The 46,386-nt window shown below is 59.9% G+C and carries 38 protein-coding genes, 1 tRNA gene and 1 other RNA gene; 12 read left to right on the forward strand and 28 right to left on the reverse strand.

The genetic code is table 11. The annotated features are described in order from the left end of the window. The 22 genes from ppdK to rnpB form a co-directional block, all read right to left on the reverse strand. The coding region (ppdK, locus tag AD948_RS05955; protein ID WP_061471117.1) for a pyruvate, phosphate dikinase at positions 1-1,893 on the reverse strand (1,893 nt) is incomplete at its 3' end. A gap of 210 nt (positions 1,894-2,103) precedes the next feature. Beyond that, the gene (gene ligA, locus AD948_RS05960) at positions 2,104-4,191 is read right to left on the reverse strand and encodes an NAD-dependent DNA ligase LigA (RefSeq protein ID WP_006558231.1); all 2,088 of its coding nucleotides are present in this window, start codon (positions 4,189-4,191) and stop codon (positions 2,104-2,106) included. Further along, on the reverse strand, positions 4,184-5,905 hold the full coding sequence (recN, locus tag AD948_RS05965) for a DNA repair protein RecN (protein ID WP_061471135.1): 1,722 nt from the start codon (positions 5,903-5,905) through the stop codon (positions 4,184-4,186). The genes ligA and recN overlap by 8 nt, the downstream gene beginning before the upstream one ends. Before the next feature lie 171 nt (positions 5,906-6,076). Continuing rightward, on the reverse strand, positions 6,077-7,084 hold the full coding sequence (locus AD948_RS05970) for an outer membrane protein assembly factor BamD (protein WP_006558229.1): 1,008 nt from the start codon (positions 7,082-7,084) through the stop codon (positions 6,077-6,079). 92 nt (positions 7,085-7,176) lie between these two features. After that, positions 7,177-8,157, reverse strand: a complete 981-nt coding sequence (gene lpxC, locus AD948_RS05975; protein ID WP_035380420.1) for a UDP-3-O-acyl-N-acetylglucosamine deacetylase — start codon at positions 8,155-8,157, stop codon at positions 7,177-7,179. A 325-nt stretch (positions 8,158-8,482) separates the two neighbouring features. Continuing rightward, positions 8,483-10,003: a cell division protein FtsZ gene (gene ftsZ / locus AD948_RS05980; RefSeq protein ID WP_061471118.1), complete on the reverse strand. Its 1,521-nt coding sequence runs from the start codon at positions 10,001-10,003 to the stop codon at positions 8,483-8,485. An 84-nt stretch (positions 10,004-10,087) separates the two neighbouring features. After that, positions 10,088-11,518: a cell division protein FtsA gene (ftsA, locus tag AD948_RS05985; protein ID WP_035380417.1), complete on the reverse strand. Its 1,431-nt coding sequence runs from the start codon at positions 11,516-11,518 to the stop codon at positions 10,088-10,090. Beyond that, entirely contained in the window at positions 11,515-12,453 is a 939-nt protein-coding gene (locus AD948_RS05990; RefSeq protein ID WP_006558224.1) for a cell division protein FtsQ/DivIB, read from the reverse strand. Before AD948_RS05990 ends, ftsA begins: the two co-directional genes overlap by 4 nt. After that, entirely contained in the window at positions 12,453-13,391 is a 939-nt protein-coding gene (locus tag AD948_RS05995) for a D-alanine--D-alanine ligase (RefSeq protein ID WP_061471119.1), read from the reverse strand. Before AD948_RS05995 ends, AD948_RS05990 begins: the two co-directional genes overlap by 1 nt. Beyond that, a complete protein-coding gene (gene murB / locus AD948_RS06000; RefSeq protein WP_045542790.1) occupies positions 13,388-14,326 on the reverse strand; it encodes a UDP-N-acetylmuramate dehydrogenase in 939 nt (312 codons plus the stop codon). The genes AD948_RS05995 and murB overlap by 4 nt, the downstream gene beginning before the upstream one ends. Next, on the reverse strand, positions 14,323-15,756 hold the full coding sequence (murC, locus tag AD948_RS06005; protein ID WP_006558221.1) for a UDP-N-acetylmuramate--L-alanine ligase: 1,434 nt from the start codon (positions 15,754-15,756) through the stop codon (positions 14,323-14,325). Before murC ends, murB begins: the two co-directional genes overlap by 4 nt. Next, entirely contained in the window at positions 15,753-16,901 is a 1,149-nt protein-coding gene (murG, locus tag AD948_RS06010; RefSeq protein ID WP_061471136.1) for an undecaprenyldiphospho-muramoylpentapeptide beta-N-acetylglucosaminyltransferase, read from the reverse strand. The genes murC and murG overlap by 4 nt, the downstream gene beginning before the upstream one ends. Beyond that, entirely contained in the window at positions 16,898-18,064 is a 1,167-nt protein-coding gene (locus AD948_RS06015) for an FtsW/RodA/SpoVE family cell cycle protein (RefSeq protein WP_006558219.1), read from the reverse strand. Before AD948_RS06015 ends, murG begins: the two co-directional genes overlap by 4 nt. Beyond that, the gene (murD, locus tag AD948_RS06020; RefSeq protein ID WP_061471120.1) at positions 18,064-19,491 is read right to left on the reverse strand and encodes a UDP-N-acetylmuramoyl-L-alanine--D-glutamate ligase; all 1,428 of its coding nucleotides are present in this window, start codon (positions 19,489-19,491) and stop codon (positions 18,064-18,066) included. The genes AD948_RS06015 and murD overlap by 1 nt, the downstream gene beginning before the upstream one ends. Beyond that, the gene (gene mraY, locus AD948_RS06025; protein WP_006558217.1) at positions 19,488-20,582 is read right to left on the reverse strand and encodes a phospho-N-acetylmuramoyl-pentapeptide-transferase; all 1,095 of its coding nucleotides are present in this window, start codon (positions 20,580-20,582) and stop codon (positions 19,488-19,490) included. The genes murD and mraY overlap by 4 nt, the downstream gene beginning before the upstream one ends. Before the next feature lies 1 nt (position 20,583). Continuing rightward, positions 20,584-21,975, reverse strand: coding sequence for a UDP-N-acetylmuramoyl-tripeptide--D-alanyl-D-alanine ligase (locus AD948_RS06030; RefSeq protein WP_061471121.1), 1,392 nt, complete (start codon positions 21,973-21,975; stop codon positions 20,584-20,586). After that, a complete protein-coding gene (locus AD948_RS06035; RefSeq protein WP_156478957.1) occupies positions 21,972-23,519 on the reverse strand; it encodes a UDP-N-acetylmuramoyl-L-alanyl-D-glutamate--2,6-diaminopimelate ligase in 1,548 nt (515 codons plus the stop codon). Before AD948_RS06035 ends, AD948_RS06030 begins: the two co-directional genes overlap by 4 nt. Beyond that, the gene (locus AD948_RS06040) at positions 23,516-25,579 is read right to left on the reverse strand and encodes a peptidoglycan D,D-transpeptidase FtsI family protein (RefSeq protein WP_061471122.1); all 2,064 of its coding nucleotides are present in this window, start codon (positions 25,577-25,579) and stop codon (positions 23,516-23,518) included. Before AD948_RS06040 ends, AD948_RS06035 begins: the two co-directional genes overlap by 4 nt. A gap of 36 nt (positions 25,580-25,615) precedes the next feature. Then, positions 25,616-26,602, reverse strand: a complete 987-nt coding sequence (ftsL, locus tag AD948_RS06045; protein WP_061471123.1) for a cell division protein FtsL — start codon at positions 26,600-26,602, stop codon at positions 25,616-25,618. Further along, the gene (gene rsmH, locus AD948_RS06050; protein WP_061471124.1) at positions 26,599-27,615 is read right to left on the reverse strand and encodes a 16S rRNA (cytosine(1402)-N(4))-methyltransferase RsmH; all 1,017 of its coding nucleotides are present in this window, start codon (positions 27,613-27,615) and stop codon (positions 26,599-26,601) included. Before rsmH ends, ftsL begins: the two co-directional genes overlap by 4 nt. Further along, positions 27,612-28,085, reverse strand: coding sequence for a division/cell wall cluster transcriptional repressor MraZ (gene mraZ / locus AD948_RS06055; RefSeq protein WP_035380402.1), 474 nt, complete (start codon positions 28,083-28,085; stop codon positions 27,612-27,614). The genes rsmH and mraZ overlap by 4 nt, the downstream gene beginning before the upstream one ends. Before the next feature lie 312 nt (positions 28,086-28,397). Beyond that, positions 28,398-28,810: RNase P RNA component class A (gene rnpB, locus AD948_RS06060), an RNA gene on the reverse strand. Positions 28,811-28,887: 77 nt separating this feature from the next. Here rnpB and AD948_RS06065 point away from each other — a divergent pair. After that, on the forward strand, positions 28,888-30,003 hold the full coding sequence (locus AD948_RS06065) for an alpha/beta hydrolase (RefSeq protein ID WP_211264441.1): 1,116 nt from the start codon (positions 28,888-28,890) through the stop codon (positions 30,001-30,003). A gap of 73 nt (positions 30,004-30,076) precedes the next feature. Here the strand turns inward: AD948_RS06065 and AD948_RS06070 are convergent, their stop codons facing one another. Further along, positions 30,077-30,526, reverse strand: coding sequence for a hypothetical protein (locus tag AD948_RS06070; protein ID WP_045542797.1), 450 nt, complete (start codon positions 30,524-30,526; stop codon positions 30,077-30,079). Continuing rightward, positions 30,523-31,995 carry a glucose-6-phosphate dehydrogenase gene (gene zwf / locus AD948_RS06075; RefSeq protein ID WP_061471125.1) on the reverse strand — a complete coding sequence of 491 codons (1,473 nt, stop codon included), beginning with the start codon at positions 31,993-31,995 and terminating at the stop codon, positions 30,523-30,525. Before zwf ends, AD948_RS06070 begins: the two co-directional genes overlap by 4 nt. Before the next feature lie 260 nt (positions 31,996-32,255). Here zwf and AD948_RS06080 point away from each other — a divergent pair, with 260 nt between their 5' ends. Together AD948_RS06080 and AD948_RS06085 are read left to right on the forward strand one after the other, a co-directional pair. Next, positions 32,256-32,528, forward strand: coding sequence for a DUF2312 domain-containing protein (locus tag AD948_RS06080; protein WP_006559171.1), 273 nt, complete (start codon positions 32,256-32,258; stop codon positions 32,526-32,528). Between the two features lie 86 nt (positions 32,529-32,614). Then, on the forward strand, positions 32,615-33,280 hold the full coding sequence (locus AD948_RS06085; protein ID WP_058989068.1) for a hypothetical protein: 666 nt from the start codon (positions 32,615-32,617) through the stop codon (positions 33,278-33,280). Between the two features lie 40 nt (positions 33,281-33,320). Here AD948_RS06085 and proB read toward each other — a convergent pair whose 3' ends face one another. The 4 genes from proB to rplU form a co-directional block, all read right to left on the reverse strand. Then, positions 33,321-34,451 carry a glutamate 5-kinase gene (gene proB, locus AD948_RS06090; RefSeq protein WP_061471126.1) on the reverse strand — a complete coding sequence of 377 codons (1,131 nt, stop codon included), beginning with the start codon at positions 34,449-34,451 and terminating at the stop codon, positions 33,321-33,323. 186 nt (positions 34,452-34,637) lie between these two features. Next, the gene (gene obgE / locus AD948_RS06095) at positions 34,638-35,660 is read right to left on the reverse strand and encodes a GTPase ObgE (protein ID WP_006559168.1); all 1,023 of its coding nucleotides are present in this window, start codon (positions 35,658-35,660) and stop codon (positions 34,638-34,640) included. A gap of 109 nt (positions 35,661-35,769) precedes the next feature. Further along, a complete protein-coding gene (gene rpmA, locus AD948_RS06100; RefSeq protein ID WP_006559167.1) occupies positions 35,770-36,039 on the reverse strand; it encodes a 50S ribosomal protein L27 in 270 nt (89 codons plus the stop codon). 48 nt (positions 36,040-36,087) lie between these two features. Then, entirely contained in the window at positions 36,088-36,402 is a 315-nt protein-coding gene (gene rplU / locus AD948_RS06105) for a 50S ribosomal protein L21 (protein ID WP_006559166.1), read from the reverse strand. Positions 36,403-36,617: 215 nt separating this feature from the next. Here rplU and AD948_RS06110 point away from each other — a divergent pair. From AD948_RS06110 to AD948_RS06150, 9 genes are all read left to right on the forward strand, one after another. Next, positions 36,618-36,707: transfer RNA gene (locus tag AD948_RS06110), tRNA-Ser, on the forward strand. A gap of 136 nt (positions 36,708-36,843) precedes the next feature. Continuing rightward, a complete protein-coding gene (locus tag AD948_RS06115; protein ID WP_061471127.1) occupies positions 36,844-38,010 on the forward strand; it encodes a tyrosine-type recombinase/integrase in 1,167 nt (388 codons plus the stop codon). Further along, on the forward strand, positions 37,958-39,157 hold the full coding sequence (locus tag AD948_RS06120) for an MFS transporter (protein WP_156478958.1): 1,200 nt from the start codon (positions 37,958-37,960) through the stop codon (positions 39,155-39,157). The genes AD948_RS06115 and AD948_RS06120 overlap by 53 nt, the downstream gene beginning before the upstream one ends. A 136-nt stretch (positions 39,158-39,293) precedes the next feature. Then, entirely contained in the window at positions 39,294-39,500 is a 207-nt protein-coding gene (locus AD948_RS06125) for a helix-turn-helix transcriptional regulator (protein WP_061471129.1), read from the forward strand. 107 nt (positions 39,501-39,607) lie between these two features. After that, positions 39,608-40,189 carry a hypothetical protein gene (locus tag AD948_RS18110; RefSeq protein ID WP_156478959.1) on the forward strand — a complete coding sequence of 194 codons (582 nt, stop codon included), beginning with the start codon at positions 39,608-39,610 and terminating at the stop codon, positions 40,187-40,189. 207 nt (positions 40,190-40,396) lie between these two features. Continuing rightward, positions 40,397-40,762 carry a hypothetical protein gene (locus tag AD948_RS17610; RefSeq protein ID WP_248845937.1) on the forward strand — a complete coding sequence of 122 codons (366 nt, stop codon included), beginning with the start codon at positions 40,397-40,399 and terminating at the stop codon, positions 40,760-40,762. Next, positions 40,759-42,654, forward strand: coding sequence for a type IV secretion system DNA-binding domain-containing protein (locus AD948_RS06140; RefSeq protein WP_061471132.1), 1,896 nt, complete (start codon positions 40,759-40,761; stop codon positions 42,652-42,654). The genes AD948_RS17610 and AD948_RS06140 overlap by 4 nt, the downstream gene beginning before the upstream one ends. After that, positions 42,654-45,437, forward strand: coding sequence for a MobF family relaxase (gene mobF, locus AD948_RS06145; RefSeq protein WP_061471133.1), 2,784 nt, complete (start codon positions 42,654-42,656; stop codon positions 45,435-45,437). Before AD948_RS06140 ends, mobF begins: the two co-directional genes overlap by 1 nt. A gap of 45 nt (positions 45,438-45,482) precedes the next feature. After that, the gene (locus AD948_RS06150) at positions 45,483-46,301 is read left to right on the forward strand and encodes an HNH endonuclease (RefSeq protein WP_061471134.1); all 819 of its coding nucleotides are present in this window, start codon (positions 45,483-45,485) and stop codon (positions 46,299-46,301) included. The last annotated feature ends 85 nt before the right edge of the window (positions 46,302-46,386 follow it).

Below are 46,386 nucleotides of genomic sequence, written 5' to 3' on the forward strand. Positions count from 1 at the left end.
CGGGTCAAGCAGACGGATGGTGACGGGCAGCCCCGCCATGATGCGGAACAGGGCGGAGAAATCATCCCGCTGGAAGGGCAGTAGCGCCCCGATGGCACGGGCACGGGCTTCCGGTTCTTCCGTCATGATCATCTGGCGCACATGGCCAATCCGATCCGGGCCGAAGAACATGTGTTCCGTACGGCACAGGCCAATGCCTTCCGCGCCGAAGCGACGGGCTGTTTCAGCATCTTCCGGCGTTTCTGCATTGGCACGAATGCCCAGACGACGCACGGAATCGGCCCAGCCCATCAGGGTGGAGAAATCGCCAGAAAGAGAAGGCGGAATGGTGGGAACACGGCCCAGATAGACAGCACCCGTGCCGCCATCCAGCGTGATCCAGTCACCAGCCTTCAGGGTGTGGCCGCCAACGCTGAGTGTCTGTGCCTTGTAGTCCACGGCAATGCTGCCTGCACCTGCAACGCAAACACGGCCCATACCACGGGCCACCACGGCCGCGTGGGATGTCATGCCACCACGGGTTGTCAGCACACCACGGGCGGCGTGCATGCCATGCACGTCTTCGGGTGAGGTTTCGATACGCACCAGAATAACATCTTCACCCTTGGCGGCACGGTCTTCCACATCTTCAGCGGAGAACGCAATCACGCCGGTAGCTGCGCCTGGAGAAGCCGGAAGGCCACGGGCAAGCTGTGTGCGCTCGGCCTTGGGGTCAAGAACCGGGTGGAGAAGCTGATCAAGCGAGGAGGGCGGCACGCGTGTAATGGCGTCTTCCTGCGTGATCAGACCTTCGCGTGCCATATCAATGGCAATGCGCAGTGCGGCTGCGGCGGTGCGTTTGCCGTTACGGGTTTGCAGGAGGTACAGCTTGTTGCTCTGCACCGTGAACTCAATGTCCTGCATGTCCTTGTAGTGGCGTTCCAGCAGTTCGCGCACCTTCAGCATTTCCTGATAGGCCTGCGGCAGCGCCTTTTCCATGGGGTTCTGATCAGGCGTAGCGCGCTCGGCGGACATGGGCTGCGGCGTGCGGATACCCGCCACCACGTCTTCACCCTGCGCGTTGATCAGGTATTCACCGTAGAAAATGTTCTCGCCGGTGGAGGGATCACGCGTGAAGCAGACGCCGGTGGCGCAGTCATCACCCATGTTGCCGAACACCATGGACTGAACGTTGACAGCCGTGCCCCAGCTTGCCGGAATATCATGCAGTTTGCGGTAGGTGTTGGCGCGCGGGTTCATCCAGGAACCGAACACGGCACCAATGGCGCCCCAGAGCTGATCCTTCGGGTTTTCAGGGAAGGGCTTGCCCGTTTCGTTCTGAACAATGCTCTTGTAGTCCTTGACCACAAGCTGCCAGTCTTCAGCGCTGAGGGCGGTATCATCTTCCTTGCCCAGTTCCCGCTTGGCCTGTTCCAGAATGTCTTCAAACCGATGGTGCGGGACACCCAGCACAACGGAGCCGTACATCTGGATGAAGCGGCGGTAGCTGTCCCACGCAAAGCGGGCATCACCGGAGGAGCGGACAAGCCCTTCCACCGTTTCATCATTCAGGCCCAGGTTCAGCACCGTGTCCATCATGCCGGGCATGGAAACACGGGCACCCGAGCGCACGGAAACAAGAAGCGGTGCGTTGGCATCACCGAAGCGCAGCCCCATGGCCTTTTCAACCCGGCCCATGGCATCCTCAATCTGGGATTCCAGCTCTGCCGGGTAGGCGCGGCCATTTTCATAAAAGGCGGAGCAGACTTCAGTGGTGATTGTAAATCCGGGCGGAACTGGCAGGCCGATGTTGGCCATTTCAGCCAGATTGGCCCCTTTGCCGCCGAGGAGATTGCGCATTCCGGCGTTGCCTTCATTATGGCCAGCGCCGAAACTATAGATCCACTTGGTCATTTTGCCGTTCACTTCGTTGGTGCGAACGCAGAGCCAGCTCTACCCCGATCGAGGGGATGGGAACTACCGGAGCAACGGGCCGATCTGCGAACGGATTTTATTTTTTTATTTTGGACGACTTAATCCACCCCATCGATAGCAACGAGCATGACGCGTTTTGTTTCCCGCGGCAATGACTCTTTTTGGGCAAAGGCCCGCTTCAGGCCGGTCTTAGCCCTGACTTGCGCAAAAATCGTTCCATCCGGCTTCGTCCAGCGTATCAATGCCGAGTTCCGCCGCTTTTTTGGCTTTGGAACCTGCTTTTTCCCCCAGAATGACAAGGTCCGTTTTTTTGGAGACGGAATCAGACACTTTTGCCCCCATCCGCTCCGCCATGGCGCGGGCTTCCTGCCGGGTGAGGGTGTGCAGGGTGCCGGTAAACACGACGGTCTTGCCTGCCAGCGGCCCGCCGGAGGTTTGTTCTTCCTCTGTTATGTTCAGGAACGATCTCAGGTCTTCCAATGTTGCAAGGTTGTGCTCCTCGCTCATGAAGGCCACCAGATCATCCGCGATCACGCTGCCAATGCCGGTGATGGAGCCCAGTTCAAGCCGTTCGTCTGAACCAATGATGGCGGCCTTGCGCAACTGTGCCACCCAGTTTTCATACGTGCCGTAATGGCGCGCCAGCAGGCGGGCGTTGCTCTCGCCAATGCGGCGGATTCCCAGCGCGAAGATAAAGCGGGAGAACGCAATGGTGCGGCGCGCTTCTATGGCCTGCATCAGGTTACGCACAGACTGTTCGCCCCAGCCATCCCGCTTCATGATGCTTTCTGCATGGGTGTGCAGGCGGAAAATATCCGCAGGGGTGTGGATCAGCCCTTCCTCATAAAACTCGCGGATACTGCGCTCGCCCAGCCCTTCAATGTCAAAGGCATTGCGGGAGACAAAATGGATAAGCCGCTCCACAATCTGCGCAGGGCAGGTCAGGCCCCCTGTGCAGCGGCGCACGGCTTCCCCTTCCGGCCGCACGGCCAGCGCGCCACAGGCAGGGCAATGGTCAGGGAAGTGGAATGGCTCCGCACGGGGCGGTGCATCCGGACCCGGTGGCACCACGGCCAGAATTTGTGGAATGACATCACCTGCGCGTTGAATCTGCACCGTATCGCCGGGCCGCACATCCTTGCGGGCAATTTCGTCTTCATTATGCAGCGTGGCGCGCATGACCAGCACGCCCCCCACATTGACGGGGTCCAGATGCGCAACAGGGGTCAGGGCGCCGGTGCGGCCTACCTGAATTTCAATGGCCCGCAGGGTGGTAATGGCCTGCTCTGCCGGGAACTTCCACGCCACCGCCCAGCGGGGCGCGCGCCCGGCAAAGCCCAGACGTTCCTGCAATGTCAGATCATCTATCTTGTAAACAACGCCATCAATATCGTAGCTCAGCGCGGCACGGGCACGGCCAATCTCTTCAAAAAAAGCTTCGGCACCACTGGCCGCTTCCAGCCTGCGGGAAAGCGGATTGACCGGAAATCCCCATGCCCGCAACTGTTCCAGATACGCCCAATGGCTGCGGGCCTGCTTTTCTGAACTGAAGCCCATGGCATAGGCGAACAGAGAAAGAGGGCGGCGGGCGGTAACGCGAGGGTCAAGCTGCCGTAAGGAGCCCGCGGCTGCGTTGCGTGGATTGGCGAAGGGTTTGCGGCCAATGGCTTCCTGCGCCGCGTTCAGAGCCAGAAAATGCTCTTTGGAGAGGAAGACTTCCCCACGAATTTCAATCAGTTCCGGCGCGTGCCCCTCAAGCTGCTGAGGTAGATCCTTCAGCGTGAGCAGGTTGGCGGTCACATCCTCGCCTTCCGTGCCATCGCCTCGGGTTGTGCCCCGTACAAAACGTCCGTTTTCATAGGTCAGGCTGATGGAAAGCCCGTCAATCTTGGGTTCGGCCACAAAGGCCAACTTCTGGGCATCTGCCTCGCTCAGCCCCAGAAAGCGGGTCGCACGGCTGATGAAGGATTCAAATTCTGTCTGATCAAACACGTTGTCCAGAGAGAGCATGGGCACCAGATGCCGGTGCTTGCCAAAAGCATTGTCCGGCGCGGCCCCTACGGTCTGGGCTGCACTTTCTGCCGGTTCAGACTCCGGGTGAAGCGCCACAATGGCATCGTAGCGTTTGCGCAGGGCGTCATATTCAGCGTCGCTCACTTCGGGCGCATCATGCGTATAATAGGCGGTATTGTAACGGCCTATCAGGTCTGCAAGGCGGGTGAGTTCGGCTTTCGCCTGTGCGGCGTCCAGTTCGGTCGGGGCGAGGTGTTCAGTCATTCTTCTGTCCAAGCAGGCTGGCGGCGGCGGCGCGGGCGGCATCGGTAATCACGTCTCCGGCCAGCATACGGGCAATTTCTTCCTGCCGTTCTTCCATGCCAAGCGGTGCGGCGTGGGTGGCGGTATTGCCATTGCGTACAATCTTGCCAATGCGCAGATGGGCATCCGCACAGGCCGCCACCTGCGGGCTGTGTGTCACGGCCAGCACCTGCACGGACCGGCTTGCCAGCCGGTGCAGGCGTTCCCCAATGGCGGCGGCGGTGGCACCACCCACACCGGCGTCAATTTCATCAAACACAATGGTGCCAATGGCGGATTGCTCCGCCAACACCAGTTTGAGCGCCAGCATCAGGCGGGAAAGCTCACCGCCGGAGGCCACCTTGGCCAGTGGGCCGGGCGGCTGGCCGGGGTTGGCCGCAATCAGGAAGGTAATCTGCTCCATGCCCTGCGCACTCCAGTTTTCAGGGGACAGGGGCTGGATATCCACCAGAAAGCGGGCCTTTTCCAGTTTGATGGGTTTAAGTTCACGGGTCACGGCCTGTTCCAGCTTGCGGGCGGCTTTTTCCCGCGCTGCAGAAAGGCGTCTGGCGGATGTTTCATACACCGTGCGGGCTTCCTGCATGGCCTGTTGCAGTGCATCCAGATGCGTGACGCCGGTTTCAAGTGCCGCCAGCCGGAGGGTCAGCCGTTCGCGCAGGCCGGGCAGATCTTCGACTGTTACGTCATGTTTGCGTGCGGCGGCACGCAGGGCGAACAGGCGCTCCTCCGCTTCTTCCAGCAGGCGCGGGTTGGCTTCCGATTCATCGGCCAGACGGGAGAGCAGGGTTTCTGCTTCCGCCAGTGCGTTTTCTGCGCCTTCAAGGGCAGCCAGAGCCTCGCTGGTGCGGGCCTCCAGCGGGTCATGGGTCGTTTTTTCGGCAGAGGGAGGCGGAAGCAGGCGTTGCAGAGCGCGGCTGGCACCCCGTAAGGCCGCCGCTGGGCCAGCATTGCGCCGGTCTCGCGGGTTCAGTTCTGCTTGGGCTGCCGCTATGGCCTCACCGCGTCGTTCCGCCTGTTGAAGGGCATGGCGCTGCTGGGCCAGAGCGTCTTCTTCTCCCGCTTGCGGGGCAAGAGTGGACAGTTCGTCCACCGTGTGCCGCAGCCATTCTTCTTCCCGCGCGGCTTCCTGAAGATTTCTGCGTGCGGTTTCCAGTTCGGTAATCAGTTTCTGCCATGTCACGTAAGCGCGTGTTACATCCGTGAGCAGGGAAGACCCCACGCCATAGGCGTCCAGCAATCCGCGATGGGTGCTGGAATCGGCAAGCCCCATCTGCTCGTGCTGGCCCTGAATTTCCACCAGGGTGACAGCCACGCGACGCATGAGCGTGATGCCCACGGCCTGATCATTCACCCATGCGCGGGACCGGCCTTCCTTTGAAATAATACGGCGGAGCATCAGGGGCTCCCCGGCTTCGGCCGGAATCCCCTGTTCGTTCAGCAGCGCATAGGCGGGGTGATCAAGTGGCACGTCAAAACTGGCGGTCACACGGGCCTCATCGGCGCCCGCGCGCACCAAGCCAGCACTGGCCCGTTCCCCCAGCGCCAGCCCCAGACTGTCAAGCAGGATGGATTTCCCGGCACCGGTTTCCCCGGTAAGCGCTGTGAAGCCTGCGTGCAGGGAAAGGTCCAGCGCCTCGATAAGCACCACATCCCTGATGGAAAGGTTTGTCAGCATGATGGGTCCGGTCTGAAAATCTGACGAAGACAATCTCTGAAGCGGTGGTGTGTTAACCGCCTTGAAGCGTTCTATAAAAAAAATAGGCGAACGGAAAGAGAACAGAAACAAAAAGGGGCAGACCGCAGCCTGCCCCTTTTGTGGAAAATGTTGGCGTGAGCACGTTCAGGCTCAGAGCACGCGGGCCTGATCTGGTGGTGCGGGCTCGGCCTTGACCGGTGCAACCGGCGCTTTCTGAATATCCATGGGCTGTGCCGCACCCGGTTGCTGACCAAGGGCCGAAGGCGCAGGGGCCGCACCGGCTGCCGTAGGCGGTGTGGTTGTGGCGGCAGGGGCCTTGGGGGCGGTAATCAGCTTGCCCGGAACGGGGAAGTTGTCGCTCAGCAGTTTGTAACGCTTGAGGTTGCTGTAAGCAAAGCGGTACCATTTGCTGCCGGGGTAGTTGTAGCCCAGCACAATACCGGATTTACGGGCCTGATCTGTCAGCCCCAGATCAAGATAGACTTCCACCATACGTTCCAGCGCTTCGGGCACGTGGTTGGTGGTCTGGAAGTCTTCCACAACGCGCTGGTAGCGGTTGATGGCGGCTTCATAGTTGCGTTCCTGCTGGTAATAGCGGCCTACCAGCATTTCCTTACCGGCCAGATGGTCACGGCACAGGTCGATCTTGAGCTGCGCATCTCGTGCGTATTTGGACTGCGGGAAGCGGGTAATTACTTCCTCCAGCGCATCCATGGATTCCACGGTGCCCTGCTGGTCACGCTGCACATCGGCAATCTGTTCATAGAAGCACAGGGCACGCAGGTAATAGGCGTAGGCGGCGTCCGCACTGGTAGGGTGCAGGCCGATGAAGCGGTTCAACTGCTGCACGGCTTCCGGATACTTACCCTTCAGGTAATAGGAATAGCCTTCCATAAGCTGCGCGTTGGCAACATAACCTGAATAGGGATAGTTCTGCTGGAGCACCTCAAACTCGGCTGCGGCCAGCGTGTAACGGCGGGTGCGCAAGGCATCAATACCGTTATTATACAGCGTTTCAGCCGAAGCCAGTTTTGGAACTGGGGGCGCTTTCTCGTGCCCGAACAGCCCGCAACCGGACAAGCCCAACAGCAGACTGGCCGACACCAGATGGCGTATGCGGCAGCGAACGGAAAGAGGGTTGATAACGCTCACAGACATCCCGGCTCTTCAATTTGAAGCTGTCTTATAGCACGCATAGCGAGCAAGGAAAGGGAAGGAAAGATGGTCTGTGCGCTTTCTCTCTAATGTTCTTACGCAGCCACCCGCGCAGAAACGGCGGAAGGCGGGGTAAAGCGCCATGCTGACGGATCAGCAAACAGGGAGCGCAGAACCTTGTTGTTCAGGCTATGGCCGGACCGATGGCCAGTGAATGCGCCCTTGATGGGGGCACCCGCCAGATACAGATCTCCTACCGCGTCCATCACCTTGTGGCGGATGAATTCATCCGGGCACCGCAGGCCGGAGGGATTGAGAATCTGGTCTCCATCAACAACAATGGCGTTTTCCAGCGAACCACCACGGGCCAGACCGGCCTTGTGCAGGGCTTCTATTTCCTGCCGCAGGGTAAAGGTGCGGCTGCGGGCCAGTTGATGGCGGAAGGTGGCTGGTGTCAGTTCCAGCGCATAATCCTGCTTGCCAATGGCGGCGGCGGCAAAGTCAATCTGAAGCGACAGATGCAACGTTTGGGTCGTGGAGGGGCGGAGTTCAACAAAGGCTCCGTTCTGCTCTACCCGGATAGGGCGCAGCACTTCAATGCTCTGCCGTACGGCGTCCTGAGGCACACGACCAGCGCAATCCAGCAGAAAAACAAAGTCAGCGGCCGAGCCATCAAAAACGGGAATTTCCGGCCCGTCCACCAGAACAAGGGCGTTATCAATGCCGCAGCCATGGAAGGCCGCCATCAGATGTTCAATGGTGGCAATGCGGTTTGCGGGGTTGCCCGCTTCCCCCACAACGGTGCTCAGGCGCGTGTCCACCACGTAATCGAATCGGGCAGGCAGGGGCGCGGCGTTCAGGTCGGTCCGCTGGAAAACAATGCCATGGCCAACAGGGGCTGGTCTCAGGGTCAGGTTGATCGGCGCGCCTGTATGCAACCCCGTCCCTACGCTGGAGATGGAGTGATGCAAAGTATGCTGCACGGCCTTGACCGTTCTGGCCCGGTTATGAGTGGGAACCGCATACGTTTCCGGAGTGGTGGAAAGAGTAATCGGTTCCATCAGGAGACTGTCCATGGCTCTGACGTTTTCCTGCTAGAGTGAAAAACTTTGCAGCTTAACGCTAAAGCCAGCGAGATGTTCTGGCGAGTCAATGATTATTGCCATCTATTACATTGAGAGGCTGTTTAAAAAGTCTGCCCAATCGGGCCGGTGGATGTTCGTTGCGCCTGAAAAATGGTGTTTTTTTGTTCCGATATGTCCGTATCGGCCCTTAAAAACCGCCTTTTCGGCTACAACAAATAGTCACCAGTCTGACGCTGCGGACTGTTCAAGCGGCCTCTAAAAAACGCGCTGCCCTGTAAGGAGCAGCGCGCCAGAAAAAAGAAACGAACGGAAAAAATTACTGACGGCGCAGGAAGGTCGGGATTTCCAGCCCCGTGTCATCCGTATCGGCCTGCCGCACGCTTGGGCCCTGATCTGCCGGGCTGATGGTGGGGCGGGGTGCGGATGCTGCCGGTTCGTTCCGAGGTTCATCCATGCCGGTGCTCCGGCGGAACGCACCCGTTACGCGCCCGAACAGGCTGCGGGAAGAAGGCGGCGTGGGGTCCGGCTGATAAGACGAACGCGGTGTTTCCGTGAACAGACCAGAACGCGGAGACGGGATAGGCCGGGCCGCGGGCTGTGGCTGCTGCGGTGCTGCTGCGGGCGGAATCTGGCCCGGAATGCTGTGCGCAGGCGGCGGGGCCACGCGGGACGTGCCACCCTGAGGAGCCTGATACTGCGGCTGGGCCGGTGCTGCGGCGCGCGGCTGCTGGGGGGCGCTGGCTTCCGGTGCGGCCTGAGCAGCCGTGTTGGTGGACGGAGCCTGACCAGCACCAGTTGCTGCAGGGGCTTCCTGCGGTGTTTCTGCATCAGCAGGCACCAGATGCAGGCGTTCCGGAGCAGGGGGCTTCATGTCAATGCCGGTCGCCACAACGGACACACGGATCTTGCCATCCATGTTGTCATCAATAATGGAGCCCCAGATCATGTTTGCGCCTTCGGCCACTTCACGCCCGATGCGCTTGGCGGCTTCTTCAACTTCAAACAGGGTCATGTCTTCGCCACCGGTGATGTTCACCAGCAGGCCCTGTGCGCCAGACATGGAGGAATCTTCAAGCAGCGGGTTGGCAATGGCGGCTTCAGCGGCCTCAATGGCGCGGTTTTCGCCTTCGGCCTCGCCGGTGCCCATCATGGCCTTGCCCATTTCCGCCATTACGCTGCGGATATCGGCAAAGTCCAGGTTGATGTAGCCGGGGGCCATCATCAGATCGGTCACGCCACGCACGCCCATGTAAAGAACATGGTCAGCCATCTTATAGGCTTCACGCAGGGTCGTACGTTCACTGGCAACGCGGAACAGGTTCTGGTTGGGGATCACGATCAGCGTATCAACATACTGCTGAAGTTCCTTGATCCCTTCATCTGCAATCAGGGCGCGGCGTTTGCCTTCATAGTCAAAAGGCTTGCTGACCACACCGACCGTCAGAATGTTCCGTTCACGCGCCATGCGCGCAATAACGGGGGCCGCCCCGGTGCCTGTGCCACCGCCCATGCCCGTGGTGATGAACACCATGTGCGAGCCGTCCAGATACCGTGCAATTTCATCCGCCGCTTCTTCCGCTGCCCCGCGGCCAACATCTGGCTTTGCGCCAGCACCCAGCCCGTGGGTCAGATGCGGGCCAAGCTGGATGCGGCGGTCAGCCCGGCTTTTGGCAAGGCTCTGGGCATCTGTATTGGCGACAACAAATTCCACGCCCTGAAGGTTTGACGTAATCATGTTGTCCACTGCGTTCGTGCCGCCGCCACCAACGCCGATGACTGTGATTCTCGGCGAGAAATCAGCGTGATTTTGAGGTGGAACGGTCAGATTCAGTGTCATGAGTCTCTCCTGGGAAACGGCAGCGGCAAACGGTATCTTTTGAAGGGCGGTGTGACGTGATGAGTCAATATTCTTTTAAGTATATCAAACTCTCTCACGAATAAAAGCGACGAGTTTTTGCAAAAAGCCAGATGGCGGGGCTTCCCTGAACTCCACATCGCCAAACGGACGTTCGGCGCTGGCAGCCCAGGACAGCAGGCCCGCTGCGGTGGCGAACCCTGCCGCCGCTGCGGTTTTTTCGGGCAGGCCCAGAATATGCTTGGGCCGTCCCAGCCGGACAGACCGGGTAAAGGCGGGTCCATGCCGGCCCTTGGCGGCGGGTGAACCCAGAATACGTTCTGCAAGGGGGCGCATGCCATCAAGAAGTGAGGCCCCGCCGGTCAACACAATGCGACCACTGGCGGCATTGCCCAACCCTGCGCCATCCAGTTTCTCCCGCACCAGTTCAAGCGTTTCTTCCATCCGGGGACGGATGATCCGGCCTAACTGAGCACGGGAAATCTGTTCAAACTGCGGCACATCATTGCCCAGCAGTTCAACGGTCAGCAGTTCATCTTCAACATCAGAGGCCAGATCCGCGCTGCCATACACCGTTTTAAGGCGCTCGGCATTCTCCAGTGACGTGCTCAGCCCCCGTGCAATATCGCGTGTGACATGCAGGCCGCCTACGCCAATCTGTGCGGTGTGCAGAATCTGACCTTCTCCAAACACGGCCAGAGACGTTGTGCCACCACCCATCTCAATAACCGTTGTGCCAAGTTCACGTTCGTCGGCATCCAGCACGGACAGGCCGGACGCCATGGGAGAAGAAACGAGCGCTTCCAGCTTCAGTTCCGCCCGGCTGAGCACTGTTTCCAGATTCAGCAGCGCGGTGGAGGCGGCATCAATAATATGCAGACGGGCCTTGAGGGTTTCACACAGGTGGCCCCGCGGGTCTGCCACGTTTTCTGTATCATCCACCGTGAAATCAATGGGCAGGGTGTGCACAACATCCCGCCCTTCCACCGTGGCCTGCACGCGGCCTTCCGTTACCACGCGGCGGATGTCCGCTTCTGTCACCACACGTCCGCCCACGGGCCAACGTACATTGAACAACCGGCTGGCCGGGTGCCCGCAGGAGAGGTTGACCACCACGCGGTCTATGGTGCGTTCGGCCATCATTTCGGCCTGCCCAACCGTCGCGCGGATGGCGGTTTCCGCCTTGTGCAGATCCGTAATGGCCCCGTTGCGGATGCCATCAGACCGTCGCCAGCCGCAGCCAACCACCCGCAGGCCGCCATTGATCTCCCCGCGCCCGATCAGGCACGTGATCTTGGTGGACCCGATATCCAGCACGGCGGAATATCCGCTGCGCCAGGTGCGCGGGCGTTTGTTGGCTTCGGAAGGGGGCAGCGGCAGGATGGTTTCATCCCCGCTCATCCGCAGGCTGGAAGACGAGGAGGCAGGTGTCCCTTTCTTGCGCGGGCGGCCACCGAGGGAAAAATTGGGAGAAGAAGAGCGTGAGCGGTCGTTCATGTGGGGTTTCCCGGCGGGGGGGCTGAGGCGTGAGAGGAGCCACCCTGGGCGGAGTTCTGTTGTGCGGCATGACCGGGGGTGGTGTCCGGCCCGGCCTTGCCGGAGGAATCTGGTTGTGGGGCCGCTTCTGGCGGTTTTTCCCGAATGGTCAGCCGGTCTGGCAGGCGCATGTCAATCAGCACCACCGGGCGGTCAAGCAGGTGCGTGGTGGCATGCAGCTTGGCCAGACGGTGAATGGCCGGAACCTCTTCCCCTTCTGGCAGCAGCACGGTTGCGCCGTCTTTCAGCGTCAGGTTCCAGCGGCGATTGCTCACGCGCACGGCCGCAACCATGCGGGAGCGTACGTCCGGCTCCTGTGCCAGTGCATCAATCAGGGCGGCGGCGGGTTCATTCGCACCGTCACCCACGACCAGCGGCAGTTTGGTGAAGGCTTCTGCATCCTTGCCGGTCATGCCCTGATCCGGCACCTTGTTGCCTTGGCGGTCTATCAGTTCAAAATGCCCTTTGTGCTGCCATACGGCAAAGGGCGGGCGCTCCGTAATATGGACGTCAATCTCGCCAGACAGATGCCGTTCCACCACAACATGATCAATAAAAGGCAGGGCGTTCAGCCTGTCCCGCGCGTCCGTTACACTGAAGTTCAGTACCGGTTCGCCCACGGAAACGCCCAGCGCCTTGCGGATGGTGTCTTCACTGGTCAGTTGCGCGCCATCAATCTTGATACTGGTGACGCGCAGCGGCGCCTTGTTCAGCAGTTTGTCGCGCAGGGGGGCAAGCTGTTCCCGCGTGCCCGGCAGTTGCAGGTACAGATATCCCGCCCCCCCAAGTGCGCCCAGCACCAGAAGCCCGGCCAAAGGCCGCAGCAGCCGCTTTTGCCGCCGGGCGAACAGGCCAAGGCGTGACGGACGATCAGAAGGGGAAGGCGGGGTTCTCATCAGCGGCGAAGTGCCTCTTCAACCAGCCAGCCGCACAGTTCCGGGTAACTGATGCCACAATAAGCCGCCTGTTCTGGCAGCAGGGATGTTTCCGTCATGCCGGGCTGGGTGTTCACTTCCAGCAGCACAACCCGCGCCGGGCCGCTGCCGGTGTCATCCAGCCGGAAATCAGAGCGGGATGCGCCGGAACATCCCAGCGCCTGATGTGCGGCCACGGCAATGGCACACGCCTGTTCCGCCACCGCCGGGTCTATTTGTGCTGGCAGCGTGTGGGAAGAACCGCCCGCTTTGTATTTGGCGTCATAATCATAGAAATCATGCCCCTTGCCGGGGGTGGGGGTGATATCCGTGACTGTCAGGGCGCGATCTCCCAGAACGCCAACGGTGATTTCACGGCCCGGAATGAATTCTTCCACCAGGGCGTGCGGGCCATAACGCCAGCTTTGCACAATGCTTTCCCGAATGTTGGAGCCCTTGCGCACAATCGACACCCCAACGGAAGACCCTTCGCTTACGGGTTTGACCACATACGGGGCGGGCAGCGGGTCTGCGGCTTCCAGTTCTTCAATGGCAATCACCTTGCCTTCCGCCACGGGCAGCCCGGCGGAGAGGAACACGGCGCGGGCGGCGGCCTTGTCCATGGCGGTGGCGGAGGCGCGCACGCCGGAATGGGTGTAGGGCAGGCCCATCCATTCCAGCACGCCCTGAATACACCCGTCTTCCCCCAGGCGACCATGCAGGGCGTTGAACACAACATCCGGTTTCTGGGCAGTCAGATCATTAACAAGCGCAGCCAGATCCGCCCCGGCATCCAGTTCCGTTACGGTATGGCCCAAAGTGCGCAGGGCGGCGGTAATTCCCTTGCCCGATGCCAGACTGACCTCACGTTCGGAGGAGATACCCCCCGTCAGAACCGTCACACGTTTAGGGTTGCTCATGCCGGGGTTCCTGCCTTGCCAATGCGTTTGATTTCCCAATGCAGCGTGACACCCGCGTTCTGGGCCACACGCTTGCGCACTTCTTCCCCCAGCGCCTCAAGATCCGCCGCAGTGGCGGAGCCGGTATTGATCAGGAAGTTGCAATGTTTTTCGCTCACCTGCGCGCCGCCCAAAGTCAGGCCACGGCATCCGGCAGCGTCAATCAGTTCCCACGCCTTGCGGGGGGACACATCCGGGTCCGGGTTGCGAAAGGTGGAGCCACCTGTTCTGGCCCGCACAGGCTGTGACTGTTCACGCGCGGCCCGGACATCCGCAATGCGGGCGGAAACATCAGCTGGGTTGGCAGGGGTGCCTCGCAGGCGCGCGCGCGTAACAAACGCTCCCTCCGGCAGGCCCGAGCGGCGGTAGCCAAAATTCAGGGCTCCGGCTTCCAGAGTAACAATGCTGCCATCCCGCGTGACAATTTCAGCCCAGTCCAGCACCGTGGCGATGTCCGAACCATAAGCGCCCGCGTTCATGCGCACAGCACCACCAATGGAGCCGGGGATACCGGCCAGAAATTCCAGCCCTGCCAGCCCTGCCTGTGCGGCGTGTTCTGCTACGGTGGCGTCCAGGCACGCGGCCCCCACCACCAGACCATCGTCTTCCACCACAACATCGGCAAAGCCGCGTGCCAGACGCACTACAATGCCGTCCAGCCCGCCATCCCGGATGATCACGTTGGAGCATGCCCCCAGCGCCGTGACGGGCAGTTCTGGCGAGAGCTTCTGCATGACGGCAGCCAGATCCTGCGTATCCGCAGGTTGAAACAGCCATTCCGCTGCGCCCCCCACACGGAACCACGTGCGGGGCCCCAACGGAGCCTGAGGCGTGACCCGCCCCCGTGCGCCATCAAACGCCTGTTGCACCAGATCTGTCATGGTGACGGCACTCATGCCGCGCGTCCGCCTTTGGCCGTAGCCTGTAGCGCGGCAAGCTGTGCGGGCAGCGCCTGCGCCCAGTTGGTGATGGTGCCTGCACCAAGGCACACAACATAATCACCGGGTTTGGCGATGGCGTTTACCATTTCCGCCAGATGGTCCGGGCTGGAGAGCGGCACTACGGAACGATGGCCGCGTTCACGCAGCCCTTCAATCAGCACGTCACGGTCAACGCCTTCAATCGGGTTTTCCCCGGCAGCGTAGATATCGGCCACAATCACGGTGTCCGCATCATTCATGCAGGTGCAGAAATCAGAGAACAGCATTTGCAGGCGGGAGTAACGGTGCGGCTGCATGACGGCAATCACGCGGTTGGCCCCGGCCTGCCGTGCAGCTTTGAGCACGGCGGCAATTTCAACAGGGTGGTGGCCGTAATCATCAATCACGGTAATGCCACCGGCTTCACCCGTGCGGGTAAAGCGGCGCTTGACCCCCCGGAAGGAGGCCAGACCGGAGCGGATAACGTCATCGCTGATATCCATTTCCGTTGCCACGGCAATGGCGGCCAGCGCGTTCTGCACGTTGTGAGAACCCAGCATGGGCAGGCGGAAGGGGCCAGCCTTGCGGGTGCGGCGGGTAACGCGGTCCGTCAGGGTGACTTCAAACGTTGCGCCCATTTTATCGGTGATCAGTTTTTCAGCGCGCACATCAGCCTGTGGGGAGAACCCGTAGGTGACAATCCGATGGTCGGACAGGCGCGGGATCATCTGCTGCACGGCCGGGTGATCAATGCACAGAACAGCAAACCCATAGAACGGCACGTTGGAGACAAACTGGTCATACGCCGCTTCCATGGCCTCGGCAGAACCCCAGTGGTCCAGATGTTCCGGGTCCATGTTGGTCACAACGGAAATAACGGAGGGCAGACGCAGGAAGGAGCCATCGCTCTCATCTGCTTCGGCCACCATCCAGTCCCCTTTGCCCATGCGGGTGTTGGTGCCGTAGGCCTCAATAATCCCGCCATTGATCACGGTGGGGTCAAGCTGTGCGGCTTCCAGCACGGCTGCTACCAGACTGGTGGTGGTGGTTTTGCCATGTGTGCCGCCAATGGCCACGGACCAGCGCAGGCGCATCAGTTCGGCCAGCATTTCCGCACGCCGCACAACCGGAATAAGGCGGCTGCGGGCGGCCACCACTTCCGGGTTGTCCCGGCTTACGGCGGTGGAGATCACAACCACCTGCGCATCACCCAGATTGGCGGCGTCATGCCCGATGGCGATGGGAATACCCGCTGCGCGCAGGCGTTTGACATTGCCGTTTTCCGCAATGTCCGATCCCTGCACGGAATAGCCGAGCATGGAGAGCACTTCTGCAATGCCGGACATGCCAATGCCGCCAATACCGACAAAATGGATGGTTCCAATGGAAAGGGGCAGGGCTCTCATGCGCTGAACTCCGTCTGGCTGGGTGGTGTCGGATAGGCGGGCGAGGGGGAAAGGTGCAAGCATTCTTCTACAACATCGGCCAGACGGGTGGCGGCGTCCGGTCGGGCGAGAGAGGCTGCGGCGGCCGCAGCCCGCGCCAGCTCTTCCGGAGCCGTGAACAAATCGCCCAGCCGGGAGGCCAGGGCGGCGGGGGTGAAATCCGGCTGGCGGATCATCCATCCGGCGCCAGCGGTGGTGATGGCGCGGGCGTTTTCTGTCTGCTCATCACTGGCGGCAATGGGCAGCGGTACCAGAATGGAAGGGCGGCCAGCGGTGGTCAGTTCCGCAACGGAAGACCCACCGGCACGGCCAATCACAAGGTGCGCGCTCTGCAACAGGGCGGGCACATCGTTCAGGAAGGGCTCAACCCGCGCCTGAATACCCAGATCAGCATAGGCCTTGCGTACCTCATCCAGATCCGCCTTGCGGGCCTGTTGGGTCACATGCAGGCGGGCGCGAATGGCATCGGGCAGTTTGCCAAGGGCTGCGGGCACAACCTGCGCGAACACCGTAGCGCCCAGAGAACCACCCCATACCAGCAGGTTCAGTGTCTCGCCCGGCGGCACAAAGCCTTCTCCTGCCAGCGCGGCAATGGCGGGGCGCACCGGCATGCCGGTAAAGGCGGTGTGGGCCCCCATGGGCAGCTTGGCGACGGAGGGGTAGGACGTGGCGATCACATCCGCAAAGCGGGAAAGCACGGCATTGGCCTTGCCCAGAACGGCATTGCCTTCATGAATGATCAGCGCCGGATGCTTGCGGCCCAGCAGGCGCGCGCCCAGCAGGGGCGGCACGGACGGATAGCCGCCAAACCCCACAACGGCATCCGGCTGGATCGTGCGCAGGATGGAACGCGCCTGCCACGCACTGGCCAGCAGGGTTGTGCCGGCCTTCAGCGCCCGGATGGGGCCACGGCCAGCCACCCCTGCGCCCCGCAGCACATATTGCGGGCAGGTGGCAAACACGCCCTCGGTCCGCTTGCCGGCGCGTTCGTCCGTCATCAACACCAGATGGTGGCCGCGTTCGGCCAGCGCATCGGCCAGCGCCTCAGCCGGAAAGAAGTGCCCACCGGTCCCTCCGGCGGCAATGACGATAGTGCGTGTGCTCATGCGGGCCGCCATTGTCTGAGAGTGGTCATGAAGCCGTTTCCGATCTGAGTGCGGCTGCCAGGCTGGTGCCGCGTAAGCGCCAGCACCATGCCAACCGCCAGAGCGATGGACATGGCGGAGGAGCCACCATAGGAGATGAAAGGCAGCGTCATGCCCTTGGTGGGGATAAGATGCAAGGTTGAAGCCATGTTCACAAAGGCCTGAAGCCCAAAACCCGTGACCAGCCCCGTAACGGAGATGACCACAAACGGGTCATCCTCACGGATCAGCCGCAGCAGGGTACGCACCACAATCACGCCGAACACAAGGATAATGAGCATGCAGACAATCATGCCGTATTCCTCGCCTGCCACAGCAAACACGAAGTCCGCATGGGCATCGGGCAGAAGGTCTTTTACGCGGCCTTCACCGGGGCCACGGCCGGTCAGGCCACCATTGCCAAACGCGCGCAGGGCGGTGTCAATCTGGTAGTGATCCCCCACGCCGGGGTGCATGAACCGCTCCACGCGGGAGCGCACGTGCGGGAACAGGAAGAAAGCGGAAATGCCCGCACCAATCATGCAGGCCACGCCCACGCCCACCAGCACAAGGCTTAGCCCATCCACAAAAAGCTGGGTCATGAACACGGTGGTAATAACCGTGAGCATGCCGATATCCGGTTGGGATTTCAGCAGCATGAGAATGACGCCAAACAGCGCAAACGCGATCAGCATGCCCGGAAAATATTTGGACAGCCGCCGCTGGGTAAGCAGCCAGCCCGTGACCACTGCAAAGCAGGGCTTGAGGAATTCGGAAGGCTGGAGGGACATCAGCGGCAGCGCGATCCAGCGGCGTGCGCCCTTGATCTCAATGCCGTGCACCAGTGTCAGGGCCGTGGCCCCCAGCATCAGCGCGCCCCCCAAAAGGGAGAGCCGTAGAACCGCCTTGCGCGAGAGGGTGGAAACCCCGGTTACAATCACCCCGGCAATGGCAAGGAACATCATCTGTTTGAAGATGAACATGTTGCGTGATGCGCCAATGCGCACGGCAACCGCCGGGCTTGCGGCCATCATGAGGATGTAGCCAAACCCGATGAGAATGAACGCACAGATCAGCGTGGTGCGGTCAACATTGCGCCACCAGCGGCCCAGAGCGGAATCATCACTGCGGGAATAACCAGGCATCAGCCGTTCTTTCCTGTCTGCGGTGTTGTCTCGGCGCTGACCGTGCGCGCCAGTTCCTGAAAACGCAGGCCTCGGGCTTCAAAGCCCGAGAACTGGTCAAAACTGGCGCAGGCGGGGGAGAGCAGCACCACCGGGGTCTGGGTCTGCCGTGCCACGGCGTAGGCCGCCGGAACAGCGGCTTCCAGCGTGCCAACCACCGTATAGGGCGCATTATGGGCCTCTAGCGTGGCGGCCAGTTCTTCCGCATCGCGTCCAATCAGGAACGTATGCGCCATACGGGGAAAATAGGGCACGAGAGAGGCGATGCCGCCTTCCTTGGCCATGCCGCCTGCAATCCACACCAGTTTATCGTAACAGCCCAGCGCGCGGGAAGACGCATCCGCATTGGTGGCCTTGCTGTCATCGACAAACACAACGCCATCCTGCTCGGCCACAACTTTCTGGCGGTGGGGCAGGCCGGGGAAGGTACGCAGGCCCGTGGCAATCTGGTTGTCCGTGATGCCAAGGAAGGACGCCATGGCATAGGCGGCAGCCGCGTTTTCCGCATTGTGGCTGCCGGGCAGCGCGGGGCCAATGTCCGCCACTTTCCGGGCATTGTGCCATATGGCGTTGGCCTGCCCGTACACATCGCTGGGTGGGGTGACAGGCGCGCCGGAAATGGTGATGCAGCGGGCCGGACCAGCTTTCAGGCGGGCAGCGATATCGCGGCACCATTGGTCTTCCACGCCAATCACGGCCAGATCGGCTTCTGTCTGGCCTGCAAACACACGCGTTTTGACGTGTGCATAGCCTTCCATGCCAGCGTGGCGGTCCAGATGATCGGGGGTCAGATTCAGCAGGCAGGCGGCATCAAAACGCAGGGTGTCCAGCCGTTCCAGCATGTAGGAGGACATTTCCAGCACATACACGCCGTTATCGGGCAGCAGCGGTAATGCAAGGGCTGCGGGGCCAAGGTTGCCGCCCGCCGCTACGGGCACACCGACTTCAGCCAGAATGTGGGCCAGCAATGTTGTGGTGGTAGATTTGCCGTTGGTGCCGGTAATGCCTGCAAACCGCGCCTTGCTGCCAGCACGTCGCACGGCCTGATACAGCAGTTCTGCATCGGAAAGGATAGGCACGCCTGCTTCCTTGGCCAGCAGGGCGACCGGGTGCGGCTTTGGCAGGACGTGCGGAATACCGGGGGAGAGCACAAGCCCGTCAAACCCCGTAAGTGTTTCAATCGGCGCGCAGGTTATGCGGGCGGCAACATCCGCAGGCAGATCGGCGCATTGGTGGGCCAGCGCCGTGCGGGCGGTTTCTCCATCATCCCACGCCTGCACACGGGCACCGCCCTTGGCCAAAGCCAGTACAGCAGGCACGCCGTTCCGGCCTAAACCCAGAACGGCGTAATGATGACCCGTGAAGAGCGTGGAAGGAAAAGAGTTCATCGCAGTTTCAATGTGGCGAGACCGCACATCCCCAGAATGACGGAAATAATCCAGAACCGGATCACGATCTTCGGTTCCGCCCAGCCTTTTTTCTCAAAATGGTGGTGGATGGGGGCCATCAGAAACACCCGCCGGCCAGTGCGCTTGTACCAGAACACCTGAATGACGACGGAGAGTGTTTCCACCACAAACAGCCCCCCCACAATGCACAGAACCAGTTCATGCTTGATGGCCACGGCCAGTGCGCCCAGCGCGCCGCCCAGAGAGAGCGAGCCTGTATCACCCATGAACACGGAGGCAGGCGGGGCGTTGAACCACAGAAAGCCCAGCCCGGCCCCGACCAGAGCGGCGCAGAAAACCGCCAGTTCTCCCGTACCCGGCACGGCATGCACCTGCAGGTAATCCGCAAACACATGGTTGCCCACCACGTAGGAGAGAATGCCAAACACCATGGCGGCAATCACCACGGGTACAATGGCCAGTCCGTCCAGCCCATCCGTGAAGTTCACGGCGTTGCCAAAACCGGTAATGGTGATCATGGCGAAGATGGGAAAGGCGAACCCCAAGGGCAGCAGCAGGTCTTTTACAAACGGAAAGGCCACCATGTTGGCAAGATCTGCTGGCATCAGGGATTGCAGCCACCAGCCACACAACAGGGAGGTTGCAAATTCACACCCCAGCCGCGTGCGTTTGGAAACGCCGTCTGTATTGCGGCGGGAGAGCTTGAGGTAATCATCCGCAAAGCCCACCGCGCCAAACGCCAGCGTGGTCAGCAGCACGGCCCACACAAACCCGTTCTGCAAATCTCCCCACACCAGTACAGACAGCGTGAGAGAGAACAGGATCAGCACACCGCCCATGGTGGGGGTGCCGGTTTTTTCCAGCAGGTGCCGCTCCGGCCCAAGGGCGCGGATGGGCTGCCCACCACGCTGGATGCGCCGCAGCATGGCAATCAGCGGTTTGCCCATCAGCAGGCTGATCACCAGCGCCGTCAGGCAGGCGCAGCCCGCGCGGAACGTGATGTAGCGCAGCAGATTGAAAAGGGGCAGATGCCCGTCATGGATGGAATTGGAGGCAAGAAGATACAGCATCTCAGGCAGGCTCCACCGCGCTCAGGGTGGTCAGCGCTGCAATCACGTCCCGCATGCGGCTGCCTAAACTCCCTTTCACCAGAACGGCGTCTCCCTTGCGCAGCGCGGCGCAGACCAGAGGAGCCAGAGTGGCGGCGTTGTCCGCCCATGCGCCCTGTTTAGCGTCAGGCAGGGCATCAAAAAGGGATTTCATGTGAGGTCCGCAGCAAAAAACAAGATCAGCAGAAGCAGCGGCTGGCTGGGCCAGTGCCGCATGTTCCGCGGTGGAAAACTCTCCCAGTTCACGGATATCGCCCAGAACGGCAATATGGCGGGAGGCAGGAAGAAGGCGCAGCACATCCAGCGTGGCGCGGATGGACGCGGCAGAGGCGTTATAGCTCTCATCCAGCAAGGTGATATCGCCCCCGGCAATGGTGGCCAGCGCACCACGGCCCTTGCCGGGACGGAAGCTGGCAAGCGCTGCTGCCGCACGGGCAACATCGGCCCCGAAGGCCGCACACACGGCAAGGGCTGTCAGCGCATTGCGGGCCAGATGCGTACCGGGTGCTTCCAGCCGCACCGGCACGCTTGACTGCCCCAGATGAGCCGTAAAGCTGGAACCACCTTCTACCGCGTTCAGAGTATCCAGATGTGCAAAGCTGTCCGGCTTCAGGCCGCTGAGCCACAGGGTGGCATGGGCCTTTTGCGCAGCAGCGTGGAATATGGTCTGTCCGTGGGCATCGTCCGGCACAATGGCGGTGCCACCAGCAGGCAGGGCGGTAATGATCTCCGCTTTTTCCTGCGCAATGGCGTCCAGACTGCCCATATGGCCCAGATGCGCAGACCCGATGGTGGTGATAACCGCCACATCCGGGCGTACCATGCGGGCCAGAGGCAAAATCTCACCGGGATGATTCATCCCGATCTCGCTGATGCAATAGGCAGCATCACGCGGCAGGCGGGCGAGGGTAAGCGGCACACCCCAATGATTGTTGTAGGAGGCCACGGCGGCATGGGTCGGGCCAAGGGCGCTCAAGGCCACGCGAAGCATGTCCTTGGTGGTGGTTTTGCCTACACTGCCGGTAACGGCCACCACCTTGCCCCCAAACCGGGCGCGGGCGGCATGGCCCAAAGCCTGCAACGCTTCCTGCGTATCCGCCACAACCAGCAGGCGTGGGTCTGCAAGGCCCGTGGTGTCATGCACCATCACGGCGGCAGCCCCTTTTTCAAGCGCCATGGCGATATGGGCGTGGCCATCACTGTTATCGCCTTTCAGGGCAATAAACAGGTCTCCGGGTGCCAGCGTGCGTGTATCAATGGAGATACCGGTAACACCCGCATCGTTTTGCGGGGTTCCTGTAAACTGGCCTCCTGTTGCGGCTTCCAGTTCCTCCCGCGTCCAGAGCACACTCATGCCTGTGCCGCCGGGGCGGCGTTCGCCAGGCTTTGCCCAGCCAGCGTGCGCAGAACGTCAACATCATCAAACGGATGAACTTCCGTGCCAATAATCTGGCCCTGCTCGTGCCCTTTACCGGCAACCACCAGAACATCCTGCGGGCCGAGCATGGCCAGCGCCTCGGCAATGGCGGCACGGCGGTCCCCAATTTCCAGAGCGTCCGGCGCACCGGCTTTAACATCGGCACGAATGGCGGCGGCATCCTCCGTGCGGGGGTTGTCATCCGTAATAATGGCAATATCCGCACCGCGTTCAGCTTCCTGCGCCATCAGGGGGCGTTTGCCCTTGTCACGGTCTCCACCTGCACCAAACACCACAATCAGACGCCCAAGGGCGTGCGGACGCAGCGAGGCCAGAAGGCGGGCCAGTGCATCTGGCGTGTGGGCGTAATCAACATAAGCGCTGGCGCCGTTAGGCAGCACAACCGCGCGCTCCATCCGTCCGCGCACACCTTGCAACTGCGGCAGAAGGTCCACCATCTGCATCAGTGCGGTATCATCCGGTGCGGCAAGGGCTGCGGCCAGCAGGGCATTATCCACCTGAAACCGGCCCGGCAAAGCGAGCGAGAGGGTGTGTTTCTGCCCGCCCACATCCAGCACCAGTTCCTGACCGGAGGGGAGGGGGGTGTGCGTGATCAGGCGTATTGTCTCTCCGGCCTCTCCCACCGTGCGCAGGGTGAGGTTACGGGTGCGGGCAATGGCACGCAGGGCATCAAGCGTCACGCTGTCCATGTCTGCATTGGCGGCGGCAATCCGGCCACTGGGCAGCAGGTCAGCAAACAGTTTCAGTTTGGCCTCACGGTAAGCCTCTACCGTGCCGTGATAATCCAGATGGTCACGCGTCAGGTTGGTAAAGCCAGCGGCGGAAAGATGCAGGCCATCCAGCCGGTTCTGTTCCAACCCGTGGGAGGATGCTTCCAGCGCGACATGCTGCACACCCGCGCGTGCCAACGCAGCCAAACCGTTGGCGAGTGCCACCGGGTCTGGTGTGGTGAGGGCCGGCATGGTGATGGGCGGCAGATCCACCCCCGTCAGGCCAAGCGTGCCTAGCCCGGCGGCCTTCAGTCCTTGCAGTGTCCATAGTTGGCGCAGGAAATCGGTGGTGCTGGTTTTGCCGTTGGTGCCCGTAATGGCCACAAGGTTTTCTGGTTGCGGGCCGGCCAGCGCGGCAGCCATCACCGCCAGTGCGTGGCGTGGGTTTGGGGTCAATACAAGCGGGCGTTCTGGCACGTTTTCGGGCCATGTGGTGCCAGTGGGGGCCAGCACGGCAACGGCCCCTTTTTCAACCGCGCTGGCAATAAAGGCACGTCCATCGGCTTTTGCACCGGGCACGGCGGCAAACAGCGTGCCGGGCGTTACAGCACGGCTGTCTGCCGTAATGGCCGTTACGCTTACGTTCCCGCTCAGGGTATCAGACGGGTGGCCGTCAGACAGTCCTGTGGCGTGCAGTTCTGCGTCAGTCAGACCAGCGATATGGCGTAATGAGGACAGGGAAAGGCTCATTCGTCCATAACCTCGCTTCCGTGTTGTTTCTTCAGTTCGGCCAGCTTCTGTTTTTCAGCCGCTTTTTCTGCCTTGCGGGCAGCCTCCGCCTTGCGCGGATCACCGGGGTCATTGCCCGGCCCCAGAGGCCTTACGCCACGCGGCACGGGTGGGTGCATGGGCAGCGCCATGGCGGCGTCAATTTCCGCTGCATGCGCCGTATCCGGGAAGATCTGAAGCATCGGGCCAATGCGGGAGATAATCTTGGAAACAGTAGGTGCTGCGTTCCAGCCAGCCGTTGTCCATCCGTGGGTCTGCGGTGTGGGCTTGGGGCTATCCAGCATGACGTACACGGCGTAGCGCGGCGTATTCATGGGGAAAATGCCCGTAAAGGCCGAGATATTGACGTGCTTCAGATAGCCACCATGCGGGCCGATCTTTTCTGCTGTGCCGGTTTTACCGCCCACAAAATAGCCGGGAGATTCCGCCGTGCGTCCAGTGCCGCTGGTGACATCCAGCCGCAGCAGGCGACGCAACAGAGAGGAATTCTTCTCCGAGATCACGCGCATGCCTTCCGGTGCCGGAAGAGGCTCTTCTCCAGTATCGGTTTGGGCGGTGGGCGTTTCTGCCGCCGCAGCGGGCTTGGGCTGGGCAACGGCCTGCTCAAGGGCCGCAGTCTGCACGCCCTGAGCCAGCGGATTGTCTGGGGCATTGCCAGCCATGGCGGCGGCGGCATCTTCCCGTTCAAGCAGGGTGGGTTTCAGCAGAATGCCACCATTCACTGTTGCAGCGGTGCCGCGCACAATGGCCAGTGGCGGTTCTGCCATACCGTGCCCGAAGCCGACGGTCATGGTGGTGGAAATACTCCACTGGTGCGGCACCAGCGGGCGGGCGGCTTCTGGCAGTTCCACCGGCACAGGCGCAAAAAAGCCCATGTTGCGCATCCATTCCGCCTGCTTCTTGCCGCCAACATCCAATGCGATGTGGGCCGCTGCCGGGTTGGAGGAATAGGCCATCACTTCAGGCAGCGTCAGCCACTCACTGAAATGATCGCTCTTCATGTCGGAAATCTTGAAGCGGCCCACATGGATCGGCACGGAAGAAAAGCGGTCCCAGATATGAATGGTGCCGGTTTCCAGCCCCATGGCCGCCGTTTGCAGCTTGAAGGTGGAGCCAGGCTCATACAGCCCGGTCACGGCCCGGTTGAAGCGGGCATCATTGGTGGCGTGGTTGAATTCGTTCGCGTCATAATCAGGCAGGCTGACCATGGCGACAATCTCGCCAGTGTGCACGTCCATCACAATGGCGCACGCCCCAATGGCTTGGAATGTGGTCATGGCGTTGGCCAGTTCATCCCGCACTACGGACTGCACGCGTACGTCCAGTGAAAGCCGCAGCGGGCGGTGGTCAGACATCAGGCGCTTGTCAAAATAGCGCTCCACACCAGCCACGCCGTGATCATCAATATCCACCGTGCCCATGATCTGGGCGGCCATGTGGCCAAGCGGATAATGGCGGCGTTCACCCGGTTCAAAATAGATGCCGGGAATACCCAGACTGTTGATGGCCAGTTCCTGCTGGGGCGAGATGTTGCGGGCGATATAAACAAACTGTTTGGGCAGGGAGAGCCTGCGCACAGTCTCGGCTTCATCCAGATCTTTCAGAACGGATTTCAGCTTTTGTGTCACATCCTGCGGGTCAATCAGTTCCTGCGGGTTGGCGTATACCTGTGCCACCGGCAGGGAAAGGGCAAGCGTCTGGCCATTGCGGTCCACAATGGAGGCGCGATGCACCTGCGGCAGAGAGAAATCTCCCGCAAGACTGGCTTTGGGGTCGATCTTTGGAATTTCAGGAACCTGAGGCGCAATCTGGCGTTTTTCAGGTGCCATGGGGTGCAGTACGGTGGCGATGGTCAGCTTGACGGCCACAACCGCAAACAGCACGCAAAAGCCGCCTGCTACCCCCAGAAGTCTGACATGCATCTGATCCCGATGGGTCCGCGCACGAAGGTCATCACCCGTGACGCGCACAGTGCGCCCCACAGGGGAGGTGTTTTCAGGTTCGTGCGGCGGTAGGGCCATTGCGGGGGATAGACACTTTCAGACAAGAGACAAAAATTAGTTGGTGAGCGGCACCGGCGGCGGCAGGGCATCTCCCCCGCGCTCCAGCAGTGAGCCACTGCTGTAGGAGGAATTGGCCCGCGCTTCAACATAGCCAGCGGCAGGCGCTGCGGTGCGCCGCGTGCGCGTGGCGTGCCAGCTTGCCACCGTAACCGGCAGCGGATGGCGAACCTGCTGTTCGGTCTCGTTCTCCTGCGGCGCAGGGCGCGAGGTCAGAGCCGCTACATGGGCAACAGCGGGGGCCGTGCGGTGTATAGCGGGTTGTGCCGCCGGCGCAACACTGGCCACAGTTGTAACAGGCTGAGCCACCGGCGCGGCCGGACGGCTGGTTTCAGCCAGAACGGTGGGGGCGTGGCGCACGGGGGCAGGCCGCGTAACGGCGGCTACCGTACGAGCCGGTGCATCACTGGTGTCTTCATCCAGCATGTGGGGTGCTACATCATGCCGGATAACGGCGCGAATGGGCGGCCGTGCATGGGCAGGAGTAGCATCAGCCACAAGGGTAGGGGCGCGAGGCGTTTCTGCTGTATCGTCATCATTGCGGTCATGACGCGCTACAGGCTTGGCATCCGCCGTAGCCACGGCAGGCGCATGCACAACCGGAGCCGTAAGGGCAGGTGCTGCAACAGAGTCAGCAGAAGCCAGCGTGGCAGAGACCAGCCCAGCCCGCGGATCTTCTGCCGGACCACGCCCGGTGGAGGGCAGGTGCTTGTCCAGATCCGCCATGCGCACGAACTGTGATGGGTCCATGGGGTGAAGGCTTGCCAGATGGTGCTCGGCCAGACGGGTCAGGCGTTCAGGCTGGTTTTCCAGCGCCCATTCCGTGCGCAGCATGGCGGTCTGGGACCGCATGCGCTCCGTGTCAGACACGATTTTGGAAATCTGCTGATCCAGAACCGTTGTCTGATGTTTCTTGGTGTACAGAAAGAATCCCGATGCAATGGCCAGGACAGCGCAGCAGCAAGTAAAAGGCCGGGGGATCATGGATTCAGTCCTTTGCCTGAGAAGGAAACATCAGTAGGGCGCTTTGCAACGGCACGCAGGCGTGCGCTGCGGGCACGTGGGTTGGCGGAACATTCTGCATCACCCGGGCGAACGGGTTTGCCGGTCAGCGCAACAAAGGGGGCATCATCTGCCTTTGTCATGGCTGCACGCGGGTCATAGCGGGAGAAGCTCTGGCTCTTGCCTGTGGCATTGCCCAGAACACGTTTTGCAATGCGGTCTTCCAGAGAATGGAAGGACACAACAACAAGTCTGCCGCCGGGTGCCAGCAGATAAAGCGCCTGCTCCAGCCCGCGTTCAATTTCGCCAAGCTCATCATTCACGGCAATGCGCAGGCCCTGAAAGGAACGGGTGGCGGAATCAATGCCAGAGCGGTCAGACGGCACAACCCGGCGGATCAGCCCCGCCAGTTGCGCCGTGGTGGTGAAGGGGGTTTCAACACGGTCCGCCACAATGGCGCGCGCCACGCGGCGGGCGTGTCGTTCCTCACCATAGAAATGAAAAATGTCAGCCAGTTCGGCTTCACTTGCGGTATTGACCACATCCGCCGCCGTGCGCCCAGTGCGGGCCATGCGCATATCCAGCGGGCCATCCTGCTTGAAGGAAAAGCCGCGTTCGGCTTCATCCAACTGGAAGGAAGACACGCCCAGATCCAGCACAATGCCATCAAAAGCGGGAGCTTCTGCCTGCTGCGTCAAATCCCGCATGGTGCCAAAGCTGCCGTGCAGCATATGCAGGCGCGGCTTGCCAGAGGCTTCGGCAAAGGCTTTTGCCAGAATGTTGCCGCGCACAATGGCGTCCGGATCACGGTCAATAGCCCATACGGTGCAGTCGGCTGCGTTCAGAATGGCGGTTGTGTACCCGCCGCCGCCAAAGGTGCAGTCCAGAATGGCGTTGCCATCAGCTGGTTTCAGGGCTTCCAGCACTTCCGTCAGCATGACGGGAATGTGGCCGTTGGAGACAGAGGTGGGGAGGGATAGAGGCAGAGCGTTCATGATGCCTCGCCATCTCGAGCGGCGGGAATGCTTACGCGGCGGGAGCGCAGGCGGGCTTCTGCACGGCGCTGCTTGGCGGCTTCGGGTTCCCAGATCTGAAAAGTGCGTCCAACACCCATGAAGGCGGCATTGGCGGCTTCTGTCAGCCCGGCATGTTCACGCAGGAAATCAGGCAGAATGATACGGCCTTCGCGGTCCGGGTCCATGGGGTAGGCATCCGCATACAGGGCTGCGGCCAGATCGTCGTGTTCGTCAGAAAACATGTCCAGCCGGTCAAGCGGTTGAGTCAGGCGGGCAAACGCGGCGGCGGGCCAGGCTTCAATGCAGGGCATGGTGTGCGATGGCCGGAGAATCACCAGAGAGTCGCCTTCAGTATGCTGGGCCTTCAGGACTGAGCGGAACCCGGCCGGAATCGAAACACGCCCCTTGGCGTCGAATCGATTTTCATGCGTGCCGAGGAACACACTCACGAGAGACGAAATCCTTCCGAGTCAGACCTTTCCGTTCACAGAACAGCGGGGAACGGTGCCGCCTCCACCACTTTCATGGTGTGGTTTGGGATAGCATGGGATTTTATGGGAAGCAAATTAAAACAACAGAAAAAACAGCAGAAAACTGCGGTTTGCAAAGTATTGTCCTAGAACTGTTTAGCAGCGGTAGATGGCCAATACTGCAAAACCGAACAAGAGATTGACACTATTTGTTCTTCAAATGTTCTTTTTTTGGGGAGGAACGTGTCAGAACACCCATGAAAGCCCATGCTTTGGGGCAGAAAAATGGAAGATGCCAGACGGCCTGTAAGCCGGGTTCTGTCCGGCCCCAAAAAGGGGCGTGGACGGTCATTCCTCTGGGACCCGCCTTGCAGCGGGCCTCACGCAACCAACCCGAGCGACGGGGCGAAAGAACCCCTGAAACCCTTGCGGGTTTCTGCCGCTCCTATTCGGTCTTGCTCCCGGTGGGGTTTACCGTGCCTCCTCCGTTACCGGAGGAGCGGTGCGCTCTTACCGCACCGTTTCACCCTTACCTTCAGTGCTGTCCCACGGTTTCCCACGGGGCAGAACCCGGAAGGCGGTCTGTTTTCTGTGGCACTTTCCCTAAGGTCACCCTCGCCGGTCGTTAACCGGCACCGTTCTTCCGTGGAGCCCGGACTTTCCTCCCCCTTGCAAAGCAAGGCAGCGACCGTCCAGCCGTCTGGCGTGCGCACCCTGCTGCCAGAGCCGGACCAGGTCAAGCGAAAACACACGCTGCACCATTGCCCTTTATGAACAGGATGTGACAGCTTTGTATCTGCTGGCATGGTGCGCTCTTAAAGAGCATAAAAAGGAGAAGCAGCGTTTCATGGTGGACCCGTCAGGCTTTTTGCACGCAGAGACAACGCCAGTACGGCCTGCGTTATCAGCGCGTTTGTTGCTGTGGTGGATCAGATGGCAAGCGCAACGGCGGCGTAAACATTCAGAAGCCGAGGCAACCACGCCAGACCCGTTACCCGTGCCGGAAGAAGCTGTGGAACACACGCAGGAGCAGGCACAGGAGGCCTTTCTCAAGGCATTGCGGCAAGCCATGGATACGCCTTCCTTCCCCACCCGCCTTTCTTCCGTGCCTTTACGCAAGGTGTATGCCCTCTCCGTGCCCGGTGCTGCGGGCCTTATGCCTGCACGGCTTTATATTCCCCATGGGCGGGTGCGGGGTGCCGTGCTGTATCTTCATGGCGGCGGGTTTGTGCATTGTGGGCTGAACTCCCATCACGGCATATGCTGTCGTCTCGCGCGCAGTTCTGGCGCGGCGGTGCTGATGCCTGATTATCGTCTGGCACCGGAGCATCCCTATCCCGCCGCAGCGGATGATGCGCTGGCGGCATACCGATGGCTGGCAGATCTTTCCCGTCAATACTGGGGCGGCAAGGTGGCCGTTGCCGGAGATAGCGCGGGTGGAAATCTGGCCGCAGTGGTGGCGCAGGATGCAAAAGCGGGTCGTTGCCCCCAGCCAGCCTTGCAACTGCTGTATTACCCATCCCTATACGGAGCGGAAACGTTTCCGTCCCATGATCTGTATGCGGAAGGCTATTTTCTCTCCCGTCGCTCCATGGAATGGTATGGAGATCAGTACATCGCGCGGGAGGAGGACTGGACCTCTCCGCGTTTTGTGCCCGGCCATCAGCCTGACCTGCACGGTCTGGCCCCCGCCATGATTATCACAGCGGAATGTGACCCCATGCGGGATGAGGGGGCGGCGTATGCACGGGCGCTAACTGCGGCAGGTGTGCCCGTACAGTATCTGTGTTGCCGTGGCGCTGTGCATGGGTTTCTGAATTTCTATTCCCTGATGCCGCCCGGTAAGTTCGCGCTCAGACGGGGCGGCCGCGCCTTACGCAAGGCCTTTACCCCATAAACAGAAAACGGAAGGCGGGGTAAGCGCGCCTTCCGTTATCAGACTTTATTCTCGGGATGCTTCCATGACCCTTTTATGGAAGAGGATGGAACGTGCCCGGTGAGCCTTGGTCAGACTGAATGATCCGGTTCATGCGGTCCACTTGTAACGTGAACAGTTTGGGCAGATCGCCCTTGGGGCCGGGGCATGTGCCGGAATGTTTCTGCATCACATCAATGCGGGAGGCATTGGGCGGGTCATTCCCGTTCACCACAAACAGCAGGCAGTCCGGCCGATCATGAGACATACCGTTATGGGTCACCACCACACGCAGGTGGCGCACAAGGGCGCTATCATCAAACCAGCTTTCGGGCCGGAAGGTGTAGCGGTCTGTCAGGGTGTCAATCATGCCGCTCTTGGCCAGCACAATCATCAGCACCGTAATGGGCAGAACCAGAGCCAGACGCCGCACAATGTGCTGGCGCAGGCTGCGTTTCTTCAGTGGCCCACGCGGGGGAACGGAGGGTTTGGGTTTGTCGGTCATGTCAGCATGTCCTCATGCCACATGGCTCCATCACGCGCCAGAAGGGCGCGGGTGGAGGCCGGGCCCCAGCTTCCGGCCGGGTAAGGTTCCAGCGGGGAAAGTCCCTGCCGCCATGAGGACAGAATGGGTTCCACCCATCGCCATGAGGCTTCAACTTCATCACGGCGAATAAACAGGGCGGGGTTGCCGCGCACGGCATCCAGCAGCAACCGTTCATAGGAATCCTGATATTCCATGGTGAACTGGTTTTCGTAGGAGATGTTCAGCGCTGCATTTCGCACTCTGAAGCCACCGGCCCCCGGGTCCTTGGAGGCAAGCACCAGCGAGAGGCCTTCATCCGGCGCAATGCGGATCACCAACCGGCCCGGGGAGGGGGTGTTGGTGAAAATGGGCCAGACCTGAGGGCGGAACTGAAGCACGATCTCGGTGGTTTTGGCTGCCATCCGCTTGCCCGTGCGCAGGTAGAAGGGCGTGTTGCCCCAGCGGGAGGTGCGGATCTTGGTGCGGATGGCCACAAAGGTTTCCGTGTTGGTCGCGCGGTCATGTCCCAGATCTTCCGCGTAGCCGGGCACATCCTTGTTCTCAATGCGGCCCGCAGTGTACTGGCCGCGGATAACGTTCTGGCGCACCATGTCCGGGGTCATGGGGCGCAGGGCATTCAGCACTTTCAGCTTCTCGTTGCGCAGATCATCCGCGCTGAGGGAGGCCGGATCATCCATGGCCAACATGCACAGCACCTGAAGCAGGTGGTTCTGCACCATATCCCGCATGGCGCCGGATTCGTCATAATACGCACCGCGGGAGCCAACGCCGACGGTTTCAGCCGCCGTAATCTGCACATGGGCTATGGCATCTGAACTCCACAGTTTTTCCAGTGCCGGGTTGGCAAAGCGCAGGGCCAGCAGATTCTGCACCCCTTCCTTTCCCAGATAATGGTCAATTCGGTAAATGGACTCTTCAGGAAAGAAGCGGCCCACGCCATCATTGATCTGGGTGGCGGTTTTCAGGCTCACGCCGATCGGCTTTTCCAGCACCACACGGGTGGCGCGTGTAATCAGCTTATGCTCGGCCAGTGCTGCACACAGGGGCGCATACAGGGCCGGGGCGGTCGCCAGATAATAAACCCGCGTTCTGGCCTGATCCTTCAGGGCGTCTTTCAGTTCATCCCAGTTGCTGTCAGGCTTGGTGGCGTCCAGCGCTACATACGTCACACTGCCCAGAAAACGGTCAAGAACAGTGGTGTCTTTTGCCGTATCTGGTGCAAATTCCTTTAGAGCCTGCCGCACCTGCTGGCGGAATTTGTCCGGCGTGTGGGCGGAGCGCGCAATGCAGATGATGCGGGCATCCTGTGTGAACTCTCCGGCATGGAAGCGGCGCAGGAACGCAGGCAGCAGCTTGCGCATTGTCAGATCGCCCGTGGCGCCGAAAATTATGAAGTCAAAGGGGTCAATCAGATTGACATGCGCCATGAATTTTTTACTCCCGCAGGATGCGTGGGGTTCCCTTATAAACGCCGGGAACAGAAGTGGTGATGCACACTGTCGTTGTTACGAGCCCGAAGGGGAGGCGAGCAAGGGGCAGGGTTTGTCTGCAAGGCTTCCGGCTGTCAAGGCAATTGACCGCAGGCCCCGCGCGCGATAAGCCCGCCGCTTTGGTGCACAGGTCGTGCGGGCAGCGTGGCTGCACGCCTGATGGCCTGAGCATGGCAAGCAAACAGGGGGACTGACGCATGGATAACGAAGGTTTTTCCGGTGGGGAAGACGCCGCTGTAGGTGGCATTGCCGCAGACCGGCTGCGTAGCATTATTGAACGGGTTGAGCGTCTGGAAGAAGAACGCAAGGCATTGGCCGGAGATATCAAGGATATCTTTACAGAAGCCAAGTCCGCCGGGTTTGATGTAAAGGTGATCAAACAGATCATCCGTCTGCGCAAGCAGGAGCCCGCAGAAATTGAGGAGCAGGAAACCCTGCTTGATATCTATCGTCGTGCATTGGGCATGTAACGGGCTGCACGGCTCCTGATGGCGTATTTCCTGACGGAAATTGCTAGGGAAACGTGCGGAAAAATGGCGCGTGGGGTCTGCTGTTTATGATGTCACTGTCTTTTCCTGACTGGATGCCACTCTGGGCGCAGCTTGTGCTCATGGCGGTGGGGATTGTGTTTGGCCTCGGCTTCCTCATGATGCCCTTTGCCGTGTTTGGTGTAAAAGGGCGTCTGGCGGAGCTTGAACTGCTTGTGCAGGAACTGCATGCAGATGTGCGGGCCATTTCCCTGCGTCTGGCATCTGTGCAGGGTGTGGAAACAGGCCGTCTGTCACGGGATATGTATGACCGGCCCCAACCTCCCGGACAGGCTGTGGTGGAAGAAGTGCGTCCTCCCGAACCTGTGCGGCCTGCGGGGCCGCCGTCACCACCGGTTCTGGGGCCGCTGCGTGCGCCGCGCGTCTCAGACGCCTATGAACCGCGGCAGGATGCGCCTCCTGCACCGCACGTTGCCTCGGAACGTTCCTCTCCTCTGTCCACGCGCCGGATGCCTTGGCACGAACCTGTGTCTGAGCGGGAAGAAGGGCGTGCAGAACCGCAGGCGCATATCCGGCGGCGTGATCTGGCACCAGATGCCAACCAGCCGCCCTATCGGCCAGATTTCTCTCGTGAGCGGGAAGATCTTCACACACCCAGACGTCATGACCCTGAAACAGGCCGCACGGAACCGATGCTGAACTGGCCGCCGGGCAGGCCTTCCATTCAGGAATAGGGTGGCTTTAAAAAATTCCCCGGCGCTTTATGCCGGGGTTTCAGACCATCACCAGATCATCACGATGAATGATCTCGTCACGGCCCTGCCAGCCAAGAATGCCTGCCAGTTCCGATGAGCGGTGGCCCGCAATCCGCCGGGCGTCATCCGCATCGTAGGATGTCAGGCCACGGGCCAGAATGCGCCCGCTCTCGTCAATCACTACAACCAGATCGCCTTGCGTAAAGTCTCCCTTCACGCCTTTCACACCGGCAGGCAGCAGGGAGCCGCCATGGTTCAGGGCGTCTGCCGCGCCCAGGTCAATCATGATCTCGCCAGCCGGGGTCAGGCTTCCTGCAATCCATTGTTTGCGGGCTGTCTGGCTACAGGTCTGCGGCAGGAACCAGGAGCAGCGGGCTCCTTCAAGCAACGCGCGCAAGGGGTGGTGTGTCTTGCCCAACGCAATGGCCATTGCGCAGCCTGACCGTGTGGCAATGCTGGCTGCCAGCAGTTTGGTGCGCATTCCGCCCGAAGAATAGCCGGGCGGTGGTTCGCCCCCCATGGCTTCAATATCAGGCGTCAGTGTTTCAATCACTGGCAGATGGGAGGCGGTGGGGTCTGTGCGGGGGTCCGCTGTATAAAGTCCATCAATGTCAGAGAGCAGAACAAGCTGGTCGGCATCCGTCATCTGCGCCACGCGAGCGGCCAAACGATCATTGTCTCCAAAGCGGATTTCAGCCGTGGCAATGGTATCGTTTTCGTTGATGACGGGTACACACCCGAGGCCCAGCAGGGTTTCCAGTGTGGCACGAGCGTTCAGGTAGCGCTTGCGGTCTTCCGTATCTTCGGGCGTCAGCAGAAGCTGGGCGGCTGTTAAACCCTGCGCAGAAAGAGCATGGCTCCAGGCCTGCGCCAGACTGATTTGACCGACTGCTGCGGCAGCCTGTTTTTCTGCAAGACGCAGTGGTCCGTTAGTTAGCCCCAGTGTGTGGCGGGCCAACGCAATCGCGCCGGAGGAGACAACCGTAACATCCGTTCCCTGTTTTCTCAGCAGGGCGATATCTTCCGCAACGCTGGCCAGCCACGCCTGCCGAGGGGCGGCGTTTTCCGCATCCACCACCAGCGCGCTGCCAATTTTGACAACAAGCCGCCGCGCGGAAGAGAGGGAAGGGGGAGTGGGGCGTCCGGTCATGGAAGAATCCGTTACTGGCAGTGTGGCCTTTACCGGAGAGGGTTAAAGCATATCCCGCCCGCTGCGAGTATCCACAGGGCCGGAATATGTCCGTTTACACCCCCAAGGCGGGGGTGAAACGGTTGTGCGATGCCTTATCCTCTTCCCGTGTTCTTGTGCCGGCTTTCAGGCATTGGTCTGGGGCCGTCAGGAGGAGGCGTTTTCCGCTTCTTCCCGACGAATAAGCGTGACACGGTCCTGAATGGTCCGCAGCAGTTCCGGCACCCCTTGGCGGGAGGCGGCAGAAATCAGCATGACGGGTGCGCCACTGGCTTTTTCCAGCGCCCGGCGGCGTGCTGAAGCTTCCTGCGGGGTCATGGCATCATTCTTGTTCAGCGCAATAATTTCCGGCTTTTCAGCCAGACCGCCGCCATATTCCGTCAGTTCATGGCGAATGGTGCGCCACGCATCCACAACATTGCCCGCAGCGCCGTCAATCAGGTGCAGCAGCACGGCGCAGCGTTCCACATGACCCAGAAAGCGGTCTCCAAGGCCTGTGCCTTCATGCGCGCCTTCAATTAGCCCCGGAATATCCGCGACCACGAATTCTTCCGTCATGGAGAGACGAACAACCCCAAGTTGCGGGTGCAGGGTGGTAAAGGGATAATCCGCAATTTTCGGGCGGGCGGCGGAGACAACAGACAGGAAGGTGGATTTGCCAGCATTGGGCATGCCCACAAGGCCCACATCCGCAATCAGCTTCAGGCGCAGCCATACCCAGCGTTCCTCACCCGGCCAGCCTTTGTCCGAGCGGCGAGGGGCGCGATTGGTGCTGGTCTTGAAGTTGGCGTTCCCAAACCCGCCATCTCCGCCACGGCACAGGGTTACGCGCTTGCCAGCCTCATCCAGGTCAGCCAGCAGAGTCTCACGGTCATCATCCATGATCTGGGTGCCGATGGGCACCTTGATGATAACGGGCTGTGCTGCGGCCCCCGTGCGGTCTGACCCTGCACCGTTTCCGCCTTTGCGGGCGCGAAAATGCTGGGTGTAGCGGAAGTCGATCAGGGTGTTCAGGTTGGGCACGGCTTCAAAAATGATGTCGCCACCGCGGCCACCATTTCCACCGTCCGGTCCGCCGAACTCAATGTACTTCTCCCGGCGGAAGGCGGTTACGCCGTCTCCACCATCGCCCGAACGGACATAGATTTTTGCCTGATCAAGAAACTTCATGGGGTAAGGGTACTTTCAGTGCCAAAACAGGAAAAGGGGCCGATCCTGAGGACCGGCCCCTTTCGCCATTCCGGCCACGGGTATAACGCGCAGCAGGGGGGCTTGATGCTTATTCAGCAGCAGCCGGCAGCGCATCAACAGAAACGTGCACGCGGCCTTCAGCGCGACGTTCAAAACGAACGCTGCCATCAATCAGAGCGAAGATGGTGTGGTCACGACCGACACCAACGTTTGCGCCCGGCTTCATCTTCGTGCCGCGCTGGCGGATGATGATGTTACCGGCAACAACCTGTTCGCCACCAAATTTCTTGACGCCAAGGCGGCGTCCGGCGCTATCGCGCCCGTTGCGGGATGAACCGCCAGCTTTCTTTTGTGCCATGACCTAAGTCCTCCTGGTCTTGCCTGCTCTTGAACCCTGATGCGGGATTCAGGCGGCGTTGATCTCTTGAATGCGCAGAACGGTAACCGGCTGACGGTGACCATTCTTGCGGCGGCTGTTCTGCCGGCGGCGCTTCTTGAAGATGATGACCTTCTTGAGGCGGTCCTGAGCGATGACGGTTGCCGTCACCTTTGCGCCAGCTACGGTGGGGGCGCCAATGGTGGTGGTGCCTTCGCCACCTACGGCAAGAACCTCATCAAACGTGATGGTTGCGCCAGCTTCGGTTTCCAGTTTTTCAACCTTGAGCACCATGTTGGGCTCAACCCGATACTGCTTGCCGCCGGTGCGGATAACTGCGAACATAATAAACGGTCTCTCTTTCCGATCTCTCAACCTCCCGCGGCAGTATGCAGGCGAGTGGTCTGGACGCTTTTTGTTCTTGTGCCGCACAGGCGGCATGCCTCCCTCTGTGGGGAGTGGTGCGGCCTTTTAAAGGTTTGCTGTGGCCTCCGTCAACAAAAACATGCACAGCATCCCGCTTGCACGCGCATTCAAGCCCGCTTATAAGCCAGCTTCACGGAGAGGTGCCGGAGCGGTCGAACGGGGCGGTCTCGAAAACCGTTGTGCGAGCAATCGTACCGAGGGTTCGAATCCCTCCCTCTCCGCCAATCACCCTTACAATACAGTTTTAATTAATATCACAAATGGCGGATTTCTGCGGATGTCCTCTCATTTCGTGTTGCATCCCAACTCATCAAATTGCACTGTATCCCACTGCTCGCGTGGTATGGAGTGTGGGAATAGATGGGCCGGTTATCAGCGACCTCTGTAAAAGCCACCAAAGAGCCTGGACGCTATGGTGATGGTGATGGCCTCTATCTCGTTGTGACTCCCTCGGGGAGTAAATCCTGGGTTTGTCGCGTCCAAAAGAACGGCAAGAGGCGAGATATCGGCTTAGGCAGCGTCAAGAAGGTACCCTTGGCCCTCGCAAGAGAGCGTGCCGTTAAAACGCGAATGCAGGTCGAGGTCGGAATTGATCCCGTCTCAGAGCGCCGTAAAGAGGCAGGCATTCCCACATTTCGCGAGGCCGTTTCTCTGGTCTTTGCAGAGAACAAGGCGAGCTGGAAAAATCAGAAGCACCGCGCTCAGTGGTTGTCCACGTTAGAGCGCTATGCGTTCCCCATCATTGGTGACCTCTCCATCTCGGAGCTCGACGGACACCATGCGCGCGATGTTGTCGCCCCCATCTGGTTAGAAAAGCCCGAAACAGCGCGCCGGGTTCGTCAGCGCATCGGCAGCGTGGTCGATTGGGCTATTGGCAAAGGTTACCGAACCTTACCATTGCCCCTCGCGGCAATGGACAAATCTCTCCCGAGAATTAAATCCAAGCCCGTTCACCATGCAGCGTTGCCCTATGTGGAAGTGCCGCAATTTCTGTCTTATCTCCAAGGCGGCGACTCAATCGGTCGCTTAGCCCTGTCGGTCCTGATCCTCACGGCGACACGCTCTGGCGAGGTCAGGGGTGCAACGTGGGATGAAATTGACTTCGAGAATGCTCTCTGGACGATTCCGGCTGAGCGTATGAAGGCTGGCAGGGAGCATGTCATCCCTCTCTCACCGTCCGTACTCGCGCTTTTGCAGAAAGCTGCGACCTATCGGGAGGCACGGAGTCCTCTAGTCTTTCCAGGGCAGCGAGGAGCGAAGCCGCTGTCGGACATGACGCTGACTAAAATTTGTCGAGACGCCAAAATTGAAGCCGTTCCACATGGTTTCCGATCGTCGTTCCGGGACTGGGTCGCAGAAGAAACCACCTTTGATGGCGATATCGCCGAAATGGCCTTGGCTCATGCGATCGGAAACAAAGTTGAGGCCGCTTATCGCCGGGGAAACTTGTTAGAAAAACGGCGCGTCATGATGAATGCTTGGGGTGATTATGCCTCAGGTACAGCGGAAAATGCTGACCATGCATAATCAGTATCAAGAAGATGATATCTACAACGAGGCTGCAAGACGAGTAGGTCAGGGAGACATTGTTTCTGGGAAAAAGATTGTAAGAACTTACACAAAGAAAACGCTAAAAGAAATAACGAAATTAAAATCTAAATATATTACTGTATCTATTTGTTTAGGATTTGTTTTGTTTTTTTCTATTTTTGCATATATTGATCACTTAACGGAAAATAGATTTAAAAATATTTCTTCTACATATTTTGTGATTGCTATATTTTCCATTTTAATTATGGCCATTATTTCTTTTAATTTCGGAAGAGTTGCGCAATATTTTTCTCCACTTTCTAAGCGCCTACTATCAGAACATCGGAATATCCCCCCTGTCATCGAAAGCCTTTTCGATGACTTGAGAAATGGCTCATGGGAGGCTTCGATTGGTGGAAAGCAGATGCCCTCGTACCTGCTGGATAGCCCTTGGCGCATGCTTCTTGTCGGGGGAGCAGATGTGAGAGAGCGACGGCATGAGCTTTGGTGTTTATTTAAACCTAAGCTTGCTGGGGATATCTGTGTTCGCAAAATACCTAGCGGTCAACATCCCACAGATAGACCAGATATTGCTTCGATACACGTCCAAAGCGGCAGACAGGAGACGACTGAAATTGCTCTTGAGGACGCAGCACGCGAAGGTCACGGAACTCCCAGCGATACAGATACGCCGAGAGAACCACCCGCCGCCTATACCGCGGAAGTAATTCAAGGCAGCCATAGTGTTACGAGAGAAGGCAGGCTGCTTGAGGAGTTTCGGTCTATCTTTCCTACGCAATTCAAGGATCTGCTCGAATTCCTTCAAGATCTCCAATTAGAGCGCAAATTAAAAAGATCACACCAGTGGCCGGGTGAAAACAGTGAGAAGTGGCTGATCATCTTTCAAACCTGTCATGAGGTCGCAAAAACTACGGGGAATGTCGAAAGCACCGGCAAGCGCCTTATTGCCGAATGTGTAACTGCACTGGAAAAAGCCAAAGATGAAAACCGCATCAATGAAGTGGGCCTGACCACAGACTCCCCGTCGACCGATTGGGTAAAAGGCTTTGTGCATAACGGGAAAGGCTATGGTTGGATTTATGACGGGATTTTTGAATTCAACAGTTTTAACGAGATAAAATAATTAAAAAATAGCCTTAAAAATCAACTGGTTATAATTTAACCTTTATTTTGGCTTGCTGGTGGAAGGTTAAATTCACACAGCGCCGATTTCACTTCATAGGGTCGGCATCGTTCCAAACGAAACAGGATGGACCACGATGCATAAATCCGGACCCGATGCTTTCCTCCTCACGATCGATGATGTGCTCCGCATGACGGGCTACCGCAGCCGATCGAGCATTTATCGTCTGATGAAGCGCTCCCAGATTCCGCTACCGATCATGGTCGGCGGAGGGCGCGTCCGATGGCGCTCTGGCGACATTGAGCACTGGCTCAAGAGCCTCCCGACCCAATCCTACGGCTAGCGGTCTGAGGCAGCGCCTGCGTCGTTAAACGCCGCGCCGCCCCAGACCTCCCGAACATTCTCACCCTTCCCATGACTTTGCGTCCTCGAACGCGAAAAGGATCTCGCATGCCCGTGTTCCTGAGTGCTTTTGCACGCCTTCAGTCCTGGCTATCGCCCGCCTCTGATCAGACCCTCTCGGTCAAAGCGCCTGCCCGTATTCTTCGGGGGGTTGGCCCCATCATTGAGAAGCTCATCACTGATGACAAAATCGGCGAGAGCTACCGGTGCGCCACGTCGCACTGGTTTCGCTATGACGTACCCCCTCTGGAGTATTATCATGGCTCCACATCGACCTGCGTTATCTCCGGCCCGTTGCTGAAGCATGGCAAAGCCTACCGCCCAACAGGGGCGATTATTCAGACACCCGGCTTCGATGTTCGCCTCCCGCCAGAAGACGCTTACGACCTGGACCAACAGATCCAGATCGCCATCGAAAACACGATCGCCGATTGGGTCGCGGATTACCACGAGCGCGAGCCAGCCCCTGAGCCCCTCCATCCACCGGGTCCAACAGTCGATCTCGACGCGCTCCTTGACGACACGGCGTCCGTGTTTCATCCAGACTCATTAGAGACACGGTTTGCGTCGCCTAAAACGCGGAAACAGCGCCGTTCGACCTCCTCATCCAAGGGAGGTCAGCATGTCTAAACGACAGCCTGTCTCTCTCCCGTTCGATCGACCCGAGACTTCGTCTCGGGCCACAGAAAGAAGAACACACCCCACGCACTGGCCTGCGGCTTGGGGCTGCGCTTTTCAGCGCGTGCGATCCGCCTACACATCCGGCGGTTCTGGTCGACACCTTGGAACGCCTAGATTTTCCGAGAGTGCGGATGGCCTACACGGGCAGGTGCAGCCATGAGCACGGTCCAGCACACTCTGCGCCTGCCAAGGGCGCTCGATCAGGCTCTACGCAAGCACGCGGCAGCTCGCGAGCTGACTCCTTATGCACTCTTACAGCTCTGCGTTCGCAGCGGACTCGCGAGCGCAATCGAAGAGCGCGGCCAAACCTCACTCCTCAACGAGATCGCGCGAGAGCTTGGAACCCTCAGCGCGCGCCTTGCCCATGTCGAGCGCCTCACAGAACGCACGCTCTATGTGGCGTGCGCTGCCTATGTCTATGCCCGCGCCGCAACTCCGGCCCGTGTCGATGACACCCAACTCAGTGATGACATCACGGCGGCTTTTCAGCGCCAGCTTTCTCATGCCGGAGACGCCTCATGAGCAATGATCTTGACCAACGCGCTCATGCTCAAGCTTTGCGCGCCCTTCGACGCGCCGAGAGCGGCGCCCGCGCCCGCCAGGCTCTGCTCATCATCCTGTTCGTGGCCCTCGTAACTGGCCTGCTGGCCGGTCTTGCCACGACACAACGGGAGACACTGCGCCTGGCAGCCCCCTTTCTCTACGCAGAGGCGCAACGCCCCGTCATGACGATGACGGGCAGAGACGTTCCGATGCGCGTGAGTATTGAGGGCAAAACCTACGACACCGGCGCGCAAGAGGTTTTGAGTGAGCCTTGGCTCCTGGGGCGTATGGTTGGCCTAATGGAGCGCGTTGCACTCGGCCTGATCTTGGGTGCAGGTGCCGCGATTGTGGGTCTTTGGCTGACCAAGGACAAACGACAGCGCAAAGCCGCTGCTGAGCTGGCAGACCGCTATATCAGCGGAACGCAACTGGTCTCAGCCCAGACGCTCGCCCAGGCCACGGCCAACCCCGACGACCCTGCACCACTCTTCATCGGATCAGTGCCGATCCCGCGCGGTTTTGAAACCCGCCATTTTGAGCTGGATGGCTCGACGGGGTCCGGCAAAACCACAGCCATGCGCCAGATGCTTGATGGCATTGAAGCCCGTGGCGAGCCTGCGATTGTCTATGACATCTCCGGCAGTTTCGTCGCTCAGTATTATAACCCCGTGCGGGGCGACATCATTCTCAGCCCCTTTGACGCACGTGGGGTCTATTGGAATCTCTTCGACGAGATTCAGCATCCGGCGGATGCAGCGCGGCTGGCACGTTACCTGATCAACGAAACCGGAGACCGGGATCGGGATGTCTGGTTGGAGACGGCGCGCATCCTGGTCGCCAATATCTTGCGCCAGCTTTGGGAGGAACAACGGGGAACACCGACCGCACTGATTGAAGCGCTCCAATATATGACGAGCGAGGAACTGGGCCGATGGCTGGCCCATACCTCCTCAGCGCGCACTTTTGCCCAGGATGCAGAACGCGCCACAGCCAGCGTGCTCTTCATGCTCGCCAAGGCGGTCAATCTGCTGATGTTCCTGCGGGCTGAGCCGGAACCGGGTACGACAAGCTTCTCCTTTGCATCGTTCTTCGGTGGCCTGGACAAGCACAAAGGCAGAACACGCGCCCCTTGGGTCTTTGTGCCGCGCAAGGAGGACTATTTTGAAGCGGTCAAACCGCTCATGGCGCTTTGGCTCGAATGTGCGGCCTCGGCGACTTTGGCGCTGCAGCCCTCAAACACGCGGCGCTTGTGGTTTGTACTCGACGAGTTCCCTGATCTTCCACGCGTTGACAATATGACGCGCCTCTTGCCCCAAGGGCGACAGTTCGGGGCTGCGATCATCCTGACTTTTCAGACCATCGGTCAGATGCGCAGCCGTTATGGCGAGCAAGATGCCCAAGCCATTTTGGGCAACTGCAACACGAAGCTGTTTCTTCAGCTTTCAGATACAGAAAGCCGAGAGCGCGCCTCTGCCACGATCGGCAAGGTCGAGGTTGAGATCCAGACCGTCTCGGGCGTGATGGACGCCAAGACCCGCAAGCCCCAGATCACCGTGAGTTCTCGGCGTGAGGTCCGGCCTGCTGTGATGGAGAGCCAGCTCCGCCTCTCTCCAGGGCGCGGCTATCTGCTCCTTCCTGATGGTCTGCCCGTGGCGCAGATCACGCTCAGCACAGACCACATTGCGGCCCGTGGCGCTCCAAAAGCCGCAGCTTTTGAGGCAATCGACCCAGCCAAAACATTCTGGGGCAAAAAAGACAGACAGAATGCTGTGCGTGATGACGCCGCCCGTGAGAAAACGCCATCCAAGACGACGCAAAAACCGACATCAGCCATTCCACCCAAGCCCACGCGTGATCGGGGGCCTGTCTGATGGTGGCGACCGTCTCCGGACTGACCAATGCGGCACAAGCCAGCGCCTATTACGAGGCCGATGACTATTATTCTGAGGATGGCACTGCGCCGTCTATCTGGCTGGGAAAAGGTGCGGCTGAGCTGGGCCTCTCTGGAGAAGTCGATCAGGAGGCGTTTACACGCCTCCTTCATGGACAGATCACAAAAGATCAGCGTCTGGGCACACATCGCGATGGAGAATGGAGCCATCGCCCAGGGTGGGATCTCACGTTGAGTGCGCCAAAGTCCGTATCGGTCATGGCGGAAGTTGCGGGCGATCGTCGTCTCATCGAAGCCCATGAGGCAGCGGTCCAGCGCACCCTTGCCCTTGCCGAGCAGCATTTGGCGGCAACCCGCATCCGGGAGGATGGAGAGGTTCGCCGTGAGATGACGCAGAATCTTGTGATTGCAAGCTTCCGGCACGGGACCAGCCGCGCGCTCGATCCGCAGCTCCACAGTCACAACGTCATTTTGAACATGACGCAGGGCCAAGACGGTCAATGGCGGAGCTTGGAACCACGGGCCCTTTATCAACTCCAAAAGCAGCTTGGCGCGCTTTATCGCCAGGAATTGGCGCATGAGGTGACAGAGCTGGGCTACGGGATCACCAAAGGCAAAGATTCAAGCTTTGAGATTGCCGGTCTCTCTTCTGAGAGCTTGGAGGCATTTAGCCAAAGAGCGCAGGCGATCGAGGCGCAACTGGCGGAACGTGGAAAGTCCCGTGCTCAGGCCAGTGCAGCCGAAAAACAGACGATCGCGCTGGATACCCGCCAAGCCAAAGAAGCCGTGCCCCAGGCTGAACTCGTGCAGGCTTGGAGAGAGGCCGCCGATTCAGCGGGACTGACGGAGGAAAAGCGCCGCCAGCTTGTGGCAGAGGCTCAGGGGCGCCTGGCGGCGCAATCGGCTCAAAAGAGTTCCAACGCGTTTGGCCGGGAGCTGTTGGCGGATCAGGCTGTTGCTCAAGGGGCGGCGATGCTGGGCGAGCGCAATTCTGTCTTTGCCACGACTGCGCTGCATGAGGCGGCAGGACGCTTTGCGATTGGTGCGGTCAGTCAGGCCGAGATTGCCGAGGCGATCACACGGGCTGAGACGGCTGGCGGCCTGGAAAGGCGGACCTATCTCGATTATCGGGGGGCAAGCTTTGAGGGGATGACGACGGCGGCCAATATCGCCCATGAGATGACGCTCTTGCGACTTGAAGAGGACGGACGGCACCAAGCGGCGCCCATCCTCTCACCCCTTGAGGCTGGCAAAGCCGTGGCTGAAGTCGAGCAGCGCTCAGCCCTCAAAGGGCATACCTGGAATGAAGAGCAGCGGGCCGCGACCACTCAGATCCTCACGAGCAACAATCAGATCGTTGGACTCCAAGGCTACGCAGGCACTGCCAAGACATCGACGGTCTTGGCAACGGTTGCAAAGAGTGCGGAAGCGCAAGGCTATCGCGTCACAGCCCTGGCCCCGACCGCCTCAGCCGCGCAGGTGCTGGGAGATGCGCTCGACAGTCGAGCCGATACCTTGGCGCGACATCTTCTGGCGCCAGGACGCCCCAGCTCCCAGCCTCAGCTCTGGATTGTCGATGAGGCGTCTCTTGTTTCAGCCAAAGACATGGCGAAGCTCTTGAGCACAGCGCAGAGCCATCGGGCGCGGGTGCTCTTGGTGGGAGATATCAAACAGCTTGGCTCCATTGAGGCCGGAGCGGCCTTTGAGCAGCTTCAAGAGGCGGGCATGGAGACGGCCAGGCTGACGAGCATCCTGCGTCAAACCAATGAGCATACGAAGGCGGCGGTCGAAGCCAGTTTAGAGGGGAATGCCAAGAAGGCCTTGGAGGCCCTGGATCGCGGCGGCGGACGTGTCGTGGCAATTGCTGATCGTGAGGGCCGTTTTGCGCAGATTGCCGAGGATTATGCCGCTCTCAGCCCCGAGGAACGGCAGAAAACGCTGGTCATTGAGCCATCACGTGAAGGACGGGATGCTTTGACCCAGGACATTCGAAACAAGCTCATTGAACGTGGTCAGCTTGGAGCTGAAGTTCTTAAGGCGACGAAATTTGTGTCCAAAGACCTCACCAAAGCAGAGGCCAAACGAGCGGAGAGTTATGAGCTCGGCGATATTGTGCGCTTTGCGAAGGATTACGCCGATAAAGGCGTCTCGCGGCATGGCGCCTATCGGGTCATCCAGGCGGATGAGGCCAAGAATGTGCTCACGCTTCAAGATGAGCGTGGGCGAGAGCTTGCCTGGCACCCTCGACAATGGGGAGCGGCACAAGCTCAAGTCTATCGCGAGGAAGCGCTAGAGCTTCGCGTGGGGGATCGCGTTCAGTTTACGCGGAACGACAAAGCGGCAAAGCGCGTGAATGGGCAGCTTGGGGAGGTGATTACAATCGACCCAGACCGAGGCCTTGCCCGCGTCAAACTCCAAGGCAACCGGATTGAGACATTGAACTTGGAGAGCGCGCGAGACAGGCATTTCTCGCATGCCTATGTGTCTACTGCTTTTGCAGCTCAGGGGCGGACAGCGGAGCGGGTGTTTGCCAATGCGGAGAGCTCGGCCACGCATCTTTTGGAGCAAAAGAGCTTTTATGTGGCCCTCTCACGCGCGAAGGTCGAAAGCGTGCTTTACACGGATGACCGCTCGAAAATGCAGGTCGGACTCCAGGAGCGTGCAGGAATAGCGACGCGCGCGCTTAAGGAACGCGGAGCTGACATGCAGGACGGGAAACAGAAAGCGCAAGAAAAGGCTCAAGCCGCCAGTCTTGCCCTATGAGGAACAGTATTGTGCCTCTTGCAATCTTATGTAACCAATTAGGATATGCTTTGGCCGTTTGAACTTCATCGATCCTATCATCGTCGCAATGATATTCATGCGCGTTTTGGTGGTCAGCAACAGGGCGGCATTTCAACGCCGGCTGACGCGCCTGGGATCTTCATTTTTACCGGGCACGGCGCGGGCCATGTTGGCTACCAAGATGCTTTCGAAGCAGATGGGAGTTTCCGCTATACGGGGCAAGGCCAGCTTGGCGATATGCGGATGATCTCGGGAAACCGAGCCATCCGCGATCATGTGCAGAACGGCAAAGATCTTCTGTTGTTTCAGCAGACCAAGAAAGGTGGCCCGGTCCGGTTTGAAGGACTCTATGTCTGCGGAGGTTGGGAGATTGAGCAGCAGCCCGATATGGACGGTCAGCCACGGCAGGCGATTGTCTTTACATTGGTGCCTCAGAACGGGCTTTCCAGCGAGGCTGAAGATCTTGCGGAGGGCGCTCCGATTGATCTTTCGTTAGCAGAACTGAGAGAGCGAGCGCTCCAAGCAGCTGTTGGATCCAATGAGACCAGCCCGCGTATCGCGTTGGCGAACGTAAGAGCTCGCAGCAAAGCAGTACGGGATTACGTTCTGGCGCGTGCTGCTGGGGCATGTGAAGCTTGCAGAAGTCCAGCTCCGTTTTTGACGTCCTCGGGGCAGCCCTATCTCGAAGCACATCATATCCACAAACTGAGTGATGGCGGTCCGGATCACCCAGCATCGGTCGCTGCAGTTTGCCCAAACTGCCACCGTCGGGCGCATTTCGGAGAGGATCAGATAACCTTGAACAACGAATTGCTCGAGCGAGTAAAGCAGCTTGAAAAGTGACGGGATGTTGTCGGCAATGGGGGGGGAGAACGAACCCGCTGCGCGGGATTGGTGCGGTGTGCAGGTCTGTCACCACGGCGTGAGC

The sequence above is a fragment of the Acetobacter senegalensis genome (assembly GCF_001580995.1).
Taxonomy (GTDB): domain Bacteria; phylum Pseudomonadota; class Alphaproteobacteria; order Acetobacterales; family Acetobacteraceae; genus Acetobacter; species Acetobacter senegalensis.

Coding starts and splice junctions, on each gene's coding strand:
- AD948_RS06035 (WP_156478957.1), bottom strand. CDS start 23,519: ATGAGCCTTTCCCTGTCCTCATTACGCCATATCGCTGGTCTGACTGAC.
- lpxC (WP_035380420.1), bottom strand. CDS start 8,157: ATGGACAGTCTCCTGATGGAACCGATTACTCTTTCCACCACTCCGGAA.
- AD948_RS06015 (WP_006558219.1), bottom strand. CDS start 18,064: ATGCCTGGTTATTCCCGCAGTGATGATTCCGCTCTGGGCCGCTGGTGG.
- AD948_RS18110 (WP_156478959.1), top strand. CDS start 39,608: ATGCCCGTGTTCCTGAGTGCTTTTGCACGCCTTCAGTCCTGGCTATCG.
- rpmA (WP_006559167.1), bottom strand. CDS start 36,039: ATGGCACAAAAGAAAGCTGGCGGTTCATCCCGCAACGGGCGCGATAGC.
- recN (WP_061471135.1), bottom strand. CDS start 5,905: ATGCTGACAAACCTTTCCATCAGGGATGTGGTGCTTATCGAGGCGCTG.
- AD948_RS06040 (WP_061471122.1), bottom strand. CDS start 25,579: ATGGCCCTACCGCCGCACGAACCTGAAAACACCTCCCCTGTGGGGCGC.
- AD948_RS05970 (WP_006558229.1), bottom strand. CDS start 7,084: ATGTCTGTGAGCGTTATCAACCCTCTTTCCGTTCGCTGCCGCATACGC.
- AD948_RS06085 (WP_058989068.1), top strand. CDS start 32,615: ATGATGTCACTGTCTTTTCCTGACTGGATGCCACTCTGGGCGCAGCTT.
- rsmH (WP_061471124.1), bottom strand. CDS start 27,615: ATGAACGCTCTGCCTCTATCCCTCCCCACCTCTGTCTCCAACGGCCAC.
- AD948_RS06120 (WP_156478958.1), top strand. CDS start 37,958: ATGCTTGGGGTGATTATGCCTCAGGTACAGCGGAAAATGCTGACCATG.
- murC (WP_006558221.1), bottom strand. CDS start 15,756: ATGAGAGCCCTGCCCCTTTCCATTGGAACCATCCATTTTGTCGGTATT.
- murD (WP_061471120.1), bottom strand. CDS start 19,491: ATGAACTCTTTTCCTTCCACGCTCTTCACGGGTCATCATTACGCCGTT.
- proB (WP_061471126.1), bottom strand. CDS start 34,451: ATGACCGGACGCCCCACTCCCCCTTCCCTCTCTTCCGCGCGGCGGCTT.
- mraY (WP_006558217.1), bottom strand. CDS start 20,582: ATGCTGTATCTTCTTGCCTCCAATTCCATCCATGACGGGCATCTGCCC.
- zwf (WP_061471125.1), bottom strand. CDS start 31,995: ATGGCGCATGTCAATCTGATTGACCCCTTTGACTTCATAATTTTCGGC.
- ftsA (WP_035380417.1), bottom strand. CDS start 11,518: ATGAACGACCGCTCACGCTCTTCTTCTCCCAATTTTTCCCTCGGTGGC.
- AD948_RS05995 (WP_061471119.1), bottom strand. CDS start 13,391: ATGAGCAACCCTAAACGTGTGACGGTTCTGACGGGGGGTATCTCCTCC.
- AD948_RS05990 (WP_006558224.1), bottom strand. CDS start 12,453: ATGAGAACCCCGCCTTCCCCTTCTGATCGTCCGTCACGCCTTGGCCTG.
- murB (WP_045542790.1), bottom strand. CDS start 14,326: ATGAGTGCCGTCACCATGACAGATCTGGTGCAACAGGCGTTTGATGGC.
- AD948_RS06070 (WP_045542797.1), bottom strand. CDS start 30,526: ATGACCGACAAACCCAAACCCTCCGTTCCCCCGCGTGGGCCACTGAAG.
- AD948_RS06030 (WP_061471121.1), bottom strand. CDS start 21,975: ATGAGTGTGCTCTGGACGCGGGAGGAACTGGAAGCCGCAACAGGAGGC.
- ftsZ (WP_061471118.1), bottom strand. CDS start 10,003: ATGACACTGAATCTGACCGTTCCACCTCAAAATCACGCTGATTTCTCG.
- AD948_RS17610 (WP_248845937.1), top strand. CDS start 40,397: ATGAGCACGGTCCAGCACACTCTGCGCCTGCCAAGGGCGCTCGATCAG.
- rplU (WP_006559166.1), bottom strand. CDS start 36,402: ATGTTCGCAGTTATCCGCACCGGCGGCAAGCAGTATCGGGTTGAGCCC.
- murG (WP_061471136.1), bottom strand. CDS start 16,901: ATGAGCACACGCACTATCGTCATTGCCGCCGGAGGGACCGGTGGGCAC.
- mobF (WP_061471133.1), top strand. CDS start 42,654: ATGGTGGCGACCGTCTCCGGACTGACCAATGCGGCACAAGCCAGCGCC.
- AD948_RS06125 (WP_061471129.1), top strand. CDS start 39,294: ATGCATAAATCCGGACCCGATGCTTTCCTCCTCACGATCGATGATGTG.
- AD948_RS06150 (WP_061471134.1), top strand. CDS start 45,483: ATGCTTTGGCCGTTTGAACTTCATCGATCCTATCATCGTCGCAATGAT.
- AD948_RS06140 (WP_061471132.1), top strand. CDS start 40,759: ATGAGCAATGATCTTGACCAACGCGCTCATGCTCAAGCTTTGCGCGCC.
- ligA (WP_006558231.1), bottom strand. CDS start 4,191: ATGACTGAACACCTCGCCCCGACCGAACTGGACGCCGCACAGGCGAAA.
- AD948_RS06080 (WP_006559171.1), top strand. CDS start 32,256: ATGGATAACGAAGGTTTTTCCGGTGGGGAAGACGCCGCTGTAGGTGGC.
- obgE (WP_006559168.1), bottom strand. CDS start 35,660: ATGAAGTTTCTTGATCAGGCAAAAATCTATGTCCGTTCGGGCGATGGT.
- AD948_RS06115 (WP_061471127.1), top strand. CDS start 36,844: ATGGGCCGGTTATCAGCGACCTCTGTAAAAGCCACCAAAGAGCCTGGA.
- ftsL (WP_061471123.1), bottom strand. CDS start 26,602: ATGATCCCCCGGCCTTTTACTTGCTGCTGCGCTGTCCTGGCCATTGCA.